This is a genomic window from Pasteurella canis (assembly GCF_900454865.1).
Taxonomy (GTDB): Bacteria; Pseudomonadota; Gammaproteobacteria; order Enterobacterales; family Pasteurellaceae; genus Pasteurella; species Pasteurella canis.
The window spans coordinates 980,414-1,038,084 of record NZ_UGTV01000015.1; the positions used below are offsets into that span (position 1 = coordinate 980,414).

A 57,671-nucleotide genomic window follows, 5' to 3' on the forward strand; every position below is an offset into this window, starting at 1 on the left:
CAAAACCTGGTGCACGCATTAACTGTAAATAGTCCACCATAATTAAGCTCAAGCCACCATTTTCTCGATAGACTCGTCTCGCTCTTGAGCGCAATTCTGTTGGTGTCAAACCTGAAGAATCATCAATATATAAATTCGGTTTATTCGCAAAAAGTCCCATTGTACTCCCAATCTTAGACCAATCGCTTTGATCTAATCCCTGTCCAGTACGAATTTTTGTCTGATCAACACGAGATAAAGAGGCTAATGAACGCATCATGATTTGTTCCGCAGGCATTTCCAAGCTGAACACCAGTACAGGCTTCTCACTTTTCAACGCAGCATTTTCACACAAGTTCATCGCAAAAGTAGTTTTCCCCATTGATGGTCGAGCTGCAACAATAATCAAATCGGAAGGCTGTAATCCTGCTGTTTTTTTATCAAGCGCATCAAATCCCGTACTCACCCCAGTAATCCCGTTATGCCCTTCTGCTTTACTTAAGAGCTCAATACGATCAATGGTTTTTTCGAGAATAGAACAGATATTTTGCGGTCCTTCATTGGATGTTGTGCGTTTTTCAGAAATCGCAAACACTTTACGTTCAGCTTCATCTAAAATATCTTTGACCTCCATGCCCTTTGTTGTATAACAGCTTTGTGCAACATCATTACTTACACTAATTAAGTCACGCAAAATTGCTCGATCACGTACAATTGCAGCATAAGAGACAATATTCGAGACACTTGGTGTATTCTTGGACAATTCAGCTAAATACGCAAATCCACCAACATCCTCACTTAAATTTTTCTCTTTCAGAAATTCATAAATATTAATTAAATCAATTGGTTTTCCTTGTCGTACCAAATTTTCCATTTCTTGAAAAATCACACGGTGAGCAGCTAAATAGAAATCATCAGGAATTAACATATCGCTAATGCTATCCCAATGTGCGGGATGAATCAGAATCCCACCTAAAACAGACTGTTCCGCCTCTAATGAATGAGGAGGCACAATACCTTGCTCCAGTGGTTTATTTGAAATCGAGGAGTTTTTTTTTGCCATAAGAATTGGGATTTTTATTCGAATCAAAATTAGCCTATATCATATACTAATTCTTTTTTTTATTTAAGTAAGAATTGGTAGTAAAACATGAAGTCACTAGATCTATTCAGTACAAATTTTGCCAAAACAAACCGCACTTAAAGCAGTATATACAGACTGTTTTATCAAAATTTATAACCACATGGCTGAACAATATTAATAATATATTAACGTAGCTTTTCTAATTTTGCTAAATGCGCAATGAGCCATTTAATACCTTGATTTTGAAAAGCAATTTGTAAACGTGTATTACTATCAGTACCTTCAACATTAATGATTGTACCTTGTCCAAATTTAGCATGTAACACTTTTTGCCCCATTTTCCATTCGCTTTCACTTAGATTAGGAGCAACAGAACCGATTTTTTGTTGGTTTATCGCACGAGTGACTGTACCTCGTAAACGCACTTCTTGAATACATTCTGGCGGTAACTCAGCGATAAAACGTGAAGGTAAGTGACGTTCTTCTTTTGCATATAAACGACGACTTTCAGCGTAACAAATTGTCAACTTTTGTTTCGCACGCGTAATTCCAACGTAAGCTAATCGGCGTTCTTCTTCTAAACGTCCTGGTTCTTCAAAAGAACGGAAACTTGGAAATAACCCTTCCTCAACACCGACCATAAATACACGTGGAAATTCTAAACCTTTCGCAGAATGCAATGTCATCATATCGACATAATCTTGGTGTGGAGAGGCTTGCTCTTCGCCAGCTTCTAAAGAAGCGTGCGTTAAAAATGCAGTTAAATCGGAAAGATCTTCTGCTCCATCTGGTTTCACAAACTCTTTTGTCGCAGTGACTAACTCTTCCAAGTTTTCAATGCGCACTTCGCCCTTTTCCCCTTTTTCCTGCTTATACATTTCATATAAGCCAGAATGTTTAATCACAAAATCCGTTTGGGCAAATAAGGGCATTTCAGTACTGTCTTGCTGCAAGGAATTGATTAACTCCATAAAACGTTGTAATGCTGTAGCTGCACGTCCAGTTAATAAATTTTCATTAATTGCTAGGCAAGTCGCCTGCCATAATGTGACCTCTCTTTCTCGTGTCAATTGACGTAAAACATCTAAAGTACGATCACCTATTCCACGGGCAGGTGTATTAATAACACGTTCAAAAGCAGCATCATCTTGGCGATTCGCAATTAAGCGTAAATACGCCAATGCATCTTTAATTTCTTGACGTTCAAAAAAGCGCATACCACCATAGATACGGTAAGGAATTTGAGCACGAATCAACGCTTCCTCTATCACACGCGATTGGCTATTACTACGGTACAAAATAGCACAGTCATGTAATTTTCCCCCCTTCTCTAGCCATTGTTTTATTTGGGAAGTAACAAATAACGCCTCATCAAGTTCATTAAAGGCAGCATAAATTCCAACTGGTTCACCTTGTTCACCATCTGTCCATAAATTCTTACCGAGACGATTGCTGTTATTAGCAATAAGCTGATTAGCGCTTTGTAAAATATTGCCCGTAGAGCGGTAATTTTGTTCAAGGCGAATCGTTTGTGCTTGAGGGAAATCATCTAAAAAGCGTTGAATATTTTCAATTTTTGCACCGCGCCAGCCATAGATCGATTGATCATCATCACCGACAATCATGACTTTTCCTTGCTCGCCTGCCAGTAATCGAATCCAAGCATATTGAATTTTATTAGTGTCTTGAAACTCATCGACCAAAATATGCTGAAAGCGTTGTTGATAACGTTGTAAAATAACGGGCTTTTTTAACCATAACTCATAAGCACGTAATAATAACTCAGCAAAATCGACTAAACCTGCTCGATCACAAGTATCTTGATAAATTTGGTAAATTTTAATCCATTCACGTTCATAACGATCATTATTATCATCAATTTGATGGGCACGTAATCCATCATCTTTTTTATTATTGATATACCAACATACTTGCTTTGGAATGAATATCTTTTCGTCAAAATTATGTAATTTAAGTAACCGCTTTACTAAACGCAGTTGATCATCTGAGTCAAGAATTTGGAAATCTTGTGGCAAATTAGCATCAAGATGATGAGCTCGTAATAAACGGTGAGCAATACTATGAAATGTGCCAATCCACATGCCGAAAAGACGTTGAGAGGAATGTTCAGATAATGTTTTTTCAATTCGATGGCGCATTTCAGCAGCCGCTTTATTGGTAAATGTTACGGCCATAATACTGCCTTCAGAAATCTGTTCAACCGCAATCAACCAAGCGATACGATGCGTTAATACCCGCGTTTTTCCGCTACCTGCGCCAGCTAAAATTAGGTAATTGCCTAAAGGTGCAGCGACAGCCTCTCGCTGTTTATCGTTTAACCCATTTAATAATTCTGAAATATCCATGCAGCTTACCTTAATTTTTATCTAGTTATCTACCAGCATCTTATACATAATGAAATGGAATAAATCAGGGCAGATGCTATGTCCTGCCCTGATTTTAAGTATGTTATCAAACTGGCTTTTTATACAGTAAAATTATAGAGAAAATTCTTAAAAAAACAACCGCTCTTCTCCCGTATATATTGTAGCTCTGCCTTTTCGAGCAAAACCTATTAATGTTAATCCACACTCTTCTGCCATATTTACGGCTAATGCGGTGCCTGCTGAAATTGCAACTAACATTTCAATACCACAAACTGCGGTTTTTTGGACCATTTCATAACTTGCTCGACTAGTAACCAATACAAAACCGATAGGGTTATTTTGCTTAGCATGCCAACCTAACAACTTATCTAACGCCACATGGCGCCCAACATCCTCGCGAATAGCAAGTAAATGACCTTCTGTATCAAAAAAGCCTGCTGCGTGTGTCGCTCCTGTTTGTTTCCCTAACTCTTGTGCGTTTTCTAATTGTATTAAACAATGATCTAATTTATTAGCATCAAACTGTAAAGTGCGGTTCAATTTTACTAATTTTTTATATACTTGTTGTAATTGTTCTGTGCCACAAATACCACAGCCCGTTCGCCCTGCCAACGTTCGTCGTTGTTCTTTTAAACGCACAAAGCAACGACTCGCTAACTCAATTTGGATTTCAATACCATTAGACACTGGATTGATATCAATACCATAAATATCACTCACTTTATCAATAATACCTTCAGCTAAGGAAAAACCTAATGCAAAGTCTGTTAAATTTTGTGGTGAGCACATCATCACTGTATGGGAAATTCCATTGTAGACTAAAGCGACAGGCATTTCTGTCGCTAGATTTTCTTCTTTTACATCATAAGTTATTGTTTTGTTTTTGATTTGTTTGTTTTTTGTTAATTTTTCAAAAAAACGAACTTTTGTTTTTGTGATCCAAGTCAAAATTTTTTTCCTTATTAATGGTTATGAGTTATAGATTTACCATTAAAAAATCAGTATCCTAAAAGGTGCTTAAATTGTAAGGTATTTACATACTTGTATGAAGTATATCGACAATTCGAAACTTGGTACGATTGTAATACAATTTTAACAAGTGAAAAACAAGCCTAAAAACATTTAATGATTTATTTAACGAATTTACTACTATCACATGCTAACAAACTGGTTTTGTTACGCTAAGGAGTATTATCTATGCAGGTCAGTAGAAGAAAGTTCTTCAAGATCTGTGCAGGGGGAATGGCGGGAACATCTGCTGCAATGTTGGGCTTTGCGCCAACAGAAGCATTAGCAGCTCCTCGCAATTACAAATTATTGCGAGCGAAAGAAACGCGTAATACCTGTACTTACTGTGCCGTTGGTTGCGGTATGTTGCTTTATAGTTTGGGCGATGGCTCAAAAAATACAAAAGGCAAATTATTCCATATTGAAGGTGACCCAGATCATCCAGTGAGTCGCGGTGCACTCTGTCCTAAAGGTGCGGGCGCATTGGATTATGTCAACAGCGAGCGTCGAGTGCTTTATCCAGAAGTACGTGAAGCTGGCTCAAAAGAATGGAAACGTATTTCTTGGCATGAAGCGATTGAACGTATCGCTAGACATATAAAAACCGATCGAGATGAAAATTTTATTACTCATAACGATGCTGGTGTTGAGGTTAACCGTTGGATGACATCAGGATTCTTAGCTGGTTCTGCATGTAGTAATGAAACAGGTATCCTAACACAAAAATTCGTTCGTTCTCTCGGTATGATTTTTACCGACAACCAAGCGAGTATCTGACACGGACCAACGGTAGCAAGTCTTGCTCCATCATTTGGTCGCGGTGCGATGACAAATCACTGGGTTGATATCAAAAATGCCGATCTTGTTATAGTAATGGGTGGTAACGCCGCAGAAGCTCATCCTGTAGGATTCCGCTGGGCAATTGAAGCGAAAAAACAAAACGGTGCTAAGTTAATGGTGGTTGATCCACGCTTTAACCGCACAGCTGCTGTTGCTGATATCTATATGCCATTACGTCCAGGTACGGATATTGCTTTCCTATCAGGCGTTATTCGTTATTTGTTAAACAATGACAAAATCCAGCACGAATATGTTAAACATTACACTAACGCAACATTTTTAGTAAATGAAAACTTCAAATTTGAAGACGGCTTATTCTCTGGTTACGATCCTGAAACACGTAAATATGATCGCTCAACATGGGCATATCAATTTGATGAAAATGGTGAGCCGAAACGTGATATGAGTATGCAAGATCCACGTTGTGTGCTCAATATGTTAAAACAACATGTTTCTCGTTATACACCAGAAATGGTTGAACGTATTACTGGTACAAAACAAAAAGATTTCCAAATTTTCTGTGAGGAAATCGCAAAAACTTGTGCACCAGATAAAGCCGCTACTTTTATGTATGCATTAGGCTGGACTCAACATACTGTTGGTTCACAAAATATTCGTACGATGGCAATGATCCAGTTACTATTAGGTAATATTGGTGTGTCTGGTGGTGGTGTAAATGCATTACGTGGTCACTCAAATGTACAAGGGATTACAGATTTAGGCCTATTCCCTAATCGTCTACCTGCTTATCTTCCATTACCAACGGAAACAGATACGACACTAGATGTATTCTTAAACCGTATCACCCCTAAACGTTTAATGAAAGATCAAGTCAACTATTGGCAAAACACGCCTAAATTTATGGTCAGTATGCTGAAAACGTTTTATGGTAATAATGGTACTCAGGATAACGAGTTTGGTTATCACTATTTACCAAAACTACCAAAAGGCGGCATGGATCATTTACGTTACATTGAGGAAATGTATCAGGGTCGTGTAAATGGTTATTTCTGTCAAGGTTTCAATCCGATTGCCTCTTATCCAAATTCAGGCAAGATCATTAAAGCACTAAGTAACTTGAAATACTTAGTCATTTTTGATCCACTAATTACTGATACTTCTGAATTCTGGGTAAATCATGGTGAGCATAATGATGTAAAAACAGAAGATATTCAAACTGAGGTCTTCCGTTTACCAACAACTTGTTTCGCTGAAGAAGATGGCTCAATTGCCAATTCTGGCCGTTGGCTACAATGGCACTGGAAAGGTGCGGAACCACCTGGTGAGGCAAAAACAGATGGTGAAATTCTATCTGAAATTCGAGCTGAATTAATCCATCTATACAAAACAGAAGGTGGAAAAGCACCACTTGAACCATTAGAAGCGATGAGCTGGGATTATGCAAATCCATTAGAACCAAAAGCAGAAGAAGTGGCTAAAGAAAATAATGGTTATGCATTAGAAGATCTCCTTGATGCAAACGGCAATGTGATTCTGAAAAAAGGGCAATTGCTTTCAAGCTTTGGTCAAATGCGTGATGATGGTAGCACTTCTGGAGGTTGCTGGATCTATACAGGTCAATGGACAGAAAAAGGTAACCAAATGGCAAACCGTGATAATTCTGACCCATCTAACTTAGGTAATACATTGGGTTGGGCATTCGCATGGCCACTGAATCGTCGTATTTTATATAACCGTGCAAGTGCTGATTTAGCGGGTAATCCATTTAATCCAAAACGCCCATTAGTAAAATGGAATGGCAAAAACTGGAACTATATTGACGTGGCTGACTTCGGTAGTGCACCGCCAAATAGCCCGACATTACCATTTATTATGCAGCCAGAAGGTGTGAGTGGCTTATTCGTACGCGAGCGTATGGTTGATGGCCCATTCCCAGAACATTATGAACCAATGGAGAGCCCAATTGGAACAAACCCACTACATCCAAATGTAGTCTCTAGCCCAGTTGCTCGAATTTTACCATCAGATAAAGAGGATTTAGGTACATCTGCAGACTTCCCTTACGTTGGTACCACTTATCGTTTAACTGAACATTTCCATTACTGGACTAAGAACTCTCTATTAAACGTTATTGCTCAACCAGAGCAATTCGTTGAAATTGGCGAAGATCTTGCTAAAGAAAAAGGCATTAATAATGGTGATACAGTGAAAGTCAGCTCAAAACGTGGCTATATCAAAGCTGTTGCTGTTGTCACGAAACGTATCCGTACACTAATGTCTGATGGAAAACCAATTCATACTATAGGTATCCCAATTCACTGGGGTTTCTCTGGTGTAGGTAAAAAAGGCTTCTTTGCGAATAACTTAACTGTTCGTACTGGTGATGCTAATACACAAACACCTGAGTCAAAATGTATGTTAGTTAATATTGAGAAAGTGGGGGCTTAAAATGGGTGTTGTTCAATCTCAAAATATTATTAAAGCCTCTGCGACATCAAACTTTACACCGGCACCACAAGCGCGTGATCATCAAACTGAAGTTGCTAAATTAATTGATGTTACGACTTGTATTGGTTGTAAAGCTTGTCAAGTAGGCTGCTCTGAATGGAATGATTTACGAGCTGAACCAGAACCTTGTGTAGGTGTATACGATAACCCAATTGATCTCAATGCTAAAGCATGGACGGTCATGAAGTTTAACGAAGTTGAAGAAAATGATCGTCTTGAATGGTTAATTCGTAAAGATGGATGTATGCACTGCAGTGAACCAGGTTGTTTAAAAGCTTGTCCTGCTCCAGGTGCAATTATTCAATATGCGAATGGTATCGTTGATTTCCAATCAGACAAATGTATTGGTTGTGGTTACTGTATTGCAGGTTGCCCATTCAATGTGCCACGTATGAATCCTGAAGATAATCGAGTCTACAAATGCACATTATGTGTTGATCGTGTGACAGTAGGACAAGAGCCTGCTTGCGTCAAAACTTGTCCAACTGGTGCAATTCGATTTGGTAGTAAGGAAGATATGAAGCACTATGCAGCACAACGTATTGCTGACCTGAAATCACGTGGCTATGAAAATGCAGGCTTATATGATCCTGAAGGTGTCGGTGGTACGCATGTTATGTATGTACTACACCATGCTGATAAGCCTGAATTATATTCTGGCTTACCAAAAGATCCGAGCATTGATATCAGCGTCAAACTTTGGAAAGACGTACTGAAACCAGTTGCTGCTGTCGCAATGGGTGGTATCGTATTGAGCGAAATTGCTCACTATATCGCAGTAGGCCCGAATACAGAAGAATTGGACGAACATGATGAAGACGAAGCACATAATGGAGGCGAACATGAGTAAGATTAAGATCAGTAACGATCGTAAAATCGTGCGTCATAAATTGCCAGCACGTCTTAGTCACTGGTTACTTGTTATCTGTTTCTTCGTAACTGGATTATCAGGGCTTGCGTTTTTCTTCCCTGATTTCGCATGGCTAACAGAAATTCTCGGTACACCACAGCTTGCGCGTTTTGTACACCCATTTACGGGAATTATTATGTTCATCGCATTTCTTAACTTATGTCGTATTTATTGGCGCCATAATTTCCCTGAAAAAAATGACTGGGTTTGGTTAAAAAATATTGATGAAGTATTAAAAGGCAATGAACATGCCGTTTCTGACAATGGTAAATATAATCTTGGTCAAAAAATGCTATTTTGGACTTTGATTCTTGCAATGCTAACCTTACTGGTTACAGGTATCATCATGTGGAGACAATATTTTTCACATAATTTCCCAATCCCTGTAATTCGTATTGCTATACTATTCCATTCTGTCAGTGCATTCTTACTTTTCACTGGTATCATGGTACATATTTATATGGCATTCTGGGTGAAAGGTTCTATCCGTGGTATGGTTGAAGGCTGGGTGACAGTACGTTGGGCGAAAAAACACCACCCACGTTGGTATCGTGAAGAAGTACTGCCTCAATTAGAAAAAGAAGAGCAAGAAAAACATAGCCAAAACTAAGCTATACTAACTCAATCAAAGTGCGGTCAATTTTTCAGAAATTTTCTAAAAAACGACCGCACTTTATTTGTTACTTAAACAAGGAAAAAGGATGAGTATCAGAATTTTACCCGAGTCGGAAATCAAACAAGCGGCAAGTTCATTCAGTGCGCCCGCCTTGCTATTCGCTAATCCTAAAAATCTCTATCAACGCCGTGCAGAGCGTTTTACAACACTTGCTAAAGCTCACCCTTTAGCTGACTATTTAATGTTTGCAAGTTTAGTCTCTGAAGCACAGCTCGTTGTATTAAAAAATTACCCAATCCCAGTGGATTCTCGTCTAAACGAACATAATCTCACTGCTGAATTACTGGCAACACAGCCGTTACATTTTAAAAACTGGCAACGAGATCCCATTTGGCTAACATTATTAACTGCGCTTTTAAATGAGATAAAACCTAAAGCAAATGATACTATTCTCACAACTATTGAATGGTTAGAAAAAGCCTCTACAGCAGAGTTAAACCAATTAGCAGATCATTTACTCGCACAAGAATTTAGCCAAGTCAGTAGTGACAAAGCTGTTTTCATTTGGGCCGCACTGTCTCTATACTGGTTGCAATTAGTTCAACAAATCCCACACTCTAGCCACAAGGAAAGTAGCGAAAATTTACATGTTTGTCCTGTTTGTGGCTCAGCACCTGTAGCGAGTGTCATTCACTTTGGTTCAGAGCAAGGTTTACGTTACTTACATTGTGCGCTATGTGAAAGTGAATGGAATGTAGTACGTTCGAAATGTACTAATTGTGATCAAACTGGTAAGCTTGATTATTGGTCACTAGATAGTGAAGTTGCGCCAGTTAAAGCAGAAAGTTGTGGAGATTGCCATAGCTATTTAAAAGTACTCTATCAAGAAAGAGATCCGAAAGTAGAAGCCATTGCTGATGATTTAGCAACATTATTTTTAGATGTTGAAATGGAAGAAAAAGGCTTACAACGAAGTGGATTGAATCCATTTCTCTTTCCTAATAGTGAAGAATAATTATGTTTATTTAATTAACTAGACAGCAAATATGACTAAAAATAGGCAGATCATAATGCTCTGCCTATTTTTGTTGATATCCTTTATACTTATTGAAGGGCTGATAAACGTTGTTGTGCTAAAGCAGCAAGTTCACCTTGTTGATGAGATAATTTTTGATACCAATAAACAGCTTGTTTCTTGTTTTTCTTGGTACCTTCTCCTTTTTCATACATCATTGCTAAACGATATTGTGCATCATGATTACCTGCTTCCGCTGCTTTTTTAAACCATTTAAATGCGTTAGAAAGTTGTTTTAGTTCATTTTCATAAATTTGTCCGAGTACCATCATCGCATCTTGCGAACCTGAATTTGCTGTTTTCTCGAATAACTTAATACTATGTTGAATATCTTTCTTAACACTATTGCCTTGTAAATAAAATACAGCTAAGTTATTGATTGCTTTGATGCTTCCTTTCTCCGCAGCTTCACTAAACCACCAATACGCTTTTTCGAAATCCTGTTCAACCCCCTGTCCTCGCGCATATAAAATACCTAAATTCGCTTGAGCTTGATAATCCCCTTTCTGCGCTAAAGGTAAAATTAACTCAAAAGCGGCTTTCCAATCTTGCTTATCTGCAGCCTGCAAAATCAATTGTCGGCGATCGTCATCACTCAATTCTTGCAAAACTTGTTCATTTTCAACCGCACTTGACGCTAATATCTGAGTATGTACGAATAACGCGCTAAATAACATACCCAATACAATCATTTTTTTCATAGCTAAACCTTATAATGTTGCCACTAATAACATCACAAAAAAGATGAAAGAAACTACCATTTCAACTAACCCAACTTGTTTTACGCTAAGTTTAATTTGTGGTAAACAAACAGCACGAATTAATGGTGGTAAATAAGCTAATGCTAACAAATATTGTTGCAAAGGTAAAAACATCAATACACAAAGTGAATGAAAAATAATAGAGGCTTTCAGATAAATTGGATTTTTACGCTCTCTCAAAACAGACTTAACATATAATGTTGTACCAATAAAAAATAAGCTGGGATATAACGCAACTAACCAGATTTCAGCATCAAGTCGACGCTCAGCAAAATAATACGCAGCCATTCCTGCAATTGCGAAAATAACGATACCAGCGAAGTCATTTAATAGCGCACGTTCATCTTTTTGTTTCACATAATAAATATTTACAGCAACAAATGGCAACATTGCAATCACAAAGTAAATAATATGCCAGTTATACCATAATGCGGGTACGGCAAATAATGCACTGACTCCACCATAAATCCAGCTCCATTTTATATTCAGTGGCATATTTCTGCCTTTGAATAAGTTCAAAAAAGGATAAGTCATCAGATACAAGGCAGCCCAAGCTAAAAATAAGAAAAGATACTGCCAATTTGGTTGCGATAAAAGCATACCATACAAAAATGGTATGAGTGCCATCACAATTGCACCATGTTGATTAGAAATAAGTAACTTCATTTTTCAATCGCCAGACTAAAATTAAGTTGCGTAATTTTATCCAGTTTGATACAAAATAGATATGTTATTTGCATATAATTCAATTAAAAGAGGATAAAAATGGTAAGTATTCAACGTTTTCACTCCACAAATCGTTTATCTGAAATAGCAATTTACAATGGCGTGATCTATTTAGCGGGTCAAGTACCAGAAGCAACAATACAGGAAAGCGCTTATGAACAGACAAAAGAAGTACTAAGTTTTATTGATAAATTATTATCTGAAGTCGGATCAAATAAAAGCCGTATCATAAATGCACAAATTTATCTCGCGGATATGGATTATTATGATGAAATGAATCGTGCTTGGGATGAATGGGTTGATACAACTTCTCCTCCAACACGTGCGACTGTTGAAGCAAAATTAGCTCTACCTGATTGGAAAGTTGAGATTGTTATCACTGCTGCAGCTTAATTTACAAGTGTACTAATAGTACATGTAAATTTATGCTTTCTAATTAAATAAACTTTACTTTATACTTAATAGGCTAATTTCTATATGACATTAGCCTTTTTATTTTATATCTCTGGAAAGCATCCTATGAATCTTTACACTTATATTTGTTTTTTATCTGCTATTTCTATTTTAATTGGCTTTGTAACACGAAAACTGAACGATAAAATTCAATACACTATCGCTATTACCGCTACTTCAATTGTTGTTTCTGTTCTGTTTCTTATTTTCGGTCACCTATCTTGGTTTAAGCTTGATGTTATTGCAACACGAATGATGGAGCAGCTAGATTTCAAAAGCTTCTTACTAAATGGGATACTTGGTTTCTTATTATTTGCTGGTGCATTAGGAATTAAGCTTCCTGTGCTCAAAAACCAAAAATGGGAAATTACTACGTTTGCACTCTTCTCTACGCTTGCCTCTACGTTTATTATTGGTTTTCTGCTCTATACAATTTCTACAATTATCGGGCTACAAATCGAACTCATCCATTGTATTCTATTTGGTGCATTAATTTCTCCAACTGATCCTATTGCTGTGTTGGCTATTATTAAAAATTTAAAAGCACCAAAACGTTTATCCATGCAAGTAGAAGGCGAATCACTATTTAATGATGGCGTTGGCTTAGTGATTTTTACAACAATATTTGCTGTTGCTTTTGGTGGGCATACGCCAACAATTGGTGCTATTGCTGAGCTATTTTTACAAGAGGCTATAGGGGGTATCCTATTTGGTTTTGCTATTGGCTTTATTGCACACTTATTAATTTCTGCAACAGATGATGGTAGTCTCGAAATTTTACTGACTTTAACAATCCCAACTGCAGGATTTATGTTAGCTAACTTATTGCACGTTTCTGGTGCACTGGCTATGGTCGTTTCTGGTATTTTAATCGGCAACTGGACAAGGCATACAGGCTTTTCCAAACAAAGCCGTCTTTATCTTGATCATTTTTGGGAAATGATCGATCACTTCTTAAATTCTCTTTTATTCTTGCTTATCGGTCTTGCATTATTATTAGTGGATTTTACAGCACAAGGAATTTTCCTATTACTCCTAGCAATCCCAATTTGCCTTGCTGGTAGATATCTCAGTGTATGGATACCTTTCCAGGTCATGCAACGATTCCGCAGTTATAATCCCTATACTCTACGTATTCTCACATGGGGAGGATTACGTGGCGGCTTATCCCTTGCAATGGCATTATCTATTCCTAAAGGCGTACTATTCATGCAACATATCGGTATGGATGTGCGTGATTTACTGCTTGTAATGACGTATGCTGTGGTTACTTTTTCCATTTTAGTACAAGGCTCAACTATTGAGAAAATGATCAAAAAAGCTAAAGAAAGTATCATGCATAAACGTGGTTACATTGATTTAAATCCACAAAAACAGCCTCATCAAAAACTATAAAAAATGCCCTCAATAATTGAGGGCATTAAAATCTTACGTAAAACGTACCGCTCTTTATACAGGTTTTACTGTTGTTAGATCTAATTCTGCATTAAATTCTTTTAAAAAGAGTTGTAAATTATCGTCTTGCTGTAAATCTTGTTTAGCTTTTTCACGTAATGCTTTATAAGTCTGACGATACCAATCCGTTGGAGTAAGCTGTTCACTATTTGTTACTTCAATAGAGAGCGAAATCTGTTTTTGCTGAAATTGAGCTAGCGCTTGTTGCAAGTTTTGTAATGCAGCAGACGTATTCAAGTGATGTTTTTCAGCTTTAATACCTAATAAAATCTGCTTATCTGTTTGTTCAATTAAAAGACAATTCAGAGCTAACTCTTTTGTTAAGTTATTCACATTCAATGATTCAACCAGATCGGTCCAGTAATCTTGAGCGCGCGCAATATCAACTACTTTAGCTCGTAGCTCTGGCGTAATATCTTGTTCTAAAGACTGTTTTAAATCAGAGGGTTTTACCCCTTCTTGCATCTTTGCCAATTCAGGATTACGCCATTCCCAACGATAGGTTTCTGCAAAATTATCCTCACTAGACACCTCTTGTTCTAATTCTTCTATTTCATCAAGTGTCTCTATATTAGATGTTTTTAAATGATGAGGAGCCAATTCTGTCAGTTTTTGTTGAAACGCCACTGAAGGTTTTACTGGATTTACTGCGACCCTTTCCCGCTGGATTACCAACTCTTTCTTCATTCCAATCACAGGAAGTACGGTGAGTTTTTTTTCATCCTCAGCAACCAAAGTATCCAGTACAGGATTAACTATGCTAGAGGGCTGGCTACGTTTTTTTTTTTCGTTTTGAGAAGTGAGGCTTAGTTCATCTAATTTATCAATCTGGGCTAATGCATCTAAAGCTGCAGAATATTCTATGGAATGATTATCTTCATACTGGTGAGATTGAACGGAATTAGATTGATGAGTTTCTGCGCTAATTGGCGCTTTTATATTACGCTTATATTGGGCTGAAATAGTTTGTGATACCACAGGCATATCAACATAGGCTGCCTCAGCCGAATTGGCACTTTTAACTAATTTTACCTCTGTTTTCCTTTCTGAGTCATGAGTTGATGTAAGAGCAACATTGGCTAACTTTGGATGAAAAGCCAAAGCTCGTAATAATGTCATTTCAACACCAATACGGGGAGTGGGTGCTAATGTTAATTCTTTACGTCCAGTTAAAACAACTTGATAAAAAAACTGAACATCTTCAGGTGAAATATGACTAGCTAAAAAACCGATTTGACTACTATCATCAATTTGCGGATTAGGTAGTAACTGCTGCATTGCAATTTTATGTAGGTTTTCTGCAATATCGCGTAAAAGCTCGTTCCAATCCCCTCCTTTTTCTGCCACAGCCTGAACTGCTTGCATCAATATTTCACCCTGCCCTTGCTGTAAGGCATGTATAATATCTAATGCTTGGTTGTCGTCTAATAAGCCAAGCATCTCATTCACAATTGATAAGGTAACATTACTATTACTCATAGCAATTGCTTGATCTGCTAAACTTAAACTATCACGAATACTGCCTTGAGCAGCTTTAGCAAGCTTATCTAATGCCAAAAACTCAAAAGGAATTTTTTCTTGTTTTAATATAAACTCAAGATGCTGTGCAATTTGTTGTTGCTCTAATGCTTTCAAATGAAATTGCATACAGCGCGATAAAATCGTGATAGGCAGTTTTTGAGGGTCAGTCGTAGCAAGTAAAAATTTAACGTACTCTGGTGGCTCTTCTAACGTTTTAAGCAAGGCATTGAAAGAATGACGCGACAACATATGTACTTCATCAATTAAATAAACTTTATAACGCCCTTGCACTGGCTTATACTGCACATTATCCAGTAACTCTCGCGTATCCTCTACTTTCGTACGTGATGCAGCATCAATTTCAATTAAATCAATGAAATGTCCTTCTTCAATTGCTTTACAATGTTCACACAGTCCACAAGGATCTGCTGTTACACCATTAACACAATTCAACCCCTTTGCAAATAAGCGCGCTATTGAGGTTTTCCCAACTCCGCGCGTACCTGAAAACAAATAGGCATGATGTAATCGATTTTCTTTCAAGCCATTGGAAAGTGCTGCCAAAATATGACGCTGTCCGACAACATCACTAAACGTCTTTGGTCGCCATTTTCTTGCCAATACTTGATAGCTCATTTATTTCCCTTTTTTAAAACTACAAGTTTAAATTAATGCCCTTCAAAATTTACTAAAGTATAAGTTTTAATACCAAGATTATTTAAACGCTTTTCTCCACCTAAATCAGGTAGGTTAATCACAAACGCTGCATTTTTGACTTCGCCACCTAAACGCTCAACTAACTTGGCCGTTGCTTCAATCGTCCCACCAGTTGCTAATAAATCATCAATGATCAAAACATTGTCATTTTGTTGAATTGCGTCAGTATGGATCTCTAAAGTATCTTGACCATATTCTAACTGATAAGATTGTGCGATTGTTTCACGAGGTAATTTTCCTGGCTTTCTGACTAAAACAAAAGGTACATTCAATGCTAATGCAACTGGTGCGCCAAAAATGAAACCTCGAGATTCTGTACCAAGTACTTTGCTGATACCTTTATCTTTGTAACGTTCAACAATTAAATCTATTACTGCTCGAAAGGCTTCTGGTACCTCTAATAAACTCGTGATATCACGAAAAATGATGCCTTCTTTTGGATGATTTGGAATAGACTTAATAGAAGATTTAATTAAAGCGAGTTTGTTATTCATTGTTTTGCCTAAAAAGTGCGGTTAAAAACAAAAAATATTTGTAATTTCAATTTGATACATTCACATGTAAATTACAAACATTTAATCAAAAATTTGCTTCTCATTGTCGCAAAAAAAACAACCTAACTCAAACCTTTCTCATACTTTTTTGCTAGCTTTTAACAATCTTTTTTATAGCTTTTTACTGCTTTGATAAACAATATACAAAAAATGATATTCTTTTACATCATGATATGCAGTCATCAAGTTAAATCAGCTAGCGATAAATATCAGTACCATCTTTACGCGTTTTCAATAAACGTAAAATCCAGACATACTGTTCTGGTGTTGGTGTAACAAAACGTTCAATTTCTTCATTCATTGCACGCGCAGCCTGCTCTGCTTCTTCAGTTAACTCCATTACAGGATGAATTTCTATTTCATATTTACCCGATACAGCGTTATAACGTGGAAACATTGGAATAACAACTGCTTTTGTCAAACGTGCTATTTTATTGATGCCAGGTAAGGTTGCTTTATAGGTTGCAAAAAAATCGACAAATACACTCAGCTCTGAACCATAATCTTCATCTGGCAAATAATAGCCCATCTCACCTTTTTTCACATGAGTTAAAAATGGCTTTATTCCGTTCTGACGAGCATGCATCTTACCACCAAAACGCTGACGGGCTAATGTCCATAACCAATCGACTAAAGGATTACGATGTGGATTATACATCGAGGTCATTGGCATACCTTGAGCATGCAAAATAATACCTGATGCATCAATTGCCCATGCATGTGGCACTAACAAAATAATGTTTTTTCCTTGTGAACGAGCTTCTAGAATATGCTCTAGTCCTACAAATTGACTACGCTTTTGTAAATGTTGCTTAGATCGAATGACGATTTCTCCGATTCCTAACATCACTTGCGTCACTGTAACAAACATTTCATCTATGACAGATTCACGCTGTTCTTCGCTCCATTGAGGAAAACAATATTGTAAATTAACATTTGCCCGATGACGTTGTTTTTTCGCTTTGTGTGCAACCACCATACCAATTTTACGCGCTAAATGATCACGTAAACGGAAAGGAACAAACGCGAGAATTAACAAGCCTAAAATACCAAGCCAAATTGCCCAATATTGTGGTAACAAATAAGACCATGAAAAACGTGGTTCATAGCCCACTCTTGCAGTTAAACGTATTTCTTCTTCTGACATATTTATTCCTGTTTAGCTAAACCATCCCTGATCATATGCCATCTTAATTGTCATGATAAAAGACATAATGACTACCATTGGGCGAATAAGGACTTTTCCTTTTGCGAGTACCATTTTGGCACCTAAGTTTGCGCCAATAAATTGTCCTACCATCATAGCGAATCCTACAGACCACATAATTTGTCCACCAATAAAAAAGAAAATTAATGAAGCAATATTAGAGGTGAAATTCAGCACTTTTGCATGAGCCGTCGCTTTAGTAAGATTAAAACCAAGCAGCATGACAAAAGCAAGGCTAAGTAAAGAGCCTGTACCCGGTCCAAAAAAACCATCATAAAAACCAATACCCAAGCCAGCACTACAAGCAAACATACTATAAGATATACGTTTTTGCCTGTCTTCATCGCCTAACTTTGGTGTTAATAAAAAATAGAAGCCGATAGCTAAAATTAAGAAAGGTAAGACTTTTTTAATCATTGCACTATCGACTAACTGAATAAGAATCGAACCGAAAGAAGCACCTATAAAAGTCATTAATAAAATTAACCAAACCTCTGATAAATTGACCGCTCTTTGACGTAAGAAATATAAACTGGCGGAAAATGAACCACCACAAGCTTGTAATTTATTTGTACCTAAAGCTAAAGCGGGCGGCATACCAACCATCAGTAATGCGGGAATCGTAATCAATCCGCCTCCACCAGCGATCGCATCAATAAAACCAGCAATAAAGGCGACAAAGAATAACAATATAATAATTTCGAAACTAAATTCCATGAATATTCCTTATTCTAACCATTCGCTACGATTTGGTGCATTTAACACTTGCTGACATAACGGTGGTGCTTGTGGTATTACTTTAGGCTCACTTGGTGTTTTGGAAGGTTTAACAGGTTCAAACCAAGAATATAATTCTGCCCCACAACCATCTCCAGATGGGACTGGTGCTTGATTTTCACAATAATTTGCCCCTTTAGGACAAGTTAGACGGACATGAAAATGTGAATCATGGCCAAACCAAGGACGTACTTTATGTAACCATGCCCGATCATTTCCAGCGCTTTGACAAAGTTTTAATTTGATCGCTGGATTCACAAAAATCCTTGTTACATTAGGATCTTGTGCTGCCAATTTAATCAATGTTGCATGGTGGTGATTCCATTTCTTCTCATCGACACGTTGTGTTTTTCTATCGACGACTAATAATCCTTTACCATCTGAATTTAATGCATCTTTATCTGACATCGTTCCCATGCGCAACCAAATATCTGCATCTAGCCCCATTTGGTGACTAGCGTGCCCTGTTAAAAAACGTCCCCCACCAGGCATCGCAATATCACCAATTAATATCGTCGGTAAACCCGCTGATTTAGCTCTTTTACCTAAGCGTTGCAAATATTTAATCATATCAGGGTGTCCATAATAGCGGTTACGATTTTTACGGATCACTTGATACCCCTCGCCTTTATAGGGCAAGGCTTCAGCACCGATAATACAGCCATTGGAATAACTTCCTATGGGTTCTGGTTTACCAGGAATAGGACGCTTAATTTTCTGCCACTCTTGTGGTGAAGCATAAGAGGCAGCACTAAAAATTGAAAAAAGTGCGGTCAAAATTATTATCTTTTTACATAATTTTTTCATACGTCCTCTTCATATGATACAGCTATCTAATCAGTTATGGCTTAGTATTAGTGCTAAATTAAACAAACGACTAACGATTTTGTGCCTTATGTCTTAATAAGTGATCTAGTAATACAATTGCAACCATTGCTTCTGCAATAGGGACTGCACGAATCCCAACACAAGGATCATGACGCCCTTTTGTCACGACTTCAACAGGCTGATTATGCAGGTTCACTGAACGTCCAGGGATAGTAATACTTGAAGTTGGTTTCAAAGCAATAGTCGCAATAATCGGTTGTCCAGAACTAATTCCCCCTAAAATGCCCCCAGCATGATTCGATAAAAAACCATTTGGAGTCATTTCATCACGATGCTGTGAACCTCGTTGTGTAACAACAGCAAAACCATCACCAATTTCAACTGCTTTAACTGCATTAATCCCCATTAATGCATGTGCAAGATCTGCATCAAGACGGTCAAAAACTGGCTCTCCTAAACCAACAGGGACATTTTCAGCAACCACTGTGAGCTTAGCTCCAATCGAATCTCCTTCCTTTTTTAACTGACGAATTAACGCATCAAACTTTTCTACTGCATTTTGATCAGGGCAGAAGAAGGGGTTACTATTAACTTGCTGCCAATTAATTTCTTCAATAACTTGTGGTGCAATTTTCACGTCACCAATTTGTGATAAAAAACCACGTACTTCAATATTAAATTGCTCACGTAAATATTTTTTAGCTATTGCACCGGCAGCAACCCTCATTGCCGTTTCCCGTGCAGAAGAACGCCCACCACCACGGTAATCACGAATGCCATATTTTTGTTGATAAGTAAAGTCAGCATGCCCAGGACGAAAACGATCTTTGATCTCACTATAATCTTGTGAGCGTTGATCCGCATTCTTAATGATCATCCCAATGCTCGTACCCGTTGTTTTCCCTTCAAATACCCCAGACAAAATCTGAACTTCATCATCTTCACGGCGAGGGGTTGTATACCGAGAAGTACCTGGTTTACGACGATCCAAATCAGGTTGAATATCTGCTTCTGATAAACTAAGCCCTGGTGGAACACCATCAACAATACAGCCTAAAGCCACACCATGTGACTCACCAAATGTCGTGACACGAAAAAGCTGTCCAATACTATTTCCCGCCATAGTTTACCCTTCTTGTTTTTTTACTGGAAAACATTGTTGATTAATTTTCACTTCTTCATTTGTTGTTTGGTTTTTAATAAATACATCTAATTGGTTAAATGAAATATCTACACCATTTTCTTCAAATAATTGATTAATACGACGATTTAAGAAATCAACTGTTGGATTACGATCTGCTAATTTACCTACATATAAACGTAACTCATGATCTAGTGAGCTAGCACCAAATGTTAAAAAATAAACGACTGGCTCAGGTTCTCTTAACACACGATCACATTCACTTGCAGCCTGTAGTAATAAACGTTTCGTCAATTCTAAATCTGAGCCATAGCCTACGCCAACCCTGATTACAACTCGTGTAATTGAATCATTTAATGCCCAGTTAACCAAACGCTCTGTCACAAAAGCTTTATTTGGCACAATTACTTCTTTACGATCAAAATCAATTAAAGTAGTCGAACGAATGCGAATCTTTGAAACTGTACCAGAATATTCACCAATCGTAATCACATCGCCAATACGTACAGGACGTTCAAATAAAATAATCAGTCCAGAAACAAAGTTAGCGAAGATTTCTTGTAAACCAAACCCTAGACCAACAGAAAGTGCAGCAAATAACCATTGTAATTTAGACCAAGACATGCCTAAAGTTGAAAAAGCTAACCCTGCACCAATAGCAATAATAAAGTAAGTAGCTAATGTAGTAATCGTATAAGGCGTACCTTGCGAAAAGTTAATACGAGAAAATATTAACACTTCTAATAAGCCCCCAATGTTGCGTACTAACGCATACATTGCAATTAAAATGACTACTGCAAGTAATAGATTTAACAATGTAATTGATTCCATCACGGTACCAGCAGCAGTCACTACACTTTGCTGCCATAAAGTAACACCCTGTAGATAATAAGCCACTGTTACTAAATCAGCCCAAACCCAATACAACATACCCAGTAAAATAACCGTTAATAGTAGGTCTGTTACGCGCAATACTTGATCTTTTACTTGTGCAATACCCAAGCTTTCATTTTGCTGTAAATCGATGCCTATCCCAAGTTCTTCTTCTGTTTCGACTTTAGTTAAAGATTGTTGCTGTTCGTATTTCTCTTTCATACGATTATAAGATAAGCGACGAGAAGATACAGTTAAACTACGATGTATCGTATTCTTTAATACTAACCAAATCACTACAACAAAATAGGAGGACATCAAATGCTCCATTAAATTAAGTGCGGTATAGTAATATCCCATAACAACTAAAATAATTAAAATGATTGGTGCACCAACCAAGAAAAAACGGCCAATTTTTAAAATCATATGAATTGATTTCGTTCTATCTTCCGAAGAGTGTTCATAAGATTTCACCGCATGCTGAATACGAGGTCCAATGATTAACAAAGAAATAAACAACACAGAAATAGTCATGACCTGTCCAATAACATCATTCGTAATACCTGTTTCTAAATGTGTAAAGATCGAGGCATTAATCCAAAGTGCGGATATCCAGACTGACCGACTGAACACGCGATAAAACATATCAACACTTTCTTTGGGCATATTAAAGTGGCGATATGCAATACCGTTTGGGCGTAACAGCGATAACATAAAGGCGAAGAAACACCAATACCCCCCCATACTGATAACCCAACTTGCTACACTGAGTGGTTCTTCAAAACAGATATAAACCATTAAGACTAAAAATGCTAAGAATAACAAAGTGCTTGGTAAACATAATACGAATGTCCAAAACAATGCCTCAGGTGTATGTAGCTGACTATCTGAGTTTAATGTATTAATTCGTTGATTAATATGAGTTAAACGCTGCTTAATTTTTACTTTCTGTAGCTGAATAAATGTACTTAACACTAATAAAAAAGTCATTAATAGTGCGGCAGGAAGTAGGTCTTCACGCCAATTAGAGAAATTGATTTGTTTAATAATTTCTTTTGTTTCAATTTGGAAAGCAGGTAAAAAGTTTTTAATCCAATCTAAATCCATTGGTGCATTACTTTTGACCCAAAAACTTTGTTGCTGCAATTTACTTTGTAGCTGATCACTAATTAAAGCAACTTGTTTTTGATTAAGCTCAATATTTATCACTAAATTGAGTTGATTATTTAATGAACCAATAATATCGGATAATAATTTACGACGCTCTTGTAAAACAGAGTCAAGATTATTTCTCTCTTCAGATGTAAATTTGATCTGTGATCTTGTCTCAAGTTGATTAATATAATTTTGAGTATCATACAAATTATCGCGAGCTTCTGTTAAATCAAAAATCTTTACTCGTAAATCTGTAATTCGTTTAGAAAGTCCACTTATCATTTCATCTTGTGGCAACAACTCTTTTTGTTTATTAATAATACGTGAAAGTATTAGTGAACCCTGTAACGCACTAATTTGATCTTCAATATTACGTTGAGTCTGCTGTAAATTATTAAGTACATTTTTAATACGTAAATTATCTTGTGACAAACTGTTCATTTCTGTAGTTTGTTGTACAAGCTCTTGACTCAATTTCACATTCATCTCTACCTGATGAGCAATTTCGGGATGTAGAGTATCTTTATTATCTTGCTGAGATTTCGTTAATTGCTCTACTTGTTGTTGTGATTCTTTTAAATATTTTTGATTAATAGCATCCTGCAATGCTTTAGTTTGCTCTTGTAACTGTGCTTGCTCTACATTTTTCTCCTCAAGTTGAACTGTATACAATGTGGTTAAAACATTATTGCCCTGTAGTAACAATTTATTGTACACATTCTGTAATTCTAATAACTCCAGCTCTGTTTCAAATTTAAGTTGTCCAGTCGGTAAAATATCAGGGTTAGTAAGTAACTTATTAATTTCTTGAAGTCGTGTTAAATTCGTATTTAACGTAACTTGTGCTCGTTCTGGTGCAGTGCGCAAAGCTACTAACTCGGTATTTAAACTTGTTGTACCCGCTTGTACTTGTTGTAAATCTTGCTGAGTTGTAAGTAATTTTGCTTGTAAATCCGCTAAGGATAATTTTTCTAACACTTCTGATGAAGAAATAGACTTATTTTTTAATTTTACAAGATTTTCTTGTGCTTTTGATGTCTGCGCCACTGCATTATCAATACGAGTCTGTAAAGCTTTTGTGTCTGCTTTTTGCTTTTCAATTTTTCCCAGTAAAGCTAGGGTTTCCTCTAAATTTTGTACTACAATTTTATTATTAGGATCGTTGAGGTCTGCACTTTTGGCAATTTTTAACTGAGCTTGCACATCACTTTCTGTTGGAATCTGTGCAAATAATAAAGGTGAGCTAAACATAAAGAATAAGCTCAACCCCAAATATAAATTCATTAATAAATTCTTTTTCATCTGTTACTTCCCTAATAAATGCTGTAATTCCAGCTTTAATCTTGCCCGAGAAATTTTAATTGCACCTTGCTGCAACTTGTGTGTATCCAATGCAAAGTACTGCACTGGTTGTTTAAATTTTTCTAATTTATTCACTAGCCAATTTTGTAATTCAGTAACTAATGCAACTGAAAAAGGCTGAAAAAATTCAACAAAAGCGACAGGACGTTGACCAAATTCAAGATCTTCTTTAGGTAAAACAAAGACTTGTTTAACATATTGCCAATTCTGAATAACACGCTCTATTTCTTCTGGCTGAATATTTTCCCCACCAGAAATGAACATATTATCAACTCGTCCTAAAATTACCAACTCATTATCAAGCCATATTCCTTTATCTTTAGTTTGTAACCAACCTTGTTCGTTAGTTAACGGGATAATACTCCCCGCTTGCCAATACCCCATTGCAAGTCCCGCCCCTCTTAACCAAATTTCATCATTCACTAGCTGATATTCACGATTTAATAAAGGTTGACCAACACCATCTTTTTCATCACTTAATTTAGCAAATACCGTCGATGCCATTTCTGTCATACCATAGCCTGAATAGCTGAATACTCCTCTTTTCATTAGTTGCTGTGTTAATTCCACAGGAATATGCGCGCCACCTAATAAAATATGCTGAGTAATAAATTGGCATGATGGATATGCTTGCCAATATGCAAGTAAACGCTGTAGTTGGGTCGGCACTAAAGAAACATGAGAGCTTCTACAAACTGAAGCATAAAAATCAGTTTGTGGAAAATTTAATCTTGCCCCAGTCAGTAACCAACGCCAAATGATCCCTTGCCCAGAAACATGATAAAGGGGCAAAGAGAGTAGCCAGCTATGATGAGCATGAAACTGCATTAACTGACAAACTCCCATAGCATTATCAAGATGTGCTTGTATATGATGTACCACAGCTTTTGCCTTACCTGTTGAACCTGAAGTTAATGTCATTGTTGCTGGCAGTAAAAAATGTTGTAAAACAGACCGCTCTTTTAACACATTTTCATTGCATGTCACTTTTATATCAAAGTTAATAGACTGACAATTTATTAAAGCTAATGGCGTGGGAGAATAATAGAAAGCGATATCAGCATCACTACAAATTTGCTGAACTTTATCAATTGGAAAAGCTGGATTAATGGGTAAGACTCTGGCGCCTAATTGAATCGCGGCAAGATAAAGCAAGAGCAACCTTAGCTCATTCTTACCATATAAAGCAACGCCTGTTTGCAAGGCTACACCTTGCTCTTGTAAAATAGCAGTATATTGCTGAATCACATAATTAAGTTGTTGCCATGTAAAAACCTCGCCTTGCGAATCTTGCAAGGCGATTTGGTTCATCATTTTAGGATTACGTGCAAATTGTTGCCAAGGAAACATTATTAATTTGCAATAAAATAAGTTCTAACGTCTTCAATCAAGTCTGTCGGTAAATGCATAGATTGCATTGCACCTTCTAACATTAACATTTTACGCCCACTATTAGTGTTAGTGATTACCCAATAAGGTGTATCTGGAATTTGTTTTGGCTTAGTGTGATTACCTGCTAGTAGCAATGTTGCCTCATCTCGAGCAAAATAAACTCGAGTTCGACCTTGTAGAGATTCCGCTGCTTGTGCAAAACTTTCTGGATTTGTGCGATACAGTACACTTAAAATTTTCAAAAAACGAACAACCGCCTTTGTTTCTTGTTGGAAGTCAACCGAATTTAATAAATTACGGACTTTAAGTGTAACTTGCTGAATAGACTCATCTGATTGTTTTTTAGGTAGTACTTTAGGCTCTTCTATTTCAGATTGTATAGTTTGCTTTACCTCTGGTGTAGTAGTAACAACTTCTTTTACGACGTCTTGTGACAAAATCGCCTCAGGCTTTGGCATATTTTTATTAGAAAAATTAAGCAAACGGCGCAAAATATCAGATGCACTTTCGCCAATAGATTGCGTTTGGCTCGCAATGTATTGATAAAGTTCTTCATCAACTTCAATAATTTTCATTTTTTCCTCCACTTGCTTGATCTCTTTCAGATTTTGCCACATTATAACGATTAATTTACAAATACTCTATACACAATCCATACAAATTATGTCTAAACAATCTTTATTAAACTATCAGTTTCACCAATTAAAACAAGCAATTAATCAACCAACACTGGTATTCATTCATGGCTTATTTGGTGATATGAATAATTTAGGCACAATTGCGCGCGCATTTAGCGAACACTATCCAATCCTTCGTGTTGATCTACGTAATCACGGACAAAGTTTTCATAGTCATGAAATGAATTACGATTTAATGGCACAAGATCTTGCAAACCTTATTCATCACCTTCAACTCAATAAAGTCATTTTAATTGGGCACTCTATGGGGGGGAAAACAGCAATGAAAATGGCAGCATTCTTCCCTGATTTAGTTGAAAAATTAATCGTTATAGATATTGCACCAATTCAATATGCTCACAATGGTCATGATAATGTATTTGCAGGCTTATTGGCCGTAAATACAGCCCAAGTACAAACGCGTCAAGAGGCGAAAAAAATACTTGCCACATATATATCAGAAGAGGCTGTTCAACAATTTATGTTGAAATCATTTGATAACCAATCCCCCGAATCATTCCGTTTCAATTTAAGTGCATTAAGACAGAATTACGCCCATCTTATGGACTGGCAAAATTGTTATGTCGAATTGCCTACCTTATTTATTCGTGGAGGTCTATCTCATTATATTCAGCCAGAAAATACAGCTCAGATTCTAGCTCAGTTTCCTAATGCCAGCTCTTTTACAATCAATGGATGCGGACATTGGGTCCATGCAGAGAAACCTGATTTTGTTATTCGAGCAATTGAAAGATTTTTAATATCAAACAAATAGATAACTAACACAGAAATTCGTGTTTTAATCCCATATGAATTGTGTTATAGTTCAGCACTAATTCAGTTGTGGCTTATCATTCTCACTTAGCCACAAGTTTTCAGTGATTTGACACATGGCAAAACAAGATGCAGATTGTATTACATTAGATCTGTTTGCTAATACTCCCAAAGTTGGACGCCCCAAAACAAATCCACTGAGTCGTGAACAGCAAATTCGTATTAACAAACGTAATCAATTAAAACGAGATAAATCCGTTGGATTAAAACGTGTTGAGCTAAAGTTACATATGGATTTAGTTGAACAACTAGAAGATTTGGCGACAACGTTGAATGTTAGTCGATCAGAAATAATTGTAACCATTTTACAAAATTATTTTAATACTCAAGAACATAGGTAATAAAGATGGCTGTTGTTGGTTTATTTTATGGCAGTGATACAGGCAATACTGAAAATATTGCCAAAATGATTCAAAAACAACTTGGTAATGAACTCGTCGATATTCGTGACATTGCTAAAAGTACAAAAGAGGATATCGAAGCATACGATTTCTTAATGATTGGTATTCCAACATGGTACTATGGCGAAGCTCAATGTGATTGGGATGATTTTTTCCCTACTCTAGAAGAAATAGATTTTACAGATAAATTAGTTGCAATTTTTGGCTGTGGTGACCAAGAGGACTATGCAGAATATTTCTGTGATGCAATGGGAACTGTACGTAATATTATTGAACCTAAAGGTGCAATCATCGTAGGACACTGGCCTACCGAAGGTTATACTTTTGAGGTATCACAAGCATTAATTGATGATAATACATTTGTTGGCTTATGTATTGACGAAGATCGTCAACCAGAACTTACCGCTGAACGTGTGGAAAAATGGGTTAAACAAGTTTTTGATGAAATGTGTTTAGCAGAACTTGCTTAAATGTAAAATATAGAAGGGGCAACTATGTCTGAAGAAAATATCAAACTATTGAAAAAAGCTGGTCTGAAAATTACTGAACCTCGTTTAACTATTTTAGCATTGATGCAAGAACACAAAATGGAGCATTTCTCTGCAGAGGATGTATATAAAATGCTACTAGAGCGTGGTGAAGAGATCGGCTTAGCTACCGTTTATCGCGTATTAAATCAATTTGATGAAGCGAATATTTTAACTCGTCATAATTTTGAAGGTAACAAATCTGTTTTTGAGCTTGCACCGACAGAACATCATGACCATATTATTTGTGTAGACTGCGGTAAAGTATTTGAATTTAATGATGATGTTATTGAAAAACGCCAACGTGAAATCAGTAAACAACACGGCATCGAATTAGCAACACACAGCTTATATCTTTATGGCAAATGTAGCGATATTAATAACTGTGATGAAAATGGCAAAAAATAATCGCTATCTACTTTGCTAAAATAGCCATCTCATCTGCACTTTAATCGTTAAACGAGTAATTAAAGTGCAGTTTTCTTTTTATATGCATATTTAGCTTTATTAAAGTTACTCTTATTTTCTGTCACAATAAGCTAAAATAATCTCGCCAACTTATCAAAAAGTTTACATGACTAAATTTAGGTTAATTATTTATAAAATAACTAATCATTAAGAGTAAGTAATTTAGCTATTTCTCTCAGTATTCATAATTAGAAATATGAATAAATGAGCTCTTTAATATTGTATAAATAGAAATTAACTTTGGACTTATGAGTTTTAGATATGACTATCTTAATAAAGAGAAATTCAAATTTTACCAATTTTTCTTCTTTATAGAGTACTAAAAAAAATATAAGGAAAAGAAGTTAATTAAAAAGTAAGCCGTAATCAATTAATTGTACTGGCTTTTGACTAATGAATTGAAAAATGGCGGAGGAAGTGAGATTCGAACTCACGGAGGGCGTAAACCCTCGCCGGTTTTCAAGACCGGTGCCTTCAACCACTCGACCATTCCTCCGTGGTTGTGGATGGTTAATATAATACAGTTAGTTTATTGAGTAAATTAAAAAACACATTGGCTTTGCTTGAACGATGAAATTTCACCCACTTTGTCTTTTATTTAAACGAAATTTTATCAAATTGTTAACTTTTGAGATTGACTTTTCGTAGGCTAACCAGTACTTTATCACTATTATCTGATTTGCCCTATTCCATTTACAAAGGAGCTTTTACTATGGAATCTCGTATTGTTCTTGATAGCAGAGAAACGTCCTTACTTAATACACATAAAGTATTACGTAATACTTATTTTTTATTAGGATTAACCCTCGCATTCTCAGCTATCATTGCTTATATTTCAATGAGCTTAAATTTACCTCGCCCTGGTCTTATTCTTATGCTTGCTGGTTTCTATGGTTTATTGTTTTTAACTTATAAACTATCCAATAGTGGGTTCGGCATACTTGCCACCTTTGCTTTCACAGGTTTTCTAGGTTATACATTAGGTCCTATTCTAAATGTTTATGTTAGTAATGGAGCAAGTGATATTGTAGTGTTTGCTTTAGCTGGCACCGCTGCAGTTTTTTTTGCTTGTTCCGCTTACGTATTAACAACTAAAAAAGACATGTCTTTCCTATCAGGCACTCTTTTTGCATTATTCATTGTGTTGTTATTGGGTATGATTGCAAGTTTCTTCTTCCAATCACCAATGTTATATATTGCAATTAGTGGGCTATTTGTTGTGTTCTCAACAATGGGAATTTTGTACGAAACAAGTAATATTATCCATGGAGGAGAAACAAATTATATACGTGCAACAGTAAGTATTTTTGTGTCTCTTTATAACTTATTTATTAGTTTATTAAATATCTTTTCAATCTTATCTAACGAAGATTGACAATCAGATTAATAGGTAAATATAACGCCCCATTATTGGGGCGTTTTTGTTATAATACACATAATCAAAGTGCGGTCAATTTTTAGAAAATATTTAAAATATGATTCAAATAAATAATCTCTACATCGAAACTGATTCATCTGGTTACTTGCTAGATCTAAACCAATGGAACGAAGATGTTGCTCTAGCTATTGCTAAACAAGAACAAATTGAATTAACCGAGGCTCATTGGGAAATAATTTACTTCGTACGCCAATTTTATCAGGAGTATAAAACATCTCCCGCTATCCGTATGCTTGTTAAATCACTGGCTCAAAAATTAGGTGAGGAAAAAGGAAACAGTCGTTATTTACAACGCCTTTTCCCTGATGGTCCAGCAAAACAAGCTACGAAACTTGCTGGTCTACCTAAACCAGCAAAATGTTTATAAATAAAAATTTTTACTGCACTTGATAATCATTTTTATTTACAGCTCAATATTTTAGGAATAGAATACACTGGCGACTTTATTAACTAACAACATAAGGAGAAAATGATATGCGTCGCTTAGCTGTTCTTTTAAGTGCAATTTTGCTTGGAGTGTCTAGCTCTCCAGCTTTTGCGAAATTCAAAGTAGTAACTACATTTACTGTGATTCAAGATATCGCTCAAAACGTTGCTGGCGATGCTGCTGTTGTTGAATCAATTACAAAACCTGGTGCAGAAATCCATGATTATGAACCGACACCAAAAGACATTGTAAAAGCTCAAAATGCTGATCTTGTCCTATGGAATGGTTTAAATCTTGAACGTTGGTTTGAAAAATTTTTTCAAAATGTTAAAGATAAGCCAGCTGTGATTGTCACCAAAGGCATTACACCAATTTCAATCTATGAAGGTCCATATAAAGATGCACCAAACCCGCATGCTTGGATGTCAACATCAAATGCATTAATTTATATTGAAAACATTAAAAATGCACTTGTGAAATATGACCCTCAACACGCTGAAATCTATATAAAAAATGCAGAAAATTATGCAAATAAGATTAAGCAACTAGACCAACCTTTGCGTGAAAAATTATCAAAAATTCCTGATAGCCAACGTTGGTTGGTCACTAGTGAAGGGGCATTTAGTTACTTAGCAAAAGATTATGGATTACAAGAAGCTTACTTATGGCCGATTAATGCAGAAGAACAAGGCACACCACAACAAGTTCGCCAAGTCATTGAAACTGTACGTAAAAACAATATCCCTGTTGTCTTTAGTGAAAGTACTATTTCTGATAAACCAGCAAAACAAGTGGCAAAAGAAACTGGCGCAAAATATGGTGGTGTATTATATGTAGATTCACTTTCAACTACTAAAGGTCCTGTACCAACATATATTGATTTATTAAATACTACTGTTTCGACTATTGTTAAAGGATTTGAAAAATAATGCCCTCACCTACTATTGCCTCAATTTCAGTAAATGATGTCACTGTACGTTATAATAATGGACACCTTGCGATTTATGATATGACATTTCATTTAGAAGGCGGAACAACTTGTGCTTTAGTGGGTGTAAATGGTAGTGGAAAATCGACTCTTTTTAAGAGTCTTATGGGATTGGTTAAACCACAACAAGGTACAATAACACTGTGTGGTTTACCAATTTCATCAGCTCTCAAACAAAATCTCGTTTCTTATGTGCCTCAATCTGAAGATGTTGATTGGCAATTCCCCGTTTCAGTTTATGATGTCATTATGATGGGACGTTACGGTTATATGAATTTTTTGCGTATCCCAAGTGAAATCGATAAACAAAAAGTCCAACAAGCTATGCAAAGAGTAAGTATTGAGCATCTTGCTGATCGACAAATCGGAGAGCTTTCTGGGGGACAAAAAAAACGTGTATTTTTAGCACGAGCACTTGCTCAACAAAGTAAAATAATCCTTTTAGATGAACCTTTTACGGGTGTAGACGTAAAAACAGAAAATGCCATTATGGATCTACTCGACCAACTACGCCTTGAAGGTCATCTTATCCTTATTTCGACACATAACTTAGGAACAGTTCCCGATTTTTGTGACCAAGTTGTGATGATTAACCGAACAGTGCTTGCAACAGGAAAAACAGAAACAACCTTTACACAAAAAAATCTTGAATTGGTTTTCGGTGGTGTATTGCGCCACATAAAACTATTAGGTAAAGATATTCATGATGATGAAGACAGCCGTTCTGTGACGGTACTAAGTGATGATGAATTACCTGCTGTATTTTATGGTGAAACGAAAAACGATCCACCTGCCCCCATCACTAAAAATCCAGAACCAAAAGGTGATAAATAATGTGGGATTTATTGCTTGAACCATTTCAATATAATTATATGATGAAAGCAATTATATTATCTGCTGCTGTAGGTGGTATCTGTGCGTTTTTATCTTCTTACTTAATGTTAAAGGGCTGGTCCTTAATTGGCGATGCACTCTCACATTCTGTCGTACCAGGCGTAGCTATCGCTTATGCTCTTTCATTACCTTATGCACTAGGTGCTTTTTTTTCTGGGATATTAGCAGCATTGTCCATTCTCTGGATCAAGTCAATTACTAAATTACGCGAAGATGCCGTCATTGGTTTTATTTTTACAACATTTTTTGCATTAGGCCTCTTAATCATCTCTCTTAATCCTACTTCAATTAATGTTCAAGATATTATCTTAGGTAATATTCTAGGTATCGCAGATGAAGATATCAATCAAGTTGCTATTATTATTACTATTACATTAGGTCTATTACTCATTTTTTGGAAAGATCTATTACTGGTTTTTTTCGATGAAACTCACGCGACTTCTGTTGGCTTATCACCATTACGCTATAAAGTGCTTTTCTTTACATTATTAAGTGCTTGTGTGGTTGCGGCATTACAAACTGTCGGTGCTATTTTAGTTATAGCAATGGTCATTACACCAGGTGCAACTGCCTACTTACTTACAGATCGTTTTCAAACACTTGCTATCATTGCAGTTATTTTAGGTGTAAGTACTAGTGCACTTGGTGTTTATATTAGCTATTTCTTAGATGGTGCGACAGGAGGTCTCATTGTTTGCTTCCAGACAGTGATTTTTTTACTCGCTTTTTTCTTTTCACCCAAATATGGTGTGTTAAAACCTAAAAGTGAGGTTAAAAACTCTGTAAAAATGGAGAGAGAAAATGTCTGATATCATTCAATGGCTTACAGAGCCTTTCTCTTATCCATTCATGCAAAATGCATTATTGACAGCATTAATTGTTGCCATAATTTGTGCCGTACTGTCTTGCTATCTTGTACTAAAAGGTTGGTCATTAATGGGAGATGCGATCTCTCATGCAGTCTTACCAGGTATTGTTATTGCCTTCCTATTAGGTCTTCCTCTATCTATGGGGGCATTTGGAGCAGGTATTTTTTGCGCACTAAGTGTAGGATATTTAAAAGAAAATAGCCGAATCAAAGAAGATACTGTAATGGGAATCGTATTTTCAGGTATGTTTGCCTTTGGTATTGTCTTATTTACGAAAGTCGAAACTGAACAACATCTTTCTCATATTTTATTTGGTAATTTACTTGGGGTAAGTTCAACAGAATTACTGCATACCTTTATTATTTCAACGCTTATTTTCACCACTTTAATGGTAAAACGTCGTGACTTTTTACTCTATTGTTTCGACCCAAGTCATACAAGAGTTGCTGGACTTTCACCCAAAATTTTACATTATGGACTACTTATTTTATTAGCATTAACAATTATAACTGCAATGCAAGTTGTGGGGGTGATTCTAGTAGTTGCGATGCTAATTTCACCTGGGATCACTGCTTTTATTTTAAGTAAACGTTTTGATCGAATGCTCATTATCGCAATATCCATGTCAGTCACAACTAGTATACTCGGCACTATTATTAGTTATCATATTGATGCTGCAACAGGGCCTTGCATTATTTTATTACAAGCTGTTTGCTTTATGCTTGCTTTAATCTATCAAAAACTAAAGCTACGTACTCTCAAAAAAATGAAGTAAATTAATAGCGTAATGAAAAATCTTGAAACTCACTGTCTGTTATATAATCTTGTTCAGATACATATTCCACTCGTGCTGTTTTAGGACCTTGTTTTAGCCAGTGATATAACTGTTTGAGCTGTTGTTCTGAACCGAATGCAACGACTTCAACACTTCCATCTTGGCGATTACACACATAGCCTTTAACACCTATTTTAACAGCTTCTCGCCAAGTAAAATAACGGAAGCCAACCCCTTGCACAATACCATACACAAAAAATTGCTTTTTCAACATGATATATCCTCATAAGACCTGTTACTAAAAGTTTTAACAACATCACATTTTTTTCAATAAAAATAGATTTTGCTATTTTAATTTACACAAATATCGAATAGCATACACTTTAGCACTTTCCTGAATAAAGTGTGTCAATTTAAAAATTCTTTTTCTTTAATAAGATAGGAGCAAATATGAAATTCCGTTTCGCTGCATTAGCAACCGCAGCTCTATTAACTAGTACAGCGAGCTTTGCAGGTGTCGTAACAAGTTCATCCAATATTGATTTCCTTGCTGTTGATGGCCAAAAACCGGGTAAATCACTTTTAAAAGAGACTCGTTCTTTTAATATTAGTGATACACAAACCCATCAAGTTGTTGTTCGAGTTTCTGAAATTATACGTTCTGGTTCTGACCGTACATTATTTGAATCTGATCCTATCGTTGTGACTTTCCAAGGTACAGCTGATGATGTTATTATTTCAGCACCTCGTTTAGAAACTGAAAGAGATGCAAATACATTCAAAAAAGCTCCTAGAATCACAGTAAAAACAGTTTCTGGTTCAGAGATTGCAACCAAACAAGAATATCTTAAACAAGAAGGCTTCCTGCCTGGTGTTAACCTAGTAGAAAATCTGTCCGAATATAACTCATCAAATGCACCAGCAGCAGTTGCCGCTTTGGCGAGTACAACTATGCCAGCCGCTATTCCTGGCTTCGGAAAAGCACAAAAGGGTAAAATTACAGTTCAAGGTGAAAATGTTGCAGAGCAAATGCTGCAATATTGGTATCAACAAGCAGATAAAGAAACTCAAAAGCGTTTCTTAAATTGGGCTAAAAATCAAAAATAATCAACAATACTGTCCGAAAGTGAGCTTTTAGCTCACTTTTTCTTTACTTAGCTTAGGAGATATCATGCAAAGTATTTATCGCACATTACCAGTGCAAAAACATATTGCACTTGTAGCCCATGATCATTGTAAGCAAGATCTTATAAATTGGTGTAAAACTCACCGCAATTTATTGTCACAACATACGTTATATGCTACAGGTACAACGGGTAATCTCATCCATGATGAAACTAAATTAGATATTGAAAGTTTACTCAGTGGTCCGATGGGAGGTGATCAACAATTAGGTGGTTTAATCGCAGAAAAGAAAATTGACTTACTTATTTTCTTTTGGGATCCAATGAATGCCGTACCACATGATCCTGATGTCAAGGCACTTATGCGTATTGCAACGGTCTGGAATATTCCTGTTGCCATGAATATGGCAACGGCTGATTTCCTAGTAACATCGCCAAGCTTTAATCAAATTACAGAAGTCCGAATTCCCGACTATGATGGCTATTTAAAAGCACGTTTAAAATAAACAAAAACGACGTTATGTTTATTTAAATCAAGAGCAGAAAATAGTATTAGCTTGTAATCAATTCATTTTATCAGATGATCAAGTAATATATTCACTGCTCTGGATTTCAATTTTATCTACTTAAATGCTTTTCCACATTGAAGTAATCCTCTCCCCCAAGAATCCTAATAAAATATTACTATGCTGATTAATTCAACGATATCAAATCAGAACAAAAAGACTATACTGAAGTAGTATTGAACATATTTTATAAACAATTTGCTTTACTCTTAATCATCTCATAATTAAAATAAAAAGCTGCAGAGTTATCTGCTTAAAATCATTATTTAATTTTTTATTACTACACATGGAACGTTATTATGAAAAATCAAACATTACTTTTAATAACTTTATCGCTTGCTTCTGTTTTTGCTACAGCTCAAACCAACCAAATTAATTTTTATGGCAAAGCAGGAGTTGACTTAACCTCTCGTTTTGAAACAATGAAAATACAAGCAGAGAATGGTTCTGAATTTCCTGCCGCTGCTGGCACAAAGAAAAATACATTTTCGCCAAGTATTTTCTTAGAAACAACATACAATGTTTTGCCTCAAACAGAGATTGGTCTTGGGATCGGTTATATCAAACGCAATGGTTTTCATTATTCAGGTACTTTTGAAGAAAGAGTCGGAACTCTTGATAAAGAGACATATAAAATAAACCGTTACTCTTCTCTCCCTCTCTATTTCATTCTTAAACAAAATTACGTATTGAGTCCAAATACAAAATTTTATTTTAAAAGTGATTTAGGTTATGCACTGAATAAAACAAAAAGTACTTGGTATACCAGCTATACAGATGATAGAAAAACATTTGAGCATCCTATTCATTTTAAAACTAAAGATGGTCTCTATGCGGGTTTAGGCGTTGGAATTGAATATAAATTCTTATTAGCTGAACTTGGATATTACCATACGAACTCGGCTCTCACTTATCAATCTAATCATCGTCAACAAAAACCTAAAGATTTTCATAATTCATATAATAATGATGCGTTACGTTTATCTGTTGGTTTTAAATTCTAAATATCACATACTTGACACTTCAAAGCCGTCTATAGACGGTTTTTTTCTATTTAGATAAATAAAATTGACAATATAATGACTCAAAGAGCGGTCTGTTTTTGTAAAATTTTATTTAATCATTATAATGTAGCCCAATATCAAATAAATAATATTACGCTATTTTTATTATACTTGGAGGGTAAACTACAATGGCATTAATTTTAAATATTCTTAATTTTGTACTCGGTGGTTTTGCCACAACTTTAGGCTGGTTACTTGCTACAGTGGTCAGTGCTATTCTTATTATTACTTTGCCTTATACAAGAAGCTGCTGGGAAATTAGTAAAATGTCATTAATGCCTTTCGGTAATGACATTATTCATGTGAAATACCTCGAGCCTACTAGTACAGTAGGAAATTCCTTAGGCACTATCTTAAATATCTTCTGGTTTATCTTTTTCGGCTGGTGGCTTTGTTTATTCCATATTTTTTCAGGTATTGCACAATGCTTAACTATTATCGGTATTCCTGTTGGACTCGCTAATTTTAAATTAGCAGGTATTGCCTTATTACCAGTTGGACAACGCGTAGTATCAAAAGAAGTTGCTGAGATCGCAAGAAAACAAGCTGCACAGCAACATTACAATAACCATTATAAATAATCGAAAGAAATAGAATGAATAATTGGCTGAATGCAAAAGTCATTGCCACAATCCCTATTTTCATCGCGGTTAATATTGCGGCTTGTGCTATTTGGTTACTCGATATCTCACAACAAAGCATGCCGTTGATTTTAGGGATTATTGCAGGTGGCTTAGTTGATCTTGATAACCGCTTAACGGGTCGATTAAAAAATGTATTCTATACACTTATTGCATTTTCTATTTCCTCACTTGTTGTTCAAATTAGTATTGGTAATAGCGTTCAATTTACATTATTAATGACTGTAATTACCTTTCTCTTTACTATGGTAGGCGCCATTGGTCAACGCTATAGCACAATTGCATTTGGTACCCTAGTCATCGCATTATACACAACTTTATCTTACCTACCTGATACAGTTTGGTTTATCAATCCAATTATGATTTTATGTGGTACATTGCTCTATAGCATAACTACATTAATTGTTCATTTATTTTTTCCGAACCGCCCAGTACAAGAAAGTATGGCGAAATCCTTTATTGCCTTAGGCGAATACTTAGAGGCCAAAGCGCGATTCTTCGATCCTGATGATATAGAATGGTTAGGTCATAAAGAAGTCAATTTAGCTATGAAAGATAGTGCATTAATTGATGCATTCAACTCGGCTCGCACAGCATTATTTTATCGTATCCGTGGACAACACAGACATAGCCGAACGACGAAAATGATTCGTTACTATTTTGCTGCACAAGATATTCATGAGCGGGCCAATTCCAGCCTGTTCAACTATCAAGCTATTGCAGAGCAACTCAAAAATACAGATCTTATCTTTCGAATCCAACGTTTGTTTGAATTGCAAGCACAAGCCTGTCGTGAAATTGGTTTGAGCTTACAGCAAAATAAAAAATATAATTACAATAATAAAGTTGAAAAAGCGATTTTAGGGCTCAATCAATCCTTTGATCTTTATGCACAAGCTCATCCTGAAAATGAACCTCTTTTACTGAATCTAAAAACATTAATCGAAAATTTACAAGCTGTAGAATGGCAATTAAGTCATTTAGATCAAGAGTCTCAGCAAAATGAGCACTCTGGTACAGCACAAATTCATACTGAACAAATACGTGGGCTCAGTAATATCCTGTATGCAATTAAAAGCCATTGCCATTTTAATTCGCAATTATTCCGTCATGCTGTCCGCTTATCTATTGTAGTATTCACTTCGTGTACTATTGTCGAATTTTTTCAACTTGATAGAGGTTATTGGATCTTATTGACATCAGTTTTTGTTTGCCAACCAAATTACTCTGCAACCAAAATGCGCTTGAGACAACGCATAATTGGTACTATTTTAGGTGTCATCATCGGTTCATTATTACCTTATATTAATCCCACTCTTGAATTACAGCTGGGGCTTATCGTCGCAACCAGCACTTTATTTTTCTTTTTCCGAAGTAATAACTACAGTTTTTCAACTTTTTTTATCACGTTGCAAGTTTTAATTAGTTTTGATGTCATGGGATTTGATCTTCATGAAGCTATGTATTCTCGTGTGTTAGATACATTGATTGGTGCTGCAATTGCGTGGTTTGCAGTCTCTTACTTATGGCCAGATTGGAAATATCTCCAGCTCGATAAAGTCAGTCGGCAAGCAATTAAGAGTAATGCTAAATATCTCCTTTATATCATTAGTCAATTACAATTTGGTAAAGGAGATAATCTGAAATATAGAATTGTTCGCCGTAATGCTCATGAGAATGCGACTGCATTAAGCACTATAATATCGAATATGAATAATGAACCACAAAAATATCAGGCTCATTTGCAAAAAGGATTCGAGTTGCTTAAGGTAAACTATTCGCTACTAAGCTACATTTCTGCATTAGGGGCATACCGCAGCAATATGAAAAAGTTACAACAAAATACTGAGTTTCTTTCTGGATTTTATCCAGTAGCTAAAAAAATCATCTATGTATTAGAGCATATTGATAGATTAAGACCAGATATCTTCGCTAAACTGCAGGAAAAAATAAAAGAAGACTTAGCAAAAGCTAATATAGAGCAATGTGAATATTTACTACAACCCCAATTTAGTGTGCCAATCCAACAACTCAATATGATTAGTCAAATATTGCCATTACTCTATACTATACTTCAACAATTAGACATCGAGTAAGATTAAAATTGCCGCATCCCCCCCCCACTCTTTGGGGGCTTGGTGTAGTGCTTTCACCTTGGGATGTTGCACTAACCAACGAGGAATCTGGCGCTTTAATATGTACGAACCATAACCAGTCATGACACTCGCACAATAAATATGCTCCTTTTCACAAGCTTGGATTAAACTCGCTAATTCTAGTTTAGCTTGTTCACGTGTTAAACCATGTAAATCCAAAAACAATTCAGGTGAGAAATCACCTCGGCGAAGCTGTTTTAATAAATGGGAATCTTCCCCTTCTCGCAAATATTTCACCGCTCTTTCTTCATTTAGTAATGGTTCATATTCATCAGAAAAATAAAATAAAGTGTCCTCTTGCTCTCGAATTTGTCTTAGTGGTGATTTTTTGATTCTTTTGTTCTGACGAGGCGCTACAAAAGTATCTTGTTTTAACGTTTTGACCCCTTGAGTTGCTATACGAAATAGCGCAATATCTTCTGGTTTTAGCATATTCACCTCGACCTAATTTTTCAAATTCCGTTATGATAGCATATTATTATTGAGCTTGATTTCCCAAATTTCATTGAATATGGTATAACTAAGTCACTTTTCTCTTTTAGCTATAGACATACTATGACATATAATCAAGATCTCATTGAAACCATTATTTCTGATCAAGTACATAATGAATTACATTCTATCCAAGACTTCTTACGCTGGACTTACAGTACATTTAATCGTGCAGATATTTATTATGGTCATGGCTATGATAATGCTTGGGATGAGGCATTACAGCTAGTTTTTGCTACACTTGATCTACCTATCGACTTTCCTCCAGAATTCTATGCAGCGAATTTAACTCGTACAGAAAAAGAAGTATTATTACGTTCAGTCATTCAGCGTATTGAAAAACGGATTCCTGTTGCCTATCTGACTAAGCAAGCTTGGTTTTGTGGTCTAAATTTCTATATTGATGAGCGTGTTATTATTCCTCGTTCACCAATTAGTGCTCTTATTCAAACAGGTTTTGCTGGTTTATTAAAAACAGAACCGAAACGCATTTTAGACATGTGTACTGGCAGTGGCTGCATCGCTATCGCTTGTGCAGAGCAATTCCCAGAATCAGAAGTAGATGCGGTAGATCTTTCTGCTGATGCATTAAGTGTCGCAGAAATTAATATAGAACGCCACAATATGTTAAATCGCGTTTATCCAATACAATCCGACTTGTTTAATGATTTACCTAAAGATCAGTATGATCTCATTGTAAGTAATCCACCTTACGTTGATATCGAAGACTTGGCTGATATGCCAGAAGAATTTCAACATGAACCAGAAATTGCGTTAGGTTCAGGAGTAGATGGACTCAATATCACTAAACGTATTCTCGCTGCTGCACCTGATTATTTAACTGATGATGGTATTCTAGTGTGTGAGGTAGGTAACAGTATGGTGCATCTTATTGAACAATATCCACAAATCGCATTTAATTGGCTTGAACTCAAAAATGGTGGGCTAGGTGTTTTTGCAATCACTAAAGGCGAGTTGGTTAAACACAATGCTTTATTTCAATAAGTATTAAAAGTGCGGTATCTTTTTACAAAATTTTAGAAAGAGTATATCTAAACAAAAAAGACCGATTATTAAATCGGTCTTTTTTTTATTTACAATGTAAAAGATTAGAAGAATACGCGTAAACCAACGCCGTACTTATTATCTCTCTCTTTATTGATTGGATAAGCATTATCCTGTCTACGAACATTTGCATATTCAATGTAAGTCAGTACATTCTTATGGAATTGGTAATCCACTCCAGCTAAATAGACATTTTCTGTCATTTTATTATTTGATGCAGATATATCTTGGTTACGTTGCCACTGTAAATAAACTTTTGATGGCTCCATCACTTGATACTTAGCGCCAACTAAAATATGTTTTGATTTAGAATTAAAAGTATCCAAAACTTTTAAATGTGTCTGACCATATTCTGCTGCAAGTGCTGCTGGTCCGTAAGCAACTTCAGTAGCGACACGCCATGAGGTAGTTTTCATTGAAGTACCTGTCGGTCGATGTGCAGATGCATTATCTTGAGTTTCTACTGAGTAGCCAGCATTCAAATTAAATACTAAGTCTTGCATTAACTCACGATTATAAAATACAGCTACGCCATAACCATATTTATAATCCGTAAATGGTGATAATTTTTTCTTTTTCTCTGCTTCACCAAATAAGTAATCAGCACCAAAACTGAAGCCATGCCATTCTGTAGAGCGGAATTTGATCGATTTTTTAGCATCTTCAGGCAAATTATTATTACCACCAAATGTATAAGCATAATCACCTAATTGAACATCATCACCATTTGTTGTTTGTTGACCAAAAGTTAATGTACCAATAGGATCATATGAAAAACCAGCATAAAGCTTGTTTGTACTTGGATTGCCAAAGCTTTGTGATGAATCTGCGTCTTCATCAAAACGAATTTCTAAGCCACCTAATGCAGATAAGCCGTTTTCTAAATGATGACTGACTTTAACTTCTAAACGTGAATCATCATTACGTAGATCACCACGTTGCTTATCACCAAATTTACCTAAAACAAGGCGAACTGAGCCACCTACTTCAACTTTCGTACCATCTTGTTCATAAACTGTCGCTGCGTTTACTGAAGTTGCAGCAAGCGTGGTGATTACTAGTGCAATTAACGTTTTTTTCATACTACTGTTCCTTTTCAGAAATCTTTATTAACTAAGCTAGATCTAAAAAAATCTACCTACATCAACTTCGTATACTGTTGATTTGGGCTATACTGGCAAAGAAATAAACAGATGTCAAATAAAAAGCTGATGAAAATTCATCAGCTTTATCACAGTATAAAACTAAATATTAGAAGAAGACACGTAAACCTACACCAACTTTTTTATCTTTTACTATTGGATCTAAAGCATCTTGTGGTTTGAATTTAAAAGTACCACCTTCTAGATAAGCTAATACATTTTTATGTAATTGATAGTCTACACCCATGATATAAGCACGTAAACGAACTGTTCTTTCATTAGTGGAAACAGCTTTTCCCCAAATAGCATCAGCATAAATTTTCGATTGTGGAATAAATTGATATTTCAATCCTAATTCAATTTCTCTAATTCGTTTAAATACATCATCTTTCTGATTACCAGATGGATGTTTTTGATCACGCCATGTCATTGTTGCAAAGTTACCACTCTTCGCTCGTGAATAATCTACTGCAATAGCAAATTGCTTATAAGACAATTCCCCTCCAGCAGTCCAAGTTCTTTCATTTACAGCTAACATGGAATTACCAATTTTTTTGCTACTGTATCCAACTGCCAGCCCTATTCCAAAATCACCTATTGTATTATTGTAAAGGGCACCGAATACATAACCGTAGTTATTAATATTTTTCTCTCCTGTTATTTCTCGTTTATTTGGAGATTCGTCAAATATATAATCTGCGCCAAAACGGAAACCGTTAAAATCTGCTGATTTAAAATGAATAACCTTATCACCACTGGTGATCAGTTGGTTAACGCCACCTAAATCATAAGTATAATCAGAAAGTCCAATATCATCTCCAATAGTCAACTGTTTACCAAATGTTAAAGTACCTACTTTTTCATAATCAAATCCAGCAAATAAACGCGCTACTTTCATTTGATCGCCAATACCTACATCACTAAAACGAAGTTGAGCTTGAGCTAGTGCATTTAAACCATGAGCTAAGTTATGTTGGGCATTAAAAGTAACACGTGATCCAGTGTCTTTTAAATCTGTACGCTTATCGGTTTCTTTTTGTAAAAGTAAACGAACAGATCCACTTACATCGACTGTTGTACCATCTTGATTGAATACAGTTGCTGCATTTGCTGAAGCTGTAGCCAATGCTGACACTATTAATGCAATATTTGCTTTTTTCATAATAACTTCCTTTTAGAATTCTCAGTTATTCAAAGGTTCAGACACTATTCAACGACAACAGTTACAATCTTAAAGTATTGTAACTGTTATATTTACATATCATTACAAAATAAAATTTATTTAATAAAAAGCCAGTGAAGTTCACTGGCTTTTAATATTAATAATCTTAAATTAGAAGTGTACGCGTAAACCTACACCAACTACATTATCTTTAGTTGTCACGCCTGCTTCGTCTTTCTTACGTTCCCAACCACCTTCAACAAAAGTTTCTACTTGTTTATGTAGTTTATAACCAGCACCTAAGATGACTGCACGAGTTTTAACATAATCGTTACTTGTGCCATCTTTTGCCCAAATCAAGTCAGTATATACTTTTGCTTTTTCATTAATATCGTAGTTCATACCTAACTCAAGAGCACGTTTTTTACCTTCAACATTTGTTACTTTAGATTGAGCATAATCTAAACCAACTGAAAGAGCGGCATATGAAAGCTCAGTACCTACCATAAATGCTTTTTCTTTTTCATCTTTTTTAGCTGGAGGTTGAGTTTGAACGTCTACTTGAACATATTTTTGACTATAACCAGCGTGTAATTTGAAACCTACATCGCCCATTGCTCTTTCATAGAAACCAGCGACAACGAAACCACGATCTTTACGTGTTGCATCTTTATTCGCATCACCAGAAAGCACATAAGCACCACCAAAAGTGAAGCCATTAAAATCAGCAGACTTAAAGTTAATCGCTTTCTCACCGCTTGAAAGAAGATTATTTATACCACCTAAATTGTAAGTATAATCAGATACACCAACATCATCACCGATAGTCAATTGATTACCAAATGTTAATGTACCTACTGATTCATATTTAAAACCAGCGTAAAGACGTTTTAAGTGTACATTATTACCAATTTTTTCTTGATCTTCAGGTTTTGCTTTTTTACTAAAACGAAGTTCAGTATAAGCTAAAGCGCTTAAACCTTCACCTAAATCATGGCTTGCTCTAAAAGAAACACGAGAACCATTATCTGCTAAATCGCCACGCATATCTTTAGCTTTAGTAAGAAGTAAACGAACTGAACCATTCACATCCACTTTAGTACCATCTTGATTGTAAACTGTTGCTGCGTTTGCTGATGTTGCAGCGACAGCTGCTACTGCTAATGCTACGATTGTCTTTTTCATAAAATCACTACCTTGTTGTTGGAGTTTTATAACTTAACTAAGTGATAAATCACTTAATCAACCTAAAATCGACATTGAAACTATCACTAGTCTCATAATTTTTGCAAGTGCAAGATAACAAAGCTCCAATATATTGTCAAAAGAACACCTGATTCTCCATTATTAATTTTCAATAATAAAAACAAAAGGTTACAAAATACAAACTAAAAAAACTCAGATTAAAAATGTTAGCAAGATCACAAATATAAAGATTTTTTAATAACAATGAACTTTTCAAAAATAAAATAACACATTGATTATAAAAGAAAAAATAAAAAAAATTACAGGTTAAGTAAGCATATAATGGAAAAAGTCATCAACTTCTTAAAATTAATTTCAATTTTGTGATCCAAGTCACAATTTATTCAATTTAAGTATAAGGAGTGAGCTAATTTTTACTTCTTTTAGTTAACAAATGAAAGAGTTCTTCTCTTTAAAAAACAAAGATAAACAAACTAAATACTATAATAATAGAAATAAAAATAACGTCTTGTTATAAAAGAAATGTTATCACACTAATCTTGCTTTTAACTATGTATCAATTTTGCCCTTAGCTGTGCTATTTTGATTGACTTAAATTTTTTATTGTTCTCAAAACAATAAATAGCGATAATATGCCTCTTAAATTTAGGGCGCTCATTCTTTCATCAGCCCAATGAAATAAAATTATGACTGAATATATCCTACTCATTATTAGTACAGCATTAATTAATAACTTTGTCCTTGTTAAATTTCTTGGGCTATGTCCTTTTATGGGTGTTTCCAAAAAAATTGAAACCGCTATTGGTATGAGTTTAGCGACAATGTTTGTGTTAACTGTTGCGTCTATTTCAGCTTACTTAATTAACACTTATATCCTACACCCATTAGATGCCACTTTTTTACGTACTTTAGTTTTTATCTTAGTGATTGCAGTTGTCGTACAATTCACTGAAATGGTTATCAATAAAACAAGTCCAACTCTTTATCGTTTATTAGGAATCTTTCTTCCTCTCATTACAACTAACTGTGCTGTGCTTGGTGTGGCTTTATTAAATATTAACTTAGCGCATAACTTAACTCAGTCTGTAATTTATGGTTTTGGTGCTTCACTTGGCTTTGGCCTGGTGTTAGTTTTATTTGCAGCATTACGCGAGCGTTTAGCCGCTGCTGATGTCCCTTCTATATTTAAAGGCACCTCAATCGCATTAATTACTGCAGGGTTAATGTCATTAGCCTTTATGGGCTTTACTGGATTAGTGAGACTATAATGACGTCAACAGTATATTTAATCCTGATTATTATTGCTGCGCTTGCACTTATTTTTGGGGCGATTTTGGGTTTTGCTTCAATCAAGCTTAAAGTTGAAGCGGATCCTATTGTCGAAAAAATCGATGCTTTATTACCTCAAAGTCAATGTGGGCAATGTGGTTATCCTGGTTGTAAACCTTATGCAGAAGCTATTGCAAATGGTGATGAAATCACTAAATGTATTCCTGGTGGTCAAACTGTAATTATAAATATTGCAGAGTTAATGGGAGTTGAGCCACCATCCAGCGATATTAATGGTGATCCGATACCAATGGTCGCCTTTATCAACGAAGAAATGTGTATAGGCTGTACTAAATGCATACAAGCTTGTCCTGTGGATGCAATTATTGGAACAAATAAAGCGATGCATACGATTATCCCTGATCTTTGTACAGGTTGTGAGCTTTGTGTACCACCTTGTCCAACAGATTGTATTTCAATGATTAAAGTTGAGAAAAATATTGATAATTGGAATTGGAAATTTGATCCTAAACTTGTTATTCCTATCATTAATACGACAACAACACAGAAGAAAATAATCAAAGGGGAATAAGATGGATGTGTTAATGCGTTTTAATTCTGGCAAGTTATGGGATTTCAAAGGGGGCATTCACCCTCCTGAGCGCAAATCTCAATCAAACCATAAAGCTATTCGCCCTGCAAAACTCGTTGATAAACTTTATATCCCAGTTAAACAACATGCTGGTTTAGAAGGAAGTTTATTAGTTAATGTTGGAGATTATGTTTTTAAAGGTCAACCTCTTACTCAGGGTGATGGTTTACGAACACTCCCTGTACATGCCTCTACTTCTGGTTTTATTACCGCTATAGCACCATATGTTGCCCCCCATCCATCTGGTTTAACAGAACTTTGTATACACCTAGAAAGTGATGGTCAAGATCAATGGCGCCAACAACAACCTATTGATGATTTCTTAACTCAAACACCCGAACAGCTGATTAACAAAATTTATCAAGCAGGTATTGCAGGATTAGGGGGAGCTGTATTCCCAACTGCTGCTAAAATTCACTCTGCTGAAAAACAAGTGAAACTCTTAATTATCAATGGTGCAGAATGCGAACCTTATATCACTTGCGACGATAGATTAATGCGTGACTATCCAGAAGAAATCATCGAAGGCACTCGTATCTTACGTTATATTTTACGCCCTGAAAAAGTTGTTATTGCCATTGAGGATAATAAACCAGAAGCAGCCGAAGCACTACGAAAAGCATTACAGGGCGCCAATGATATTGAGATTAGAATGATCCCAACGAAGTATCCTTCTGGCGCAGCAAAACAACTAATTCAAGTGTTAACGGGTCTAGAAGTGCCTAGTGGGCAGCGCTCCTCAAGTATAGGTGTACTTATGCAAAATGTTGGCACAGCTTTTGCTATCAAACGTGCTGTCATCAATGATGAGCCTCTGATTGAGCGCGTTGTAACGTTAACTGGCGATAAAGTGATTGATAAAGGCAATTATTGGGTACGTTTAGGTACACCTATTTATCAACTATTACAACAAGTTGATTATCAATATGATGCCCGCTTCCCTGTTTTTATGGGAGGACCCATGATGGGCTTTATCCTGCCAGATCTAAATGCACCAGTGACTAAAATGACTAACTGTTTGTTAGCTCCTGATCACTTCGAATATGCGCCACCTGCACCAGAACAATCCTGTATTCGTTGCTCAGCTTGTTCAGATGCTTGTCCAGTTAACTTAATGCCACAACAACTGTATTGGTTTGCACGTAGTGAAGATCACGACAAATCAGAACAATATGCATTAAAAGATTGTATAGAATGTGGATTATGTGCGTATGTTTGCCCAAGTCATATCCCACTGATTCAATATTTCCGCCAAGAAAAAGCCAAGATTTGGGAAATTAAACAAAAAGCCAAACAAGCTGAAGAAGCTAAAATTCGTTTTGAGGCACGCCAAGCACGCTTAGAACGTGAAGAGCAAGAACGAAAAGCTCGCTCACAAAAAGCGATGGAAGCCCGTCGTCAAGAAATGAAATTAGAAAATGGCATTGATCCAGTACAAGCTGCTCTTGAGCGTTTAAAAGCAAAAAAGACAGAAAATAATGAAACGAAAAAAACAGAAATAAAAGCTATTTTGAGCAAAAAAGGGGAATTGTTACCAGACAATAGCGATATTATAGCTCAACGCAAAGCTCGCCGTTTAGCTCGTCAACAAGAGGTTCAATCACCAGCTAGCCACATCTTAGAAACTCATGAGTCTACTAAGGATTCAATTACGCTTGAATCAACAATAGATTCAAAGAAAGCTGCTGTAGCAGCGGCTGTTGCGCGAGCAAAAGCTAAAAAAGCAGAGCAACAAGAGCAAAGTGCGGTGGAAAAAATCACACTTTCAGCTGAGACTGAAAATACAAAAGAAGATCCACGCAAAGCCGCAATCGCTGCGGCTATTGCACGAGCAAAAGCTAAAAAAGCAGAGCAACAAGCGGAAAGTGCGGTGGAGAAAATCACGCTTTCGACTGAGACTGAAAATACAAAAGCAGATCCACGCAAAGCCACAATTGCTGCGGCTATTGCACGAGCAAAAGCTAAAAAAGCAGAGCAACAAACGGAAAGTGCGGTGGAGAAAATCACGCTTTCGACAGAGACTGAAAATACAAAAGAAGATCCACGTAAAGCCGCAATTGCTGCGGCTATTGCACGAGCAAAAGCTAAAAAAGCAGAGCAACAAGCGGAAAGTGTAGTTGAGAAAATCACGCTTTCAGCTGAGACAGAAAGTCCAAAAGAAGATCCACGCAAAGCCGCAATTGCTGCGGCTATTGCTCGAGCAAAAGCTAAAAAAGCAGAGCAACAAGTGCAAAGTGCAGTGGAGAAAATCACACTTTCAGCTGAGACAGAAAGTCCAAAAGAAGATCCACGTAAAGCTGAAATCGCTGCGACTATTGCGCGAGCAAAAGCTAAAGAAGCAGAGCAACAAGTGCAAAGTGCGGTGGAGAAAATCACGCTTTCGGCTGAGACTGAAAATACAAAAGAAGATCCACGCAAAGCCGCAATTGCTGCGGCTATTGCTCGAGCAAAAGCAAAAAAGCTCGCCAAAGAAAATAAAGAATAAGGATAAAAGAAACTCAAAATGTTTAAAATGGTAAGCTCCCCACATACTCATTCAGGTAAGCTCACAATGCGTATTATGTTGTGGGTAATTTTAGCAATGTTACCTGCAATTTTTGCACAGCTATATTACTTTGGTTTTGGCGTACTCATTCAAGCCAGCTTAGCTATCAGTTTTGCTTTATTATTAGAATGGGTGGTGACATTATTACGTAAAAAACCAGCTTTATTCTATATCTCTGATTTTAGTGTTATTTTAACCGCACTTATTCTTGCTATTGCTATTCCACCTTATGCCCCTTATTGGTTGATTTTAATTGGCATATTTTGTGCAGTGATTGTAGGCAAGCATGTTTATGGTGGGTTAGGACAAAACTTATTTAATCCAGCTATGGTTGGCTATGTTGTATTACTCATTTCATTCCCACTACAAATGACAACTTGGCTTCCTCCTATTAGTTTATTAACTGAACCTCCTACAATTGCAGACGCTTATCATCTTATCTTTACTGGTTTTAGTACAGATGGATTCAGCTTACATCAATTGACAACATCAATAGATGGAGTTACACAAGCTACACCATTAGATAGTGCAAAAGTCGTGCTAAAAGATCAAGAATATCAATTTTTACTCACTTCACCCATTTTTTCTTCTGATTTAGCGATTGGTTGGTGGCAAATTAACTTAGCCTTTTTATTGGGCGGCACCTTTTTAATATGGAAACGGATTATTCATTGGCAAATCCCGATTGCAATGTTAACGACATTTACGATGTTGTCGGGTATAACTGAATTACTCTATCCAGCACAACATTTAAAAACAATTACGCAATTATTTAGTGGTGCGATGATGTTTGGTGCCTTTTTTATTGCAACAGATCCTGTTACAGCCTCTATTACCCCTCGTGGAAAACTAGTATTCGGAGGATTAATTGGTTTGCTGACTTATATTATTCGTTTCTATGGCAGTTACCCTGACGGTGTCGCATTCGCAGTTTTATTAAGTAATATTTGTGTACCACTAATTGATCACTACACTCGCCCACGCGTTGCAGGCTATCGCCAATAAGGAATGACAATGAAAACCGTTAAAATCTCAGCCTATTATGCCCTGTTACTCGCATTTATTGCGCTAATTTGTACAGCGCTATCTACAGGAGTGTATTTTTTAACTAAAGATAAAATTGCTGAAGAAATTAACAAACAACAACGTATATTGTTGCTACAAGTCGTCCCCCAACAATATTTTGATAATGTGCTGAGTGAAAACTGTTATGTACCTACTAGTCAAAAGTTAATGGTTAATCGAATAAAAAATATTTGTATAGCAACTAAAAACCAACAAAAAACTGCCTATGCGATTGAAACTATTGCACCCGATGGTTATTCTGGCAACATTCGTTTGCTTCTTGGTATGACACCTACAGGTGAAATACTTGGTGTACGAGTATTAGAGCATCAAGAAACACCAGGATTAGGTGATAAAATTGAAACACGCATTTCAAACTGGATTTTAGGTTTTTCTCATCAAAAAGTGACGTCTGATAATTTAAATGAATGGGCAGTAAAAAAAGATGGGGGTAAATTTGATCAATTTACAGGCGCGACTATCACACCACGCGCAGTGGTGAACCAAGTAAAAAATGCTGCGTTAAGTATGTTAGATGAATTGAATCAAGAGAATCAACAATGAGCAAAAATTCACCAAAACAAACCGCACTTTCTGATCAAAATGCATATACTTCAGAAACGCAAGCTCGATCATCCCAAAAACAGCTAAATGCGATTTGGAAAACGATTTTTTGGCAAGGCGTATGGAAAAATAACTCAACATTAGTTCAGCTATTAGGATTATGTCCATTACTTGCCGTTTCAAATAATATCACAAATGCGTTAGGCTTAGGACTTGCCACTATGCTAGTCTTGATTTGTAGCAACACTGTCGTGTCTTTATTCCGTAAACAAATTCCACACGAAATTCGTATTCCAATTTATGTCATGATCATTGCGACAACAGTCACCATGGTACAGTTATTAATGAATGCTTATACTTATTCACTTTACCAATCTTTGGGTATTTTTATTCCTCTCATTGTCACAAATTGTATCGTGATTGGACGAGCTGAGGCCTTTGCCTCAAAAAACTCACTCTCTCACGCGATCTTCGATGGATTTTCAATGGGGTTAGGTATGTGCTTAAGTTTAATTGTACTTGGTGCAATTCGAGAAATACTGGGGAATGGAACCTTATTTGATGGCATAGAACACTTGCTGGGTGATTGGGCAAAAGACTTACGTATTGAATTATTCCAGCTAGATAGCCACTTCTTATTAGCTATTTTACCACCTGGTGCATTTATTGGCTTAGCACTTATGTTAGCAATGAAAAATTTTATTGATCAGTATAAGAAATAATGAATAAACAAAAACGAATTGAGATTTTAACTCGCCTACGCGATCAAAATCCACATCCAACAACAGAACTAAATTATAGCTCACCTTTTGAGTTATTAATTGCTGTTATTTTATCAGCGCAAGCAACAGATAAAGGGGTAAATAAAGCAACAGAGAAACTGTTTGCTGTTGCGAATACACCGCAAACTATTTTAGCTTTAGGTGTTGACGGGTTAAAGAATTATATCAAAACAATCGGTTTATATAACAGTAAAGCTGAAAATATTATCAAAACTTGTCGAGATTTGATTGAAAAACATCATGGCGAAATCCCACAAAATCGTACTGCACTTGAAGCCTTAGCTGGCGTTGGGAGAAAAACGGCTAATGTGGTCTTAAATACCGCATTTGGACAACCTACTATTGCCGTTGATACTCATATTTTTCGAGTGTCTAATCGAACAGGATTTGCACCTGGTAAAGATGTTGTAAAAGTAGAAGAAAAATTACTTAAAGTTGTCCCTGATGAATTTAAAGTAGATGTCCATCATTGGCTAATTTTACATGGACGCTATACTTGTATTGCTCGCAAACCTCGTTGCGGCTCCTGCATTATTGAAGATTTGTGTGAGTTTAAGCAAAAAACAGAGTAAAAATTATTTTTCCACTGTGTTTAAGCAAGACACTAATTTATCTTGCTTGCATGCCTAAATAAAATAACAAAACATACTTTTTCATTCTCAGCTGAGAATGTGTTGATTTGATTTTTTAATTATTTGGATTTAATTATGACAACAAAACAAGAAAGACAAACTTGGTCTAGTCGGCTAACCTATATTATGACAGTAGCTGGCGCAACAGTAGGTTTTGGCGCAACTTGGCGTTTTCCTTACTTAGTTGGTGAAAATGGTGGTGGGGCCTATGTATTTTTATTCTGTATAGCGATGATTCTAATCGGCATTCCAATGATTCTGGTAGAAAACGTAATTGGTCGCCGATTACGGGTTAACGCCATTGATGCCTTCAGTGATAAATTAGAAACACGCAATATTTCAAAACATTGGATAATCATTGGTTACCTAGGCTTATTTGGTGCATTTGGTATCATGGCATATTACATGGTACTTGGTGGTTGGGTAATCACTTATATTCTCAGTTTAATCACAGGTACACTCAATATCTCCACGCCAATTGACAAAACCGTTGCAAAAACGTTTTATGATTTACATATCGGCGATAGCCCAATTCAAGTTGCCTTATATACATTACTGTTTGTTGCGATAAATTACTTTATTCTTGCTAAGGGGATTATTGGTGGTATTGAACGTGCTGTAAAATATTTGATGCCTTTATTATTTCTTTTCTTAATTGGCATGGTGATTCGTAATATTACTTTACCTGGTGCAATGGAGGGGATTACGTTTTATCTCAAACCAGATTTTTCTAAAATTACACCGCAGTTATTTGTATTCGTATTAGGACAGGTCTTTTTTGCGTTAAGTCTAGGATTTGGTGTCTTAATCACTCTCTCAAGTTATTTAAACAAAGAAGAAAATTTAATTCAAACGGCCGTCATCACAGGTTTTACTAATACGATTATTGCGGTACTTGCTGGATTTATGATTTTTCCTTCACTCTTTACTTTTGGTATCGCGCCAAATTCTGGACCAACGTTAGTTTTCCAAAGCCTGCCGATAGTCTTTTCACATTTATGGTTAGGGAAATTCTTTGCTATCCTCTTTTTTAGTTTATTACTGATCGCAGCTCTCACGACATCATTAACTATTTATGAGGTTATCATCACGGCGTTACAAGAAAAGCTAAAAATGCGTCGTAGTAAGGCTATCACTCTGACTTTAGGTAGTATCTTTGTTTTGGGTAATATCCCTGCTATCCTTGGTGATAGTGTTCTTAAAGATGTCACTTTTTTTGGTAAAAGTATTTTTGATGCCTTTGACTATATCAGCGGCAATATTTTATTCATGTTAACAAGTTTTGGCTGTGCTATTTTTGTTGGCTTTGTATTGAAAGATGAGGCTAAAAAAGAACTTTCCCCAAATCCTGATTCCACATTTACTAGAATTTGGTTTAACTATGTAAAATTTGTTGTTCCTTTAATCATTATAGTTATTTTTGTGAGTAATTTATTGTAATATTAAGAGGCGAACAAAAGTTCGCCTTTTCATTATAATAAATTAAGGTTATCTCATGCATACTAACTACGTTATTAGCCTAACTAGTGCAAGCACTCGTCGAGAACACATCAAAAACGAGTTTGGTCGTCAAAATATACCATTTGAGTTTTTTGATGCTCTGTCTCCTTCTATTCAGCTCAATGAAACAATTAGCAAGCTCCTACCTGAGTTACTAAAGCACCCTAATCAAACATCTGGAGAAAAAGCCTGCTTGATGAGTCATTTACTACTTTGGGAAAAATGTATCAATGAAGATATGCCTTTTATCACAATTTTTGAGGATGATATAATATTGGGAAACAATGCATTTACATTTTTAAATGAATATAAATGGTTGCATGAACGTTTCTCAATGAATGAAGCATTCATAATCAAATTAGAAACTTTCTTACAAAAGGTTAATACTAAAAATAGTCAAATAAAATCTTTTGAAAAACGATACTTCAATCTCTTACAAAGTGAACATATGGGAACCGCTGGATATATTATTTCCAATCGAGCAGCAGTATTATTATTGTCAGAATTCCAAAAATTAAAAAATCAACAACTCAGGCCAATTGATATATTAATGTTTAATATAGCATTAAACAAAAAAATTATTTCATACTATCAATTAACTCCTGCTATTTGTACGCAAATACAAGAAAATCATAGAGATACAGAAATAATAAAAAGTCAGCTTTCAAATGAAAGAAGAAAAAACGAACAACTTAATCCCTATAAAACAAAGCATTCTTTAGGTCAGCTATTAATCAAAGGACTGACTAAACCTTATCGTTTATATAAAAAGAAACAAAGAAAAATCATCCCGTTTGAATAACCATTTAGATAAGAAGAGTAATATCACGTTGCTCCTCTTTCTTATTTATTTGATATTTTTCTTCTCCTCTAATTCCTCCCAACGGATAAAAGCTTGCTCTAATTGCTCTTCAGTATCTGTAAGTAATTGTAATTTAGCTGAGGTGTAGTCATGTGGCTGTTGAAAAAACTCGACGTGACTAATTTCTGCTTGTAATGCAGCAATTTTTTCTTCTAGTTCTTCTAATAACTGTGGTAATTGTTCTAATTCACGTTGTTCTTTATAAGAAAGTTTCAGTGGACGTTGCTGATTTTTAGTGGTAGTTGAAATTTGAGGAATATCGACCGCACTTTTCGCATTCTCGCTTTGTTGTGGAGCATATTGTTTTTGTTTAAGTGATTTTTGTTCCGCTTTATGAGCAAAATAATTGGCTTGTTGTTGTTTTGCTTCGTGAAAACCACCCACATATTCATTGATAATACCCTCACCTTCAAACATAAAACATTCTGTTGCAGTATTATCAATAAATTGGCGATCATGACTTACAATTAATAATGTCCCTTGATAATCAGTTAAAATTTCCTCTAACAATTCTAATGTTTCTACATCTAGATCATTTGTTGGTTCGTCTAAGATTAATAAATTATTTGGTTTTAGCAACAATTTTGCGAGTAATAAACGATTACGTTCACCACCAGACAGTGCTTTTACTGGTGTCATCGCACGTTTTGGCGGAAATAGGAAATCTTGTAAATAACCTAAAACATGACGTTTTATGCCATTTACTTCAATATCTTGTTTACCATCTGCAACATTATCCATCACTGTTTTTTCAGGATCGAGATCAGCACGATATTGGTCAAAATAAGCAATATCTAATTTTGTGCCACTACGTACTGTCCCAGAAGTTGGCTGAATTTCGCCTAACAACAATTTAATGAATGTTGTTTTACCACAGCCATTAGGTCCCACTAAGGCAATTTTATCTCCACGTAATATTGTCGTACTAAAATTTTGTATCAATGTTTTACCTGCAACCTCATAACTTACATTATCTAGCTCAAATACAGTTTTTCCCGAACGACTCGCATTATCTATTTGTAGTTTAGCACTACCTAATACTTCTCGACGTTGGCGACGTTCTTCACGTAATGCTTTGAGTGCTCTTACACGCCCTTCATTCCTTGTTCTACGCGCTTTAATACCTTGTCGAATCCACACTTCTTCTTGTGCTAACTTTTTATCAAAAAGTGTATTTTGAAGTGCTTCAACACGCAGGTTTTCTTCTTTAGTCGCTAAATATAAATCATAGTTACCTGGATAAGAGACTAACTTACCACGATCTAAATCAACAATACGCGTTGCCATTTTACGAATAAATGAACGGTCATGAGAAATAAACACGATACTACCCGAGAAACCTAATAAAAAATCTTCTAACCATTCGATTGCATCAACATCTAAGTGGTTAGTCGGTTCATCTAACAACAAAATATCGGGATCACACACTAATGCACGTGCTAAAGCGGCTTTGCGTAGCCAGCCACCAGATAGTTCAGTGAGTAAAGTGTCTGGATCAAGTTCTAATTTAAGTAATACTTCTTTAATTTTATTTTCAAAACGCCAGCCATTAGCATGATCTAGTTTGGATTGTATTTGAGATAATTGGTTTAATGTCGCCTCATTGTAATCTTGTGCTAATATGGCTGAAATCTGATGATATTCTTTTAGTAAATCGGCTAAATGACCTATCCCTTCTGCCACATAATCAAATACATTTCCCTCGGCATGACGTGGCGGATCTTGTTCTAAACGCGAGACAACAATGTCTTTCTCAAATTGTAATCGACCATCATCCATCACTACTTCACCAGACAAGATCTTCATTAATGTAGATTTCCCCGCGCCATTACGACCTACTAAGCAAACACGCTCACCTGCTTCAATATGTAATTCTGTATGATCTAATAAAGGATGATCGCTAAATGAAAGGTAACCATTGGTTAAAGAAATTAATGCCATAATGCCTCATTTTTAATTCTATTGTTTACATCATCTTCACTTACTCAAGTGACTGTATTTTTACTTTACAAAAAAACAAACCTAATCGTCATATTAACGCTCAATCAAACAAATCAACATACGTTAAATATATATCATTACTTAAATGTAAGATGAAAATTGACAACATCGTTCAATATTAAAGTTGTTGATAAACTCTTAGTGCGTAAGCATCTGACATACCTGCAATATAGTCACAAATAATACGCTTCTTATTCTGTTGTGTTGCGTTTTTCCAACGATTTGCAGTATTACGTGGTAATAAACGCTCGGGATCAGACTCAAAAATTTGAAACATTTCGGTTAAAATACGTTGACCTTTATATTCAATACGTTGAGTGTCTACATTTAAAATCACATATTTACGCACAAAATCTTTAAATACCTGTAATGCCGCTTTCACTTCTGTTGGAAGTTCTGCATTGTAACGCAGTAATGGCTCATAAAAGTCTGCTGTTAATGTCCAACGTACGCTAGTAATAAAATAATTTACTAACGCACCAATCGCATGTTTACGTAAATAATGCTGTTCAGAAAACAGTTTATCGGTAATCATATCAATATTTTTCTGCACCCAATCAGATTCTGATCTTTTTAGTACTTCTACAGCTTCCTGCCATTGATGACGATTCACCACACCAGTCACAATTGCATCTTCTAAATCATGTACGCCATAAGCAATATCATCTGCTAACTCCATTAAGCTACAATCTAATGATTTAAACCGTGTTTTTAAAATGTCACTCGCGCATGAACGCACTTTTTGCCATTGTCTAAACAATTCTTTATCATGTTCATTTAATGGCGCGAGTAACCAATTAAACATCGCTAAATCATCACGAAATATCCCTTTACCTGGTTTCCAATCCATTATTTTCACATAACGAGGATCTGTATTTCCTACAAAAGATAATTCTGCATATTGCGGCGAAGACTGATCTAAAATCGCTGGATACTTAACAATGCCTAAAAGTGTACGCCGTGTTAAATTCATACCTGCTTCAAGCGTATAAGGCTCTAATTTTGTGAGTAAACGAAACGTTTGTGCATTACCTTCAAAGCCACCATGACGATGCATCATATAATTTAATGCCACTTCCCCACCATGCCCAAAAGGTGGATGACCAATATCATGAGCGAAACAAAGACTTTCAATCAAATCATTAGTGGGCAATAGTCCTTTCAGTTGTTTCTGCAGCTCATTTTTTTCTATACTTAACTGAATTGACAAGTTGATAAAAGCTTCTGCAAAACGCATCTGTGCGACTAAACTACTTCCAATTTGAGCTACTTCTAAGGAATGTGTAAGACGAGTACGATAGAAATCATTCTCCCCGATCGCATGAATTTGTGTTTTTGCTTGCAAACAACGAAATGCCGCTGAATGTAAAATACGGCCACGATCGCGACAAAATGCAGGACGATGATCTTTTTCTCGAGGGGTATCGGCAATAAAACGTGTTTGCCAAATAGGATCAACTTGATTGTTCATATTGTATTATGCCATAACAAAATAAATAAGTTTAAACGTAATAGGCGCAAGAATAGAAGTAATAATGCCACATAATACGAGGGCGATAGAACTATAACTACCCGCTTTTTGATCACTCTCCA

53 protein-coding genes, 1 tRNA gene and 1 pseudogene (2 of these 55 running past the window's edge) are annotated in these 57,671 nt (G+C 35.9%); 31 read left to right on the plus strand and 24 right to left on the minus strand.

Going from position 1 to position 57,671, the window contains the following annotated elements; translation table 11 throughout:
- The 3 genes from DYE19_RS05220 to fdhD all read right to left on the minus strand — a co-directional run.
- Positions 1–1,042 carry the 5' portion of a replicative DNA helicase gene (locus DYE19_RS05220; RefSeq protein WP_115322862.1) on the minus strand. Its footprint begins 362 nt before the window's first position, so the window shows 1,042 of its 1,404 coding nt (coding positions 1–1,042); it begins with the start codon at positions 1,040–1,042; its stop codon lies beyond the left edge, outside the window.
- 206 nt (positions 1,043–1,248) lie between these two features.
- Entirely contained in the window at positions 1,249–3,429 is a 2,181-nt protein-coding gene (gene uvrD / locus DYE19_RS05225) for a DNA helicase II (RefSeq protein WP_115322863.1), read from the minus strand.
- A 147-nt stretch (positions 3,430–3,576) separates the two neighbouring features.
- Positions 3,577–4,398: a formate dehydrogenase accessory sulfurtransferase FdhD gene (gene fdhD, locus DYE19_RS05230; protein ID WP_115322864.1), complete on the minus strand. Its 822-nt coding sequence runs from the start codon at positions 4,396–4,398 to the stop codon at positions 3,577–3,579.
- Between the two features lie 249 nt (positions 4,399–4,647).
- Here fdhD and fdnG point away from each other — a divergent pair, with 249 nt between their 5' ends.
- The 4 genes from fdnG (at position 4,648) to fdhE (ending at position 10,308) form a co-directional block, all read left to right on the plus strand.
- Entirely contained in the window at positions 4,648–7,707 is a 3,060-nt protein-coding gene (gene fdnG, locus DYE19_RS05240) for a formate dehydrogenase-N subunit alpha (protein ID WP_147285038.1), read from the plus strand.
- Position 7,708: 1 nt separating this feature from the next.
- Positions 7,709–8,617 (plus strand): formate dehydrogenase subunit beta, encoded by a 909-nt coding sequence (gene fdxH, locus DYE19_RS05245; protein ID WP_115322866.1) that lies wholly within the window; start codon positions 7,709–7,711, stop codon positions 8,615–8,617.
- Positions 8,610–9,287: a formate dehydrogenase subunit gamma gene (locus DYE19_RS05250; protein ID WP_049215123.1), complete on the plus strand. Its 678-nt coding sequence runs from the start codon at positions 8,610–8,612 to the stop codon at positions 9,285–9,287. Before fdxH ends, DYE19_RS05250 begins: the two co-directional genes overlap by 8 nt.
- A 91-nt stretch (positions 9,288–9,378) precedes the next feature.
- Positions 9,379–10,308, plus strand: coding sequence for a formate dehydrogenase accessory protein FdhE (gene fdhE / locus DYE19_RS05255; RefSeq protein ID WP_049215125.1), 930 nt, complete (start codon positions 9,379–9,381; stop codon positions 10,306–10,308).
- 89 nt (positions 10,309–10,397) lie between these two features.
- Here the strand turns inward: fdhE and DYE19_RS05260 are convergent, their stop codons facing one another.
- A complete protein-coding gene (locus DYE19_RS05260) occupies positions 10,398–11,069 on the minus strand; it encodes a tetratricopeptide repeat protein (RefSeq protein WP_115322867.1) in 672 nt (223 codons plus the stop codon).
- A 9-nt stretch (positions 11,070–11,078) separates the two neighbouring features.
- The gene (locus DYE19_RS05265) at positions 11,079–11,795 is read right to left on the minus strand and encodes a YwiC-like family protein (protein WP_049215127.1); all 717 of its coding nucleotides are present in this window, start codon (positions 11,793–11,795) and stop codon (positions 11,079–11,081) included.
- A 99-nt stretch (positions 11,796–11,894) separates the two neighbouring features.
- Here DYE19_RS05265 and DYE19_RS05270 point away from each other — a divergent pair, with 99 nt between their 5' ends.
- Both DYE19_RS05270 and DYE19_RS05275 read left to right on the plus strand, forming a co-directional pair.
- A complete protein-coding gene (locus tag DYE19_RS05270) occupies positions 11,895–12,248 on the plus strand; it encodes a RidA family protein (RefSeq protein WP_049215129.1) in 354 nt (117 codons plus the stop codon).
- A gap of 126 nt (positions 12,249–12,374) precedes the next feature.
- Positions 12,375–13,703 (plus strand): cation:proton antiporter, encoded by a 1,329-nt coding sequence (locus DYE19_RS05275; protein WP_049215158.1) that lies wholly within the window; start codon positions 12,375–12,377, stop codon positions 13,701–13,703.
- Between the two features lie 54 nt (positions 13,704–13,757).
- Here the strand turns inward: DYE19_RS05275 and dnaX are convergent, their stop codons facing one another.
- The 10 genes and pseudogenes from dnaX to DYE19_RS11615 form a co-directional block, all read right to left on the minus strand.
- Positions 13,758–15,920, minus strand: a complete 2,163-nt coding sequence (gene dnaX, locus DYE19_RS05280) for a DNA polymerase III subunit gamma/tau (protein WP_115322868.1) — start codon at positions 15,918–15,920, stop codon at positions 13,758–13,760.
- Positions 15,921–15,952: 32 nt separating this feature from the next.
- Entirely contained in the window at positions 15,953–16,495 is a 543-nt protein-coding gene (apt, locus tag DYE19_RS05285; protein WP_049215132.1) for an adenine phosphoribosyltransferase, read from the minus strand.
- A 256-nt stretch (positions 16,496–16,751) separates the two neighbouring features.
- Positions 16,752–17,702: a lauroyl-Kdo(2)-lipid IV(A) myristoyltransferase gene (gene lpxM / locus DYE19_RS05290; protein WP_167409472.1), complete on the minus strand. Its 951-nt coding sequence runs from the start codon at positions 17,700–17,702 to the stop codon at positions 16,752–16,754.
- Between the two features lie 12 nt (positions 17,703–17,714).
- Positions 17,715–18,479, minus strand: a complete 765-nt coding sequence (locus DYE19_RS05295; protein WP_049215136.1) for a TSUP family transporter — start codon at positions 18,477–18,479, stop codon at positions 17,715–17,717.
- 9 nt (positions 18,480–18,488) lie between these two features.
- On the minus strand, positions 18,489–19,346 hold the full coding sequence (mepA, locus tag DYE19_RS05300) for a penicillin-insensitive murein endopeptidase (RefSeq protein WP_115322870.1): 858 nt from the start codon (positions 19,344–19,346) through the stop codon (positions 18,489–18,491).
- A 70-nt stretch (positions 19,347–19,416) separates the two neighbouring features.
- On the minus strand, positions 19,417–20,490 hold the full coding sequence (aroC, locus tag DYE19_RS05305; protein ID WP_115322871.1) for a chorismate synthase: 1,074 nt from the start codon (positions 20,488–20,490) through the stop codon (positions 19,417–19,419).
- A gap of 3 nt (positions 20,491–20,493) precedes the next feature.
- A complete protein-coding gene (gene mscK, locus DYE19_RS05310; RefSeq protein ID WP_115322872.1) occupies positions 20,494–23,838 on the minus strand; it encodes a mechanosensitive channel MscK in 3,345 nt (1,114 codons plus the stop codon).
- 3 nt (positions 23,839–23,841) lie between these two features.
- Positions 23,842–25,248, minus strand: coding sequence for an o-succinylbenzoate--CoA ligase (gene menE / locus DYE19_RS05315; protein ID WP_115322873.1), 1,407 nt, complete (start codon positions 25,246–25,248; stop codon positions 23,842–23,844).
- 2 nt (positions 25,249–25,250) lie between these two features.
- Positions 25,251–25,805, minus strand: coding sequence for a replication initiation negative regulator SeqA (gene seqA / locus DYE19_RS05320; RefSeq protein WP_438361434.1), 555 nt, complete (start codon positions 25,803–25,805; stop codon positions 25,251–25,253).
- A gap of 3 nt (positions 25,806–25,808) precedes the next feature.
- Positions 25,809–25,907, minus strand: a pseudogene (locus DYE19_RS11615) (replication initiation negative regulator SeqA); the annotation flags it as partial.
- Positions 25,908–25,953: 46 nt separating this feature from the next.
- Here DYE19_RS11615 and DYE19_RS05325 point away from each other — a divergent pair.
- The 4 genes from DYE19_RS05325 to fur all read left to right on the plus strand — a co-directional run bounded on the left by DYE19_RS05325 (position 25,954) and on the right by fur (position 28,137).
- Positions 25,954–26,742 carry an alpha/beta fold hydrolase gene (locus DYE19_RS05325; RefSeq protein WP_115322874.1) on the plus strand — a complete coding sequence of 263 codons (789 nt, stop codon included), beginning with the start codon at positions 25,954–25,956 and terminating at the stop codon, positions 26,740–26,742.
- A 115-nt stretch (positions 26,743–26,857) separates the two neighbouring features.
- On the plus strand, positions 26,858–27,142 hold the full coding sequence (ybfE, locus tag DYE19_RS05330; protein ID WP_049215147.1) for a LexA regulated protein: 285 nt from the start codon (positions 26,858–26,860) through the stop codon (positions 27,140–27,142).
- A gap of 5 nt (positions 27,143–27,147) precedes the next feature.
- Positions 27,148–27,672 carry a flavodoxin FldA gene (fldA, locus tag DYE19_RS05335; protein WP_115322875.1) on the plus strand — a complete coding sequence of 175 codons (525 nt, stop codon included), beginning with the start codon at positions 27,148–27,150 and terminating at the stop codon, positions 27,670–27,672.
- A gap of 24 nt (positions 27,673–27,696) precedes the next feature.
- Positions 27,697–28,137, plus strand: a complete 441-nt coding sequence (gene fur / locus DYE19_RS05340) for a ferric iron uptake transcriptional regulator (protein WP_049215150.1) — start codon at positions 27,697–27,699, stop codon at positions 28,135–28,137.
- Positions 28,138–28,603: 466 nt separating this feature from the next.
- Here the strand turns inward: fur and DYE19_RS05345 are convergent.
- Positions 28,604–28,693 (minus strand) — tRNA-Ser (locus tag DYE19_RS05345).
- Positions 28,694–28,909: 216 nt separating this feature from the next.
- Here DYE19_RS05345 and DYE19_RS05350 point away from each other — a divergent pair.
- From DYE19_RS05350 to DYE19_RS05375, 6 genes are all read left to right on the plus strand, one after another.
- Positions 28,910–29,572 carry a Bax inhibitor-1 family protein gene (locus DYE19_RS05350; RefSeq protein WP_115322876.1) on the plus strand — a complete coding sequence of 221 codons (663 nt, stop codon included), beginning with the start codon at positions 28,910–28,912 and terminating at the stop codon, positions 29,570–29,572.
- 100 nt (positions 29,573–29,672) lie between these two features.
- A complete protein-coding gene (locus tag DYE19_RS05355; RefSeq protein WP_049215882.1) occupies positions 29,673–30,002 on the plus strand; it encodes a TusE/DsrC/DsvC family sulfur relay protein in 330 nt (109 codons plus the stop codon).
- Positions 30,003–30,109: 107 nt separating this feature from the next.
- Positions 30,110–30,991 carry a metal ABC transporter substrate-binding protein gene (locus DYE19_RS05360; RefSeq protein ID WP_115322877.1) on the plus strand — a complete coding sequence of 294 codons (882 nt, stop codon included), beginning with the start codon at positions 30,110–30,112 and terminating at the stop codon, positions 30,989–30,991.
- On the plus strand, positions 30,991–31,884 hold the full coding sequence (locus DYE19_RS05365; RefSeq protein ID WP_049215887.1) for an ATP-binding cassette domain-containing protein: 894 nt from the start codon (positions 30,991–30,993) through the stop codon (positions 31,882–31,884). Before DYE19_RS05360 ends, DYE19_RS05365 begins: the two co-directional genes overlap by 1 nt.
- Positions 31,884–32,753 (plus strand): metal ABC transporter permease, encoded by an 870-nt coding sequence (locus DYE19_RS05370; RefSeq protein ID WP_049215889.1) that lies wholly within the window; start codon positions 31,884–31,886, stop codon positions 32,751–32,753. The genes DYE19_RS05365 and DYE19_RS05370 overlap by 1 nt, the downstream gene beginning before the upstream one ends.
- Positions 32,746–33,588, plus strand: a complete 843-nt coding sequence (locus tag DYE19_RS05375; protein ID WP_115322878.1) for a metal ABC transporter permease — start codon at positions 32,746–32,748, stop codon at positions 33,586–33,588. The genes DYE19_RS05370 and DYE19_RS05375 overlap by 8 nt, the downstream gene beginning before the upstream one ends.
- A gap of 1 nt (position 33,589) precedes the next feature.
- On the opposite strand, the gene DYE19_RS05380 is transcribed toward DYE19_RS05375, so the two are convergent.
- A complete protein-coding gene (locus tag DYE19_RS05380; RefSeq protein ID WP_115322879.1) occupies positions 33,590–33,862 on the minus strand; it encodes an acylphosphatase in 273 nt (90 codons plus the stop codon).
- A 176-nt stretch (positions 33,863–34,038) separates the two neighbouring features.
- On the opposite strand from DYE19_RS05380, the gene DYE19_RS05385 reads away from it, so the two are divergent.
- The 5 genes from DYE19_RS05385 (at position 34,039) to yccS (ending at position 39,079) form a co-directional block, all read left to right on the plus strand.
- On the plus strand, positions 34,039–34,695 hold the full coding sequence (locus DYE19_RS05385; protein WP_115322880.1) for a curli polymerization inhibitor CsgI-related protein: 657 nt from the start codon (positions 34,039–34,041) through the stop codon (positions 34,693–34,695).
- Positions 34,696–34,759: 64 nt separating this feature from the next.
- On the plus strand, positions 34,760–35,218 hold the full coding sequence (gene mgsA / locus DYE19_RS05390; RefSeq protein WP_115322881.1) for a methylglyoxal synthase: 459 nt from the start codon (positions 34,760–34,762) through the stop codon (positions 35,216–35,218).
- Positions 35,219–35,577: 359 nt separating this feature from the next.
- Positions 35,578–36,282, plus strand: a complete 705-nt coding sequence (locus DYE19_RS05395) for a putative outer membrane beta-barrel protein (RefSeq protein ID WP_115322882.1) — start codon at positions 35,578–35,580, stop codon at positions 36,280–36,282.
- Between the two features lie 188 nt (positions 36,283–36,470).
- Positions 36,471–36,923, plus strand: coding sequence for a YccF domain-containing protein (locus DYE19_RS05400; protein ID WP_115322883.1), 453 nt, complete (start codon positions 36,471–36,473; stop codon positions 36,921–36,923).
- 14 nt (positions 36,924–36,937) lie between these two features.
- The gene (gene yccS, locus DYE19_RS05405; RefSeq protein WP_115322884.1) at positions 36,938–39,079 is read left to right on the plus strand and encodes a YccS family putative transporter; all 2,142 of its coding nucleotides are present in this window, start codon (positions 36,938–36,940) and stop codon (positions 39,077–39,079) included.
- Here yccS and smrB read toward each other — a convergent pair.
- Positions 39,065–39,571, minus strand: a complete 507-nt coding sequence (gene smrB, locus DYE19_RS05410) for an endonuclease SmrB (RefSeq protein WP_115322885.1) — start codon at positions 39,569–39,571, stop codon at positions 39,065–39,067. The two genes, yccS and smrB, sit on opposite strands and share 15 nt — an antisense overlap.
- Before the next feature lie 123 nt (positions 39,572–39,694).
- Between smrB and prmB the strand changes: the two genes are divergently transcribed.
- Complete coding sequence (gene prmB / locus DYE19_RS05415) at positions 39,695–40,636, plus strand: 50S ribosomal protein L3 N(5)-glutamine methyltransferase (RefSeq protein WP_115322886.1); 942 nt, start codon at positions 39,695–39,697, stop codon at positions 40,634–40,636.
- 104 nt (positions 40,637–40,740) lie between these two features.
- Here the strand turns inward: prmB and DYE19_RS05420 are convergent, their stop codons facing one another.
- The 3 genes from DYE19_RS05420 to DYE19_RS05430 form a co-directional block, all read right to left on the minus strand.
- Positions 40,741–41,778: a porin gene (locus DYE19_RS05420; protein ID WP_115322887.1), complete on the minus strand. Its 1,038-nt coding sequence runs from the start codon at positions 41,776–41,778 to the stop codon at positions 40,741–40,743.
- Positions 41,779–41,947: 169 nt separating this feature from the next.
- The gene (locus DYE19_RS05425) at positions 41,948–43,000 is read right to left on the minus strand and encodes a porin (protein ID WP_115322888.1); all 1,053 of its coding nucleotides are present in this window, start codon (positions 42,998–43,000) and stop codon (positions 41,948–41,950) included.
- Positions 43,001–43,171: 171 nt separating this feature from the next.
- Positions 43,172–44,185 (minus strand): porin, encoded by a 1,014-nt coding sequence (locus DYE19_RS05430; protein WP_115322889.1) that lies wholly within the window; start codon positions 44,183–44,185, stop codon positions 43,172–43,174.
- Between the two features lie 707 nt (positions 44,186–44,892).
- On the opposite strand from DYE19_RS05430, the gene rsxA reads away from it, so the two are divergent.
- From rsxA to DYE19_RS05475, 9 genes are all read left to right on the plus strand, one after another.
- Positions 44,893–45,474 carry an electron transport complex subunit RsxA gene (gene rsxA / locus DYE19_RS05435; protein ID WP_049215913.1) on the plus strand — a complete coding sequence of 194 codons (582 nt, stop codon included), beginning with the start codon at positions 44,893–44,895 and terminating at the stop codon, positions 45,472–45,474.
- Positions 45,471–46,067 carry an electron transport complex subunit RsxB gene (gene rsxB / locus DYE19_RS05440; RefSeq protein WP_115322890.1) on the plus strand — a complete coding sequence of 199 codons (597 nt, stop codon included), beginning with the start codon at positions 45,471–45,473 and terminating at the stop codon, positions 46,065–46,067. Before rsxA ends, rsxB begins: the two co-directional genes overlap by 4 nt.
- A gap of 1 nt (position 46,068) precedes the next feature.
- The gene (rsxC, locus tag DYE19_RS05445) at positions 46,069–48,612 is read left to right on the plus strand and encodes an electron transport complex subunit RsxC (RefSeq protein ID WP_115322891.1); all 2,544 of its coding nucleotides are present in this window, start codon (positions 46,069–46,071) and stop codon (positions 48,610–48,612) included.
- Positions 48,613–48,630: 18 nt separating this feature from the next.
- The gene (gene rsxD / locus DYE19_RS05450; protein ID WP_115322892.1) at positions 48,631–49,677 is read left to right on the plus strand and encodes an electron transport complex subunit RsxD; all 1,047 of its coding nucleotides are present in this window, start codon (positions 48,631–48,633) and stop codon (positions 49,675–49,677) included.
- 9 nt (positions 49,678–49,686) lie between these two features.
- Positions 49,687–50,301: an electron transport complex subunit RsxG gene (rsxG, locus tag DYE19_RS05455; RefSeq protein ID WP_115322893.1), complete on the plus strand. Its 615-nt coding sequence runs from the start codon at positions 49,687–49,689 to the stop codon at positions 50,299–50,301.
- Positions 50,298–51,023: an electron transport complex subunit E gene (locus DYE19_RS05460; protein ID WP_115322894.1), complete on the plus strand. Its 726-nt coding sequence runs from the start codon at positions 50,298–50,300 to the stop codon at positions 51,021–51,023. Before rsxG ends, DYE19_RS05460 begins: the two co-directional genes overlap by 4 nt.
- On the plus strand, positions 51,023–51,655 hold the full coding sequence (gene nth, locus DYE19_RS05465) for an endonuclease III (RefSeq protein WP_115322895.1): 633 nt from the start codon (positions 51,023–51,025) through the stop codon (positions 51,653–51,655). Before DYE19_RS05460 ends, nth begins: the two co-directional genes overlap by 1 nt.
- A gap of 135 nt (positions 51,656–51,790) precedes the next feature.
- Positions 51,791–53,155 carry a sodium-dependent transporter gene (locus tag DYE19_RS05470; RefSeq protein WP_438361431.1) on the plus strand — a complete coding sequence of 455 codons (1,365 nt, stop codon included), beginning with the start codon at positions 51,791–51,793 and terminating at the stop codon, positions 53,153–53,155.
- A gap of 55 nt (positions 53,156–53,210) precedes the next feature.
- Entirely contained in the window at positions 53,211–54,017 is an 807-nt protein-coding gene (locus tag DYE19_RS05475) for a glycosyltransferase family 25 protein (RefSeq protein WP_115322896.1), read from the plus strand.
- 45 nt (positions 54,018–54,062) lie between these two features.
- On the opposite strand, the gene DYE19_RS05480 is transcribed toward DYE19_RS05475, so the two are convergent.
- The 3 genes from DYE19_RS05480 to DYE19_RS05490 form a co-directional block, all read right to left on the minus strand.
- Positions 54,063–56,018 carry an ABC transporter ATP-binding protein gene (locus DYE19_RS05480; protein WP_115322897.1) on the minus strand — a complete coding sequence of 652 codons (1,956 nt, stop codon included), beginning with the start codon at positions 56,016–56,018 and terminating at the stop codon, positions 54,063–54,065.
- Between the two features lie 178 nt (positions 56,019–56,196).
- A complete protein-coding gene (locus DYE19_RS05485) occupies positions 56,197–57,549 on the minus strand; it encodes an anti-phage deoxyguanosine triphosphatase (RefSeq protein WP_115322898.1) in 1,353 nt (450 codons plus the stop codon).
- Positions 57,550–57,555: 6 nt separating this feature from the next.
- A protein-coding gene (locus DYE19_RS05490) for a CidB/LrgB family autolysis modulator (RefSeq protein WP_115322899.1) crosses the window boundary here: on the minus strand, positions 57,556–57,671 show its end. The gene runs 580 nt beyond the window's last position; the window shows 116 of its 696 coding nt (coding positions 581–696); the start codon falls outside the window, past its right edge; its stop codon occupies positions 57,556–57,558.

Bases quoted from the DNA above. Each gene is read 5' to 3' on its own strand.
- uvrD (WP_115322863.1), bottom strand. From the start codon at position 3,429: ATGGATATTTCAGAATTATTAAATGGGTTAAACGATAAACAGCGAGAG.
- fdxH (WP_115322866.1), top strand. From the start codon at position 7,709: ATGGGTGTTGTTCAATCTCAAAATATTATTAAAGCCTCTGCGACATCA.
- DYE19_RS05250 (WP_049215123.1), top strand. From the start codon at position 8,610: ATGAGTAAGATTAAGATCAGTAACGATCGTAAAATCGTGCGTCATAAA.
- fdhE (WP_049215125.1), top strand. From the start codon at position 9,379: ATGAGTATCAGAATTTTACCCGAGTCGGAAATCAAACAAGCGGCAAGT.
- DYE19_RS05260 (WP_115322867.1), bottom strand. From the start codon at position 11,069: ATGAAAAAAATGATTGTATTGGGTATGTTATTTAGCGCGTTATTCGTA.
- DYE19_RS05265 (WP_049215127.1), bottom strand. From the start codon at position 11,795: ATGAAGTTACTTATTTCTAATCAACATGGTGCAATTGTGATGGCACTC.
- DYE19_RS05270 (WP_049215129.1), top strand. From the start codon at position 11,895: ATGGTAAGTATTCAACGTTTTCACTCCACAAATCGTTTATCTGAAATA.
- DYE19_RS05275 (WP_049215158.1), top strand. From the start codon at position 12,375: ATGAATCTTTACACTTATATTTGTTTTTTATCTGCTATTTCTATTTTA.
- dnaX (WP_115322868.1), bottom strand. From the start codon at position 15,920: ATGAGCTATCAAGTATTGGCAAGAAAATGGCGACCAAAGACGTTTAGT.
- apt (WP_049215132.1), bottom strand. From the start codon at position 16,495: ATGAATAACAAACTCGCTTTAATTAAATCTTCTATTAAGTCTATTCCA.
- lpxM (WP_167409472.1), bottom strand. From the start codon at position 17,702: ATGTCAGAAGAAGAAATACGTTTAACTGCAAGAGTGGGCTATGAACCA.
- DYE19_RS05295 (WP_049215136.1), bottom strand. From the start codon at position 18,479: ATGGAATTTAGTTTCGAAATTATTATATTGTTATTCTTTGTCGCCTTT.
- mepA (WP_115322870.1), bottom strand. From the start codon at position 19,346: ATGAAAAAATTATGTAAAAAGATAATAATTTTGACCGCACTTTTTTCA.
- aroC (WP_115322871.1), bottom strand. From the start codon at position 20,490: ATGGCGGGAAATAGTATTGGACAGCTTTTTCGTGTCACGACATTTGGT.
- mscK (WP_115322872.1), bottom strand. From the start codon at position 23,838: ATGAAAAAGAATTTATTAATGAATTTATATTTGGGGTTGAGCTTATTC.
- menE (WP_115322873.1), bottom strand. From the start codon at position 25,248: ATGTTTCCTTGGCAACAATTTGCACGTAATCCTAAAATGATGAACCAA.
- DYE19_RS05325 (WP_115322874.1), top strand. From the start codon at position 25,954: ATGTCTAAACAATCTTTATTAAACTATCAGTTTCACCAATTAAAACAA.
- ybfE (WP_049215147.1), top strand. From the start codon at position 26,858: ATGGCAAAACAAGATGCAGATTGTATTACATTAGATCTGTTTGCTAAT.
- fldA (WP_115322875.1), top strand. From the start codon at position 27,148: ATGGCTGTTGTTGGTTTATTTTATGGCAGTGATACAGGCAATACTGAA.
- fur (WP_049215150.1), top strand. From the start codon at position 27,697: ATGTCTGAAGAAAATATCAAACTATTGAAAAAAGCTGGTCTGAAAATT.
- DYE19_RS05350 (WP_115322876.1), top strand. From the start codon at position 28,910: ATGGAATCTCGTATTGTTCTTGATAGCAGAGAAACGTCCTTACTTAAT.
- DYE19_RS05355 (WP_049215882.1), top strand. From the start codon at position 29,673: ATGATTCAAATAAATAATCTCTACATCGAAACTGATTCATCTGGTTAC.
- DYE19_RS05360 (WP_115322877.1), top strand. From the start codon at position 30,110: ATGCGTCGCTTAGCTGTTCTTTTAAGTGCAATTTTGCTTGGAGTGTCT.
- DYE19_RS05365 (WP_049215887.1), top strand. From the start codon at position 30,991: ATGCCCTCACCTACTATTGCCTCAATTTCAGTAAATGATGTCACTGTA.
- DYE19_RS05370 (WP_049215889.1), top strand. From the start codon at position 31,884: ATGTGGGATTTATTGCTTGAACCATTTCAATATAATTATATGATGAAA.
- DYE19_RS05375 (WP_115322878.1), top strand. From the start codon at position 32,746: ATGTCTGATATCATTCAATGGCTTACAGAGCCTTTCTCTTATCCATTC.
- DYE19_RS05380 (WP_115322879.1), bottom strand. From the start codon at position 33,862: ATGTTGAAAAAGCAATTTTTTGTGTATGGTATTGTGCAAGGGGTTGGC.
- DYE19_RS05385 (WP_115322880.1), top strand. From the start codon at position 34,039: ATGAAATTCCGTTTCGCTGCATTAGCAACCGCAGCTCTATTAACTAGT.
- mgsA (WP_115322881.1), top strand. From the start codon at position 34,760: ATGCAAAGTATTTATCGCACATTACCAGTGCAAAAACATATTGCACTT.
- DYE19_RS05395 (WP_115322882.1), top strand. From the start codon at position 35,578: ATGAAAAATCAAACATTACTTTTAATAACTTTATCGCTTGCTTCTGTT.
- DYE19_RS05400 (WP_115322883.1), top strand. From the start codon at position 36,471: ATGGCATTAATTTTAAATATTCTTAATTTTGTACTCGGTGGTTTTGCC.
- yccS (WP_115322884.1), top strand. From the start codon at position 36,938: ATGAATAATTGGCTGAATGCAAAAGTCATTGCCACAATCCCTATTTTC.
- smrB (WP_115322885.1), bottom strand. From the start codon at position 39,571: ATGCTAAAACCAGAAGATATTGCGCTATTTCGTATAGCAACTCAAGGG.
- prmB (WP_115322886.1), top strand. From the start codon at position 39,695: ATGACATATAATCAAGATCTCATTGAAACCATTATTTCTGATCAAGTA.
- DYE19_RS05420 (WP_115322887.1), bottom strand. From the start codon at position 41,778: ATGAAAAAAACGTTAATTGCACTAGTAATCACCACGCTTGCTGCAACT.
- DYE19_RS05425 (WP_115322888.1), bottom strand. From the start codon at position 43,000: ATGAAAAAAGCAAATATTGCATTAATAGTGTCAGCATTGGCTACAGCT.
- DYE19_RS05430 (WP_115322889.1), bottom strand. From the start codon at position 44,185: ATGAAAAAGACAATCGTAGCATTAGCAGTAGCAGCTGTCGCTGCAACA.
- rsxA (WP_049215913.1), top strand. From the start codon at position 44,893: ATGACTGAATATATCCTACTCATTATTAGTACAGCATTAATTAATAAC.
- rsxC (WP_115322891.1), top strand. From the start codon at position 46,069: ATGGATGTGTTAATGCGTTTTAATTCTGGCAAGTTATGGGATTTCAAA.
- rsxD (WP_115322892.1), top strand. From the start codon at position 48,631: ATGTTTAAAATGGTAAGCTCCCCACATACTCATTCAGGTAAGCTCACA.
- rsxG (WP_115322893.1), top strand. From the start codon at position 49,687: ATGAAAACCGTTAAAATCTCAGCCTATTATGCCCTGTTACTCGCATTT.
- DYE19_RS05460 (WP_115322894.1), top strand. From the start codon at position 50,298: ATGAGCAAAAATTCACCAAAACAAACCGCACTTTCTGATCAAAATGCA.
- nth (WP_115322895.1), top strand. From the start codon at position 51,023: ATGAATAAACAAAAACGAATTGAGATTTTAACTCGCCTACGCGATCAA.
- DYE19_RS05470 (WP_438361431.1), top strand. From the start codon at position 51,791: ATGACAACAAAACAAGAAAGACAAACTTGGTCTAGTCGGCTAACCTAT.
- DYE19_RS05475 (WP_115322896.1), top strand. From the start codon at position 53,211: ATGCATACTAACTACGTTATTAGCCTAACTAGTGCAAGCACTCGTCGA.
- DYE19_RS05480 (WP_115322897.1), bottom strand. From the start codon at position 56,018: ATGGCATTAATTTCTTTAACCAATGGTTACCTTTCATTTAGCGATCAT.
- DYE19_RS05485 (WP_115322898.1), bottom strand. From the start codon at position 57,549: ATGAACAATCAAGTTGATCCTATTTGGCAAACACGTTTTATTGCCGAT.